At 62.3% G+C, this 55,883-nt stretch carries 56 protein-coding genes and 1 tRNA gene (2 of these 57 running past the window's edge); 22 read left to right on the forward strand and 35 right to left on the reverse strand.

What is annotated here, in order from left to right:
* A protein-coding gene (locus tag Q0844_RS05745) for a transporter substrate-binding domain-containing protein (RefSeq protein WP_299042973.1) crosses the window boundary here: on the forward strand, positions 1 to 457 show its 3' portion. 284 nt of this gene lie to the left of the window's left edge; the window shows 457 of its 741 coding nt (coding positions 285-741); its start codon lies off the left edge, out of view; it ends in the stop codon at positions 455 to 457.
* A gap of 70 nt (positions 458 to 527) precedes the next feature.
* Here Q0844_RS05745 and Q0844_RS05750 read toward each other — a convergent pair whose 3' ends face one another.
* A complete protein-coding gene (locus tag Q0844_RS05750) occupies positions 528 to 1,736 on the reverse strand; it encodes an aminotransferase class V-fold PLP-dependent enzyme (RefSeq protein WP_299042975.1) in 1,209 nt (402 codons plus the stop codon).
* Positions 1,737 to 1,891: 155 nt separating this feature from the next.
* On the opposite strand from Q0844_RS05750, the gene Q0844_RS05755 reads away from it, so the two are divergent.
* Entirely contained in the window at positions 1,892 to 3,760 is a 1,869-nt protein-coding gene (locus tag Q0844_RS05755; protein ID WP_299042977.1) for an ABC transporter ATP-binding protein, read from the forward strand.
* Here Q0844_RS05755 and Q0844_RS05760 read toward each other — a convergent pair.
* Positions 3,757 to 4,425, reverse strand: coding sequence for a TIGR04283 family arsenosugar biosynthesis glycosyltransferase (locus Q0844_RS05760; protein ID WP_299042979.1), 669 nt, complete (start codon positions 4,423 to 4,425; stop codon positions 3,757 to 3,759). The genes Q0844_RS05755 and Q0844_RS05760 overlap by 4 nt on opposite strands.
* A gap of 67 nt (positions 4,426 to 4,492) precedes the next feature.
* On the opposite strand from Q0844_RS05760, the gene Q0844_RS05765 reads away from it, so the two are divergent.
* Positions 4,493 to 5,233, forward strand: coding sequence for a folate-binding protein (locus Q0844_RS05765; RefSeq protein WP_299042980.1), 741 nt, complete (start codon positions 4,493 to 4,495; stop codon positions 5,231 to 5,233).
* Between the two features lie 39 nt (positions 5,234 to 5,272).
* Here Q0844_RS05765 and Q0844_RS05770 read toward each other — a convergent pair whose 3' ends face one another.
* Positions 5,273 to 5,845 carry a carboxymuconolactone decarboxylase family protein gene (locus Q0844_RS05770; RefSeq protein WP_299042982.1) on the reverse strand — a complete coding sequence of 191 codons (573 nt, stop codon included), beginning with the start codon at positions 5,843 to 5,845 and terminating at the stop codon, positions 5,273 to 5,275.
* A gap of 100 nt (positions 5,846 to 5,945) precedes the next feature.
* Between Q0844_RS05770 and Q0844_RS05775 the strand changes: the two genes are divergently transcribed.
* On the forward strand, positions 5,946 to 6,518 hold the full coding sequence (locus tag Q0844_RS05775; protein ID WP_299042985.1) for a TetR/AcrR family transcriptional regulator: 573 nt from the start codon (positions 5,946 to 5,948) through the stop codon (positions 6,516 to 6,518).
* 66 nt (positions 6,519 to 6,584) lie between these two features.
* Here Q0844_RS05775 and efp read toward each other — a convergent pair whose 3' ends face one another.
* Positions 6,585 to 7,148 (reverse strand): elongation factor P, encoded by a 564-nt coding sequence (efp, locus tag Q0844_RS05780; protein ID WP_299042987.1) that lies wholly within the window; start codon positions 7,146 to 7,148, stop codon positions 6,585 to 6,587.
* 219 nt (positions 7,149 to 7,367) lie between these two features.
* Between efp and Q0844_RS05785 the strand changes: the two genes are divergently transcribed.
* Positions 7,368 to 7,688 (forward strand): DUF6280 family protein, encoded by a 321-nt coding sequence (locus tag Q0844_RS05785; RefSeq protein ID WP_039684470.1) that lies wholly within the window; start codon positions 7,368 to 7,370, stop codon positions 7,686 to 7,688.
* Between the two features lie 61 nt (positions 7,689 to 7,749).
* Here Q0844_RS05785 and Q0844_RS05790 read toward each other — a convergent pair whose 3' ends face one another.
* The 4 genes from Q0844_RS05790 to Q0844_RS05805 form a co-directional block, all read right to left on the reverse strand.
* Positions 7,750 to 8,328 (reverse strand): cobalamin biosynthesis protein CobQ, encoded by a 579-nt coding sequence (locus tag Q0844_RS05790; protein WP_299042989.1) that lies wholly within the window; start codon positions 8,326 to 8,328, stop codon positions 7,750 to 7,752.
* Between the two features lie 38 nt (positions 8,329 to 8,366).
* Positions 8,367 to 9,248, reverse strand: a complete 882-nt coding sequence (locus tag Q0844_RS05795) for a hypothetical protein (protein ID WP_299042991.1) — start codon at positions 9,246 to 9,248, stop codon at positions 8,367 to 8,369.
* 86 nt (positions 9,249 to 9,334) lie between these two features.
* Positions 9,335 to 10,768, reverse strand: a complete 1,434-nt coding sequence (locus Q0844_RS05800; RefSeq protein WP_299042992.1) for a TolC family outer membrane protein — start codon at positions 10,766 to 10,768, stop codon at positions 9,335 to 9,337.
* Between the two features lie 43 nt (positions 10,769 to 10,811).
* Positions 10,812 to 11,465: a protein-L-isoaspartate O-methyltransferase gene (locus tag Q0844_RS05805; protein WP_299042993.1), complete on the reverse strand. Its 654-nt coding sequence runs from the start codon at positions 11,463 to 11,465 to the stop codon at positions 10,812 to 10,814.
* Between the two features lie 163 nt (positions 11,466 to 11,628).
* Here Q0844_RS05805 and Q0844_RS05810 point away from each other — a divergent pair.
* The 3 genes from Q0844_RS05810 to Q0844_RS05820 all read left to right on the forward strand — a co-directional run bounded on the left by Q0844_RS05810 (position 11,629) and on the right by Q0844_RS05820 (position 13,953).
* Positions 11,629 to 11,702, forward strand: a tRNA-Cys gene (locus tag Q0844_RS05810).
* A 608-nt stretch (positions 11,703 to 12,310) separates the two neighbouring features.
* The gene (gene ltnD / locus Q0844_RS05815; RefSeq protein ID WP_299042995.1) at positions 12,311 to 13,210 is read left to right on the forward strand and encodes an L-threonate dehydrogenase; all 900 of its coding nucleotides are present in this window, start codon (positions 12,311 to 12,313) and stop codon (positions 13,208 to 13,210) included.
* Positions 13,207 to 13,953 (forward strand): TIM barrel protein, encoded by a 747-nt coding sequence (locus Q0844_RS05820; protein WP_299042996.1) that lies wholly within the window; start codon positions 13,207 to 13,209, stop codon positions 13,951 to 13,953. The genes ltnD and Q0844_RS05820 overlap by 4 nt, the downstream gene beginning before the upstream one ends.
* On the opposite strand, the gene arsJ is transcribed toward Q0844_RS05820, so the two are convergent.
* From arsJ to Q0844_RS05880, 12 genes are all read right to left on the reverse strand, one after another.
* Positions 13,922 to 15,184: an organoarsenical effux MFS transporter ArsJ gene (arsJ, locus tag Q0844_RS05825; RefSeq protein ID WP_299042997.1), complete on the reverse strand. Its 1,263-nt coding sequence runs from the start codon at positions 15,182 to 15,184 to the stop codon at positions 13,922 to 13,924. The genes Q0844_RS05820 and arsJ overlap by 32 nt on opposite strands.
* Positions 15,181 to 16,173 (reverse strand): ArsJ-associated glyceraldehyde-3-phosphate dehydrogenase, encoded by a 993-nt coding sequence (locus tag Q0844_RS05830; RefSeq protein WP_299042998.1) that lies wholly within the window; start codon positions 16,171 to 16,173, stop codon positions 15,181 to 15,183. Before Q0844_RS05830 ends, arsJ begins: the two co-directional genes overlap by 4 nt.
* A complete protein-coding gene (locus Q0844_RS05835) occupies positions 16,174 to 17,001 on the reverse strand; it encodes a helix-turn-helix domain-containing protein (RefSeq protein WP_299043000.1) in 828 nt (275 codons plus the stop codon). It lies immediately after the preceding gene.
* A gap of 65 nt (positions 17,002 to 17,066) precedes the next feature.
* Positions 17,067 to 18,983: a beta-galactosidase gene (locus Q0844_RS05840; RefSeq protein WP_299043001.1), complete on the reverse strand. Its 1,917-nt coding sequence runs from the start codon at positions 18,981 to 18,983 to the stop codon at positions 17,067 to 17,069.
* The gene (locus Q0844_RS05845) at positions 18,980 to 19,813 is read right to left on the reverse strand and encodes an SMP-30/gluconolactonase/LRE family protein (protein WP_299043003.1); all 834 of its coding nucleotides are present in this window, start codon (positions 19,811 to 19,813) and stop codon (positions 18,980 to 18,982) included. The genes Q0844_RS05840 and Q0844_RS05845 overlap by 4 nt, the downstream gene beginning before the upstream one ends.
* Positions 19,813 to 20,415 carry a 2-dehydro-3-deoxy-6-phosphogalactonate aldolase gene (locus Q0844_RS05850; protein WP_299043005.1) on the reverse strand — a complete coding sequence of 201 codons (603 nt, stop codon included), beginning with the start codon at positions 20,413 to 20,415 and terminating at the stop codon, positions 19,813 to 19,815. Before Q0844_RS05850 ends, Q0844_RS05845 begins: the two co-directional genes overlap by 1 nt.
* Positions 20,412 to 21,302 (reverse strand): 2-dehydro-3-deoxygalactonokinase, encoded by an 891-nt coding sequence (locus Q0844_RS05855; RefSeq protein ID WP_299043007.1) that lies wholly within the window; start codon positions 21,300 to 21,302, stop codon positions 20,412 to 20,414. The genes Q0844_RS05850 and Q0844_RS05855 overlap by 4 nt, the downstream gene beginning before the upstream one ends.
* A complete protein-coding gene (locus Q0844_RS05860; RefSeq protein WP_299043008.1) occupies positions 21,302 to 22,072 on the reverse strand; it encodes an SDR family oxidoreductase in 771 nt (256 codons plus the stop codon). Before Q0844_RS05860 ends, Q0844_RS05855 begins: the two co-directional genes overlap by 1 nt.
* 23 nt (positions 22,073 to 22,095) lie before the next feature.
* The gene (locus Q0844_RS05865) at positions 22,096 to 24,180 is read right to left on the reverse strand and encodes an alpha-galactosidase (RefSeq protein ID WP_299043010.1); all 2,085 of its coding nucleotides are present in this window, start codon (positions 24,178 to 24,180) and stop codon (positions 22,096 to 22,098) included.
* Complete coding sequence (locus Q0844_RS05870) at positions 24,177 to 25,025, reverse strand: carbohydrate ABC transporter permease (RefSeq protein WP_299043012.1); 849 nt, start codon at positions 25,023 to 25,025, stop codon at positions 24,177 to 24,179. The genes Q0844_RS05865 and Q0844_RS05870 overlap by 4 nt, the downstream gene beginning before the upstream one ends.
* Position 25,026: 1 nt before the next feature.
* Positions 25,027 to 26,022 (reverse strand): sugar ABC transporter permease, encoded by a 996-nt coding sequence (locus Q0844_RS05875; RefSeq protein ID WP_299043014.1) that lies wholly within the window; start codon positions 26,020 to 26,022, stop codon positions 25,027 to 25,029.
* A 186-nt stretch (positions 26,023 to 26,208) separates the two neighbouring features.
* Complete coding sequence (locus Q0844_RS05880; protein ID WP_299043016.1) at positions 26,209 to 27,438, reverse strand: extracellular solute-binding protein; 1,230 nt, start codon at positions 27,436 to 27,438, stop codon at positions 26,209 to 26,211.
* 206 nt (positions 27,439 to 27,644) lie between these two features.
* Between Q0844_RS05880 and Q0844_RS05885 the strand changes: the two genes are divergently transcribed.
* Positions 27,645 to 28,433: an IclR family transcriptional regulator gene (locus Q0844_RS05885; protein WP_299043017.1), complete on the forward strand. Its 789-nt coding sequence runs from the start codon at positions 27,645 to 27,647 to the stop codon at positions 28,431 to 28,433.
* A 25-nt stretch (positions 28,434 to 28,458) separates the two neighbouring features.
* Complete coding sequence (ugpC, locus tag Q0844_RS05890; RefSeq protein WP_299043019.1) at positions 28,459 to 29,520, forward strand: sn-glycerol-3-phosphate ABC transporter ATP-binding protein UgpC; 1,062 nt, start codon at positions 28,459 to 28,461, stop codon at positions 29,518 to 29,520.
* 303 nt (positions 29,521 to 29,823) lie between these two features.
* Here the strand turns inward: ugpC and ptsP are convergent, their stop codons facing one another.
* The 5 genes from ptsP to Q0844_RS05915 form a co-directional block, all read right to left on the reverse strand.
* Positions 29,824 to 32,061 carry a phosphoenolpyruvate--protein phosphotransferase gene (gene ptsP / locus Q0844_RS05895; RefSeq protein ID WP_299045218.1) on the reverse strand — a complete coding sequence of 746 codons (2,238 nt, stop codon included), beginning with the start codon at positions 32,059 to 32,061 and terminating at the stop codon, positions 29,824 to 29,826.
* A gap of 592 nt (positions 32,062 to 32,653) precedes the next feature.
* Positions 32,654 to 33,892, reverse strand: coding sequence for an aspartate kinase (locus Q0844_RS05900; RefSeq protein WP_299043021.1), 1,239 nt, complete (start codon positions 33,890 to 33,892; stop codon positions 32,654 to 32,656).
* A 175-nt stretch (positions 33,893 to 34,067) separates the two neighbouring features.
* Positions 34,068 to 34,709 (reverse strand): SDR family NAD(P)-dependent oxidoreductase, encoded by a 642-nt coding sequence (locus tag Q0844_RS05905; RefSeq protein WP_299043023.1) that lies wholly within the window; start codon positions 34,707 to 34,709, stop codon positions 34,068 to 34,070.
* Between the two features lie 6 nt (positions 34,710 to 34,715).
* Positions 34,716 to 35,162 (reverse strand): DUF1178 family protein, encoded by a 447-nt coding sequence (locus Q0844_RS05910; RefSeq protein ID WP_299043025.1) that lies wholly within the window; start codon positions 35,160 to 35,162, stop codon positions 34,716 to 34,718.
* A 55-nt stretch (positions 35,163 to 35,217) separates the two neighbouring features.
* Positions 35,218 to 35,679 carry an NUDIX hydrolase gene (locus Q0844_RS05915; RefSeq protein WP_299043027.1) on the reverse strand — a complete coding sequence of 154 codons (462 nt, stop codon included), beginning with the start codon at positions 35,677 to 35,679 and terminating at the stop codon, positions 35,218 to 35,220.
* 190 nt (positions 35,680 to 35,869) lie between these two features.
* Between Q0844_RS05915 and modA the strand changes: the two genes are divergently transcribed.
* From modA to modC, 3 genes are read left to right on the forward strand one after another with little or no spacing between them, the layout of a single operon-like run.
* A complete protein-coding gene (modA, locus tag Q0844_RS05920) occupies positions 35,870 to 36,601 on the forward strand; it encodes a molybdate ABC transporter substrate-binding protein (RefSeq protein ID WP_299043028.1) in 732 nt (243 codons plus the stop codon).
* A complete protein-coding gene (gene modB / locus Q0844_RS05925) occupies positions 36,598 to 37,290 on the forward strand; it encodes a molybdate ABC transporter permease subunit (RefSeq protein ID WP_299043029.1) in 693 nt (230 codons plus the stop codon). Before modA ends, modB begins: the two co-directional genes overlap by 4 nt.
* On the forward strand, positions 37,287 to 38,354 hold the full coding sequence (modC, locus tag Q0844_RS05930) for a molybdenum ABC transporter ATP-binding protein (RefSeq protein WP_299043031.1): 1,068 nt from the start codon (positions 37,287 to 37,289) through the stop codon (positions 38,352 to 38,354). The genes modB and modC overlap by 4 nt, the downstream gene beginning before the upstream one ends.
* Here the strand turns inward: modC and Q0844_RS05935 are convergent.
* A complete protein-coding gene (locus Q0844_RS05935) occupies positions 38,347 to 39,105 on the reverse strand; it encodes an EcsC family protein (protein ID WP_299043032.1) in 759 nt (252 codons plus the stop codon). The two genes, modC and Q0844_RS05935, sit on opposite strands and share 8 nt — an antisense overlap.
* A gap of 31 nt (positions 39,106 to 39,136) precedes the next feature.
* Positions 39,137 to 39,622 (reverse strand): N-acetyltransferase, encoded by a 486-nt coding sequence (locus tag Q0844_RS05940; RefSeq protein ID WP_299043033.1) that lies wholly within the window; start codon positions 39,620 to 39,622, stop codon positions 39,137 to 39,139.
* Between the two features lie 91 nt (positions 39,623 to 39,713).
* Here Q0844_RS05940 and Q0844_RS05945 point away from each other — a divergent pair, with 91 nt between their 5' ends.
* The 4 genes from Q0844_RS05945 to Q0844_RS05960 all read left to right on the forward strand — a co-directional run bounded on the left by Q0844_RS05945 (position 39,714) and on the right by Q0844_RS05960 (position 41,798).
* Positions 39,714 to 40,319, forward strand: coding sequence for a flavin reductase family protein (locus Q0844_RS05945; RefSeq protein ID WP_299043034.1), 606 nt, complete (start codon positions 39,714 to 39,716; stop codon positions 40,317 to 40,319).
* The gene (locus Q0844_RS05950; protein ID WP_299043036.1) at positions 40,316 to 40,948 is read left to right on the forward strand and encodes a CatB-related O-acetyltransferase; all 633 of its coding nucleotides are present in this window, start codon (positions 40,316 to 40,318) and stop codon (positions 40,946 to 40,948) included. The genes Q0844_RS05945 and Q0844_RS05950 overlap by 4 nt, the downstream gene beginning before the upstream one ends.
* 20 nt (positions 40,949 to 40,968) lie before the next feature.
* On the forward strand, positions 40,969 to 41,508 hold the full coding sequence (locus tag Q0844_RS05955) for a hypothetical protein (protein ID WP_299043038.1): 540 nt from the start codon (positions 40,969 to 40,971) through the stop codon (positions 41,506 to 41,508).
* 104 nt (positions 41,509 to 41,612) lie between these two features.
* Positions 41,613 to 41,798 carry a hypothetical protein gene (locus Q0844_RS05960; RefSeq protein ID WP_299043040.1) on the forward strand — a complete coding sequence of 62 codons (186 nt, stop codon included), beginning with the start codon at positions 41,613 to 41,615 and terminating at the stop codon, positions 41,796 to 41,798.
* 92 nt (positions 41,799 to 41,890) lie between these two features.
* Here the strand turns inward: Q0844_RS05960 and Q0844_RS05965 are convergent, their stop codons facing one another.
* Positions 41,891 to 43,516 carry a SulP family inorganic anion transporter gene (locus Q0844_RS05965; protein ID WP_299043042.1) on the reverse strand — a complete coding sequence of 542 codons (1,626 nt, stop codon included), beginning with the start codon at positions 43,514 to 43,516 and terminating at the stop codon, positions 41,891 to 41,893.
* 277 nt (positions 43,517 to 43,793) lie between these two features.
* Here Q0844_RS05965 and Q0844_RS05970 point away from each other — a divergent pair, with 277 nt between their 5' ends.
* The 5 genes from Q0844_RS05970 (at position 43,794) to Q0844_RS05990 (ending at position 48,845) form a co-directional block, all read left to right on the forward strand.
* Positions 43,794 to 45,155 (forward strand): hypothetical protein, encoded by a 1,362-nt coding sequence (locus Q0844_RS05970; RefSeq protein ID WP_299043044.1) that lies wholly within the window; start codon positions 43,794 to 43,796, stop codon positions 45,153 to 45,155.
* A gap of 169 nt (positions 45,156 to 45,324) precedes the next feature.
* A complete protein-coding gene (locus Q0844_RS05975) occupies positions 45,325 to 46,197 on the forward strand; it encodes an S-methyl-5'-thioadenosine phosphorylase (protein ID WP_299043046.1) in 873 nt (290 codons plus the stop codon).
* A gap of 10 nt (positions 46,198 to 46,207) precedes the next feature.
* Complete coding sequence (locus tag Q0844_RS05980; protein WP_299043048.1) at positions 46,208 to 46,840, forward strand: LysE family translocator; 633 nt, start codon at positions 46,208 to 46,210, stop codon at positions 46,838 to 46,840.
* Positions 46,837 to 47,367, forward strand: a complete 531-nt coding sequence (locus Q0844_RS05985; RefSeq protein ID WP_299043049.1) for an adenine phosphoribosyltransferase — start codon at positions 46,837 to 46,839, stop codon at positions 47,365 to 47,367. Before Q0844_RS05980 ends, Q0844_RS05985 begins: the two co-directional genes overlap by 4 nt.
* A 71-nt stretch (positions 47,368 to 47,438) precedes the next feature.
* A complete protein-coding gene (locus Q0844_RS05990; protein ID WP_299043051.1) occupies positions 47,439 to 48,845 on the forward strand; it encodes a hypothetical protein in 1,407 nt (468 codons plus the stop codon).
* On the opposite strand, the gene Q0844_RS05995 is transcribed toward Q0844_RS05990, so the two are convergent.
* The 7 genes from Q0844_RS05995 to Q0844_RS06025 form a co-directional block, all read right to left on the reverse strand.
* The gene (locus Q0844_RS05995; RefSeq protein WP_299043052.1) at positions 48,823 to 49,536 is read right to left on the reverse strand and encodes an SGNH/GDSL hydrolase family protein; all 714 of its coding nucleotides are present in this window, start codon (positions 49,534 to 49,536) and stop codon (positions 48,823 to 48,825) included. The genes Q0844_RS05990 and Q0844_RS05995 overlap by 23 nt on opposite strands.
* Before the next feature lie 31 nt (positions 49,537 to 49,567).
* Positions 49,568 to 50,989, reverse strand: a complete 1,422-nt coding sequence (locus tag Q0844_RS06000) for an FAD-binding oxidoreductase (protein ID WP_299043053.1) — start codon at positions 50,987 to 50,989, stop codon at positions 49,568 to 49,570.
* Between the two features lie 72 nt (positions 50,990 to 51,061).
* A complete protein-coding gene (locus Q0844_RS06005; protein ID WP_299043054.1) occupies positions 51,062 to 51,898 on the reverse strand; it encodes an MBL fold metallo-hydrolase in 837 nt (278 codons plus the stop codon).
* A 64-nt stretch (positions 51,899 to 51,962) separates the two neighbouring features.
* The gene (locus Q0844_RS06010) at positions 51,963 to 52,547 is read right to left on the reverse strand and encodes a GNAT family protein (RefSeq protein WP_299043055.1); all 585 of its coding nucleotides are present in this window, start codon (positions 52,545 to 52,547) and stop codon (positions 51,963 to 51,965) included.
* Positions 52,547 to 53,809 carry a pitrilysin family protein gene (locus tag Q0844_RS06015; protein WP_299043056.1) on the reverse strand — a complete coding sequence of 421 codons (1,263 nt, stop codon included), beginning with the start codon at positions 53,807 to 53,809 and terminating at the stop codon, positions 52,547 to 52,549. Before Q0844_RS06015 ends, Q0844_RS06010 begins: the two co-directional genes overlap by 1 nt.
* A 21-nt stretch (positions 53,810 to 53,830) precedes the next feature.
* The gene (gene thrC / locus Q0844_RS06020) at positions 53,831 to 55,219 is read right to left on the reverse strand and encodes a threonine synthase (RefSeq protein ID WP_299043058.1); all 1,389 of its coding nucleotides are present in this window, start codon (positions 55,217 to 55,219) and stop codon (positions 53,831 to 53,833) included.
* Between the two features lie 12 nt (positions 55,220 to 55,231).
* On the reverse strand, positions 55,232 to 55,883 hold the 3' portion of the coding sequence (locus Q0844_RS06025; protein ID WP_299043059.1) for an SURF1 family protein. Its footprint extends 23 nt past the window's final position; the window shows 652 of its 675 coding nt (coding positions 24-675); its start codon lies off the right edge, out of view; its stop codon occupies positions 55,232 to 55,234.

Genomic DNA, 55,883 nt, shown 5'->3' on the forward strand with positions numbered 1-55,883 from the left:
GAAGCGGGACAAGGATATCCTTTGGCTGGCAGAGGTTGATCGCACCGCGCTCCGATTTGCGAGCGTTTCTGACCCGGTCAACACCCTGGATCAGGCGCGCACCCTGCCCTTGATCGTGGTTGAACGCGGCACGACGTCCGAATTCTTTCTGAGTGAGCTTGGCTTTACCAACGTACAGGAACCCCGGTCACCGCAGGCCAGTGCCAGCATGCTGGCGTCCAAGCGGGCGCATGCGTGGCTGCTGACGGAAGAGTTGATGCGCCGGACATGGCGCATGATGGGGCGCGAAACGGACTTGATTGTCGGGGACATGATCCACGAAATCCCGGTGTTCATGGTGGCAAGCCTGCGCCTGCCCGATGACACGCGCCTGGCATATCAGACGGCCATTGCGGACATGCGTGCGGACGGGACGTTGGACCGCATCTCGGAACACTATCGCGGCGACCTGCAATAGGCGCGCAGACCCGGTCAGCCACCCGCATCGTCAACTGGCAGGCCGAACGCCCCCCATCTCTCGCGGCGGTCTACCCTTTGGCGATCTGGCCTGCCGCCGCGCTCAGCGCCCCTGTCCCGTGGGGCACGCCCAGCGCTTTGAGGCCTGTTTCGATCCCGCCAAGCATCCCCATGATCATGTGACCGTTCACGTGCCCCATATGCCCAAGCCGGAAGAACCCGTGCCAGGCAGGGTCGCCCGGTGGGGCCATGCCCAGGCCGATCCCTAGCGTCAGGCCCAGATTCTGCTCTGTCCAATCACGCAGCGCGGTTGCGTGCGGTGCCTCCAGTCGCAGCGCCGTCACAGCCGTGCTGCGGTGCGCCGCGTCAGCCACATTCAATTCCAGTGGCCCCTCTGCGCCCCATGCGTCGCACGCCGCCCAAATGGCGCGCGCCAATTGTGCGTGGCGGGCCCAGACCGCCTCCATCCCTTCGGCGTGGATCATATCCAGCGCGGTTCGCAGACCGAACAGGTGATGCGTGGGGGCCGTGCCATTCCAATACATGAAAAACTCGTCCGGATTGGCGCGTGGGGACCAGTCCCAATACCGGCTGACCCGCTGCAGCGCGCGCCGTGCCGCATCCGCCTTGGCGTTGAAGAACACAAACGCCATGCCCGGTGGCACCATCAGCCCCTTTTGACACCCGGCAACCATCACATCGACGCCCCAGCCATCCATATCGAAATGGTCGCAGCCCAGCGACGCAATGCAGTCTGCCATCAACAAAGCCGGATGACCGACATCGTCCAGCAGCCCCCGCAACGCGGCAACATCGTTCCGGATGGATGTCGACGTGTCCACATGCACCGCCAGGACCGCTTTGATGCGATGCGACTTGTCGGCACGCAACGCCTCTGCAATCCGGTCCATGTCCCAAGGCGCGCGCTTGCCGAAATCAAGGATGTGCGGCTCGGCCCCCAAACCTTCGGCCATGTCCGCCCAGCCGTGCCCGAAGCGGCCGCTGGCCGGCACCAGAACCGCGTCCCCCGGAGCGATGGTGTTTGCAAGGGCCGCTTCCCATGCGGCATGCCCGTTGCCGATATACATTGCGACATGCCCAGCCGTGCGCGCAACGGACTTGAGGTCCGGCACCAGGCTGGCCGCGATCTCGACAATCTCGCCTGCATAGATGTTCGGGGCGGCGCGGTGCATGGCCTGCAACACGGCGTCCGGCATCACCGATGGGCCCGGAATCGCCAGATACGCGCGCCCGGAAGACCTTGTATTCCTTGATGACATGCCCGTGCTCCGCCTCATGTGGTATGCGCGCACCCTAGCGCGCGCCAGCGCGGCGTCAATCACGCCGCAGCGCTTGCCCCTGCCTGCGCACCACGCTAAGCCTGACCTCCAATGTCCCTTACCTGAGAGCGGCGGTTCGCCGACCGACACCACGCGTGACCGAGACAGTGCCCCCCCATCAACCGACCGAGGATTCGCGCGAGCTCTTGCGCTGGATCTGGCACGGCTACCTCAAGAAACACACCGGTTTGATGAGCATCGCGGTGCTGTTCATGCTGATCGAAGGATCCATGCTGGGCGCGCTCAGCTACATGATGCAGCCCATGTTCGACAATGTGTTCGTCGAAGGGGACGGCGGCATGTTGATCTGGGTCGGTTTCCTGGTGATCGCGATTTTTATCGTCCGGGCCAGCGCATCCGTTGTCCAGAAACTGATCCTGACGCGGGTCGCGCTTGTAACATCGGCAGCTTTGCGCATGGACCTGCTGGACCGTATCATGCTTCAGGACGGTGCATTTCACCAATCACATCCCCCGGGCTTTCTGATCCAGCGCGTGCAGGGCGATGTGGGGGCCGTGGGGGACGTCTGGCGCGCCATCATCACGGGTGCGGGCCGCGACTTTCTGGGTCTGATCGTTCTGTTGGGCGTCGCGATCAGTGTCGATCCGATCTGGGCCATGTTGGCACTGATCGGTATCCCGGTTCTGGTCCTTCCCGCCGCGATGGCACAACGCTATGTGCGCAAGCAGGCGCGTAAGTCGCGTGATCTGGGTGCAGGTCTGTCCACGCGCCTGGATGAGGTGTTTCATGGCATCGTGCAGGTCAAGCTGAACGCGCTCGAGGCCTATCAGGCGCGCCAATATCGCGGCCTGACGGAACGCTTTATCCATACCGAAACAAAAACCGCCTTTGGTGGTGCGGCGATCCCCGCGATGATCGACATCATCTCGGGCGTCGGCTTCATGGCTGTCATTCTGTATGGCGGGTCCGAGATCATCTCGGGCGAAAAGACCATCGGTCAGTTCATGACCTTCTTTACCGCGATGGGGTTCGCATTTGATCCGATGCGGCGTCTTGGGGCCATTTCCGGGCTGTGGCAAGCCGCAGCTGCGTCTATCGAACGGGTCAAGGAGCTGATGGACACACCGCTTGCCCTGACCTCTCCGCCCAATGCCAAACCGGCGCCGGGTGGCGTACCCGAGGTGCGGCTGGACAATGTCGAACTGGCCTATAGCGACACGCCGGTGCTGCGCGGCGTGTCGCTGACCGCGCGCCCCGGTCAGACCACGGCGCTGGTCGGTGCGTCGGGGGCGGGCAAATCCACGATTTTCAATGTGCTCACCCGTCTGATCGATCCGCAAAACGGCACGGTCTATGTGGGCGATACCGCGACCACGACCATGGATTTGGCCGGCCTTCGCAGCCTTTATTCCGTGGTGACGCAAGAGGCGCTGTTGTTCGACGAAAGCCTGCGGGAAAACATTCTGCTGGGCCGCACCGATGTCAGCGATGAACGGTTGAAGGAAGTGATGGACGCCGCCCACGTGACGGATTTCGTGGAAAAGCTGCCAAATGGCCTCGACGCACATGTCGGCCCGCGTGGGTCGGCCCTGTCCGGCGGGCAGCGGCAGCGTGTCGTCATTGCCCGCGCCCTGTTGCGCGACACACCCATCCTGCTGCTGGACGAAGCAACCTCGGCCCTTGATGCGCAATCCGAAAAGGTGGTGCAGGACGCGCTGGATCGTCTGTCTGCCGGTCGCACGACGCTGGTCATCGCGCACCGTCTGTCCACAATTCGCGGCGCGGATCAGATCGTTGTGATGGACCGGGGCGAGGTGGTGGATACCGGCACCCATGAGGAGTTGTTGGAGCGGGGCGGTATCTATGCCGACCTTTACCGACTGCAGTTCAAGGACGGCAAGACGGTGATTGATGCCCCGCTGTCGGATGTGCTGCGCAACCGGGAGGACGTCAATGAATCCCGCAGTCTCTTTACGCGTCTTCGGTCACGCCTGTTCGGTTAGCGGCGATATTCAGCGGCAAGCCGTTCGGGGCTGACACCTGCGAAATAGCGCAACAGGGTCCACAGATTGCGGGTGCCGCGGGTCATCCAACCTTGGGCGCGATACTTGTCGGCGCGCGTCACCGCCACGCCGTCCAGTCGGGTCAACCGCCCCCGCAGGGCACGGGCAATGGATACGTCTTCCATAAGCGGAATGTCGGGGTAGCCCCCAACCTGCGCATAGAGGTTGCGGCGCACCAACAACCCCTGATCGCCATAGGGCAGTCCGAACCAGCGTGACCGCAGGTTGGCCCATCCCGCCACACAGCGTCCGCCCCGGTCAAAGGCCAGCCTGAAATAGCCCGCATTGGCCTGCCCCAGATGTGCGATCACGGCATCCGTCCACCCCGGTGACAACACCGTGTCGGCATGAAGCACGAGGTACCATTCGCCCCGCGCCGCATCGCAGCCGCGCCGCAGCTGTCCGCCGCGCGATGCAGCACCCGTGACGATGTTGGCCCCCCAAGCATCCGCCAGCCTGAGCGTGTCATCAGTCGATCCGCCATCGGACACGACAACCTCGGCCAGCAATCCGGCATCGACGCCTTCCATCAACGCCTCGAGGCAGGCCTGCAGAACGCCCGCGGCGTTCAGCGTTGGAATGATGACAGAGATCGGTGCAGGCACGTGCGCCCCTCTTTCGGATGGATGGTGCGCTGCTATATGACAAGGGACGCATCGAAAAGGAACTCTCATGTCCGATCGCCATGTCTTTCGTCTGTCCGGTCCAGACGCCCGCAGCTTCCTGCAAGGTCTGGTGACCAATGATGTCGACAAGATTGACGGGGGCCTGGTCTACGCCGCCTTGTTGACGCCGCAGGGCAAGTTCATGGCCGATTTTTTCCTCAGCAAGGACGGCGACGCGGTGCTGCTGGATGCACATGAGGCCCAGGCGGACATGTTGCGGCAGCGTCTGAGCATGTACAAGCTGCGCGCTGATGTTGTGATCGAGGACGCTGGCCTGCAGGTGCACCGCGGGTTGGGCGACGTGCCTGCTGGCGGGTACGCAGACCCCCGGCACCCCGACATGGGGTGGCGCGCCTACCGCACGGACCCGCAACCGGACACCGGCACGGATTGGACGGCCCTGCGGGTGGCGCACCTGATCCCGGAAACGGGGATCGAATTGACACCCGACACCTTCATCCTCGAAGCCGGGTTCGAAGCGTTGCACGGCGTCGATTTCCGCAAAGGCTGTTATGTGGGACAGGAAGTCACCGCGCGGATGAAGCACAAAACGACTCTGCGCAAGGGTCTTGCCCCGGTGACTGTGGCGGGTGACGCCGACAGCGGCACCGAAATTGAGGCAAACGGAAAACCTGCGGGCACGCTTTTGTCACGCGCGGGCGATCGGGCCATCGCCTATCTGCGGTTTGATCGGGCGACGGGCGACATGAAGGCGGGCGACGCGACGGTGTCGCGGATCGAGGTCTAGTCACCGGCCAGACGGCCGGTGACCTGCGCGCGTGGGCTCTTATTCGGCCGCGATATGCGTGTTCGAACGGGTCCACAGCAAGGGGCGGAACACCTCATCCACGGGCGTCTGTGCCATGTGGTTGATGTAGTTCGACATGGTCTTCTGCGCGAGGCCCAGAACCACGTCGAGAACCGCGCGGTGGCCGTATCCTGCATCGAAAAAGGCAGCCATCTGGTCCTCTGTCACATTGCCACGCGACCGCACCATTTGCAGGGTGAAGGTCCGCAGCGCTTCCAGTTTGGCAGTGGGCAGCGCGGTTTCATTGCGCAGCGCGTCAGAGATGTCGTCCGACACCTTCATCATCTTGGCAATGCCCGTATGTGCCGGGACGCAGTAATGGCATTCGTGTTCCACGTTGATCGTTTGCCAGACAACCGTCAGTTCATCTGCATCAAAGTCGGTTTCGGTGAACAGTTTGTGCAGCACCTGATAGCCTTCAAAGGCTTGCGGGCTTTCGGACAGCACCTTGTGCAGGCCCGGCAACCGGCCAAAGGCCTTCAATGAATTTTCCAGAAGCGGCTTGGAACCTTCGGGGGCGGAATCGAGATCGTGGGAGGGGAAGTTGGACATCCTGATCATCCTTTTGTGTTGGCGATGCACACCAATTGACCTTTCTTGAGTGATCATTCAAGTATATATCTTGAGTGAACGTTCAAGAAAAGGTGATCCCATGCCGCGCAAACCGCAATATGACCGCGACGACCTGATCAATCGGGCGCGTGACCTGTTTTGGGCGCGTGGGTGGGCGGGGACATCGCTGAAGGATTTGGAAGGCGAACTGAAGCTCAAGCCCGGCAGCTTCTATGCCGCATTTGGGTCCAAGGACGCGCTGTTTGAACTGGCGCTGCGACGCTATGCCAGGGATGGAACAGCGCGTCTGCACAACCTGGCCGAAACACATGGCGCGCTTACAGCGCTCAAACTCTACCCGCGATTGGTGATCGACACGCCGGACGCACCGGCCAAGGCGTGCATGATGACCAAGACGCTGCTTGAGTTGCAGGCGCAGGATCACCCGTTGGCAGGTGTGGCAAATGACAACCTGCGGCGCATGGAACAGGCGTTTGCGCAGCTGTTCCAGCAAGCGCAGGCCGACAAAGAGATCGGTGCCACCTACGATCCATTCAGTCTGGCGCGGCGGTACCAGTCCGATTTGTTGGGCCTGCGCATGTCAGCCGAACGGACGGGCGTTGATGCGCTTGCCATCGCCCAAGAGATCGCGGACGGATTGGACCGGCTTTAACCGCCCAAGCCCCAGCAAATCGGGGCGCCGAAGTGCCCCGCCCTCTGCACCGATCATGGCAAGCCGTCAGGCGCGCTCGGCGTATTCCATGGTTTCCGTGTTCACCACGATATCTTCGTCCTGGCCCACAAACGGGGGCACCATGACCTTGACCCCATTGTCAAGGATTGCCGGTTTGAACGAATTGGCGGCTGTCTGGCCTTTGACCACGGGTTCCGTCTCGACAATCTTGCAAACGACCTTTTGCGGCACCGTCGCGTTCAGCGCCTCTTCGTCGTAAAATTCCACCACGATGGTCATGCCGTCCTGCAGGAACGGACGACGGTCGCCCAGCAACTCGGCTGGCAGTTCGATCTGTTCGTAGGTGTCGGCATCCATGAACACCAGCATGCCGTCATTTTCATACAGGAACTGCTGGTCTTTTTGTTCAAGGCGTACCCGCTCGACCTTGTCGGCGCTGCGAAAGCGTTCGTTCAGCTTGGACCCGTTGCGCAGGTTGCGCAGTTCGACCTGGGCAAAGGCCCCGCCCTTGCCGGGCTTCACATGGTCGACCTTAACAGCGGCCCACAGGCCATCGTTATGCTCCAGCACGTTTCCGGGGCGGATCTCGTTTCCGTTGATTTTTGGCATGCGACAAAACCGTGGCAAAAGGTTGATGAAAAGTTGATGCCCCCTATATCTCGCGGAAGCATGCCCGGCAAGACAACGAAATACGGTGCTGCACCCGCAGCGAGTTATGCGCTGGTTGCAAAGGTGCCATGCAGAAACGGGGTATCCGAATCGGCCAGCTTCGTCCATAACGAGCGTCACGCCGAAAAGACAAGAGCAAGAATAAAGGAAGGACGACGAATGAAAGATTTCGTTGACGGCACAGCCTTTAACAATGAACAAGGCAACCGTGCACGTAAACTATTTGCAGCCGTTGTGTTGGCTGCACTCGACGATGCCATCGCCGACGACAAGAAATATGGCAATGGTCCCGAGCAGATTGCCCGCTGGGCACGCTCGCGCGATGGGCGCGAAGTGCTGAGCTGTGCAGGCATCGATCCAAATGAACGGGTCGTGGAAGGGCTTATGGAATTTGTGGGTAAAGGCGTGCGGACATCCGTCGCGCTGAGCCGCGAAGAATCTGAGCGGCGCAATGCCGCACAGCAGGCCGAAGCCGCCTGATCCAAAAAGTTTGCTGCCTTAAGGAAAACGCGCTCTGACCGGGCGCGTTTTCTTTTTTCGCCTACCCGCTTGCGAAGAAAAAGAGCCATTGGCGGACCACCCAATATTCCGCCGCCAGCAACATCAGAACACAGGGAATGGCCCATATGGGCAAGCTGCGTTGCCACAGGATCACGGCGGCCGCTGTTGCACAGGCCGCCTCGACCGGTGCGATCCACGCCGCACCATGTCCCCGATCCCAATAGCTGAACGGGCTTTCGAACACCCACCAGGTCGCCGGCCAGAAATGTGGACGCCCATCATCGTGATGCAGCGGAAAATCCAGCACCACATGCAACAGCGCTGCGCCTGTCAGGGCAATTGCCCAGGGTGATTTGTACCAGACCGCAAGCGCACACAAACCGCCCCAGACGACAAATGAATTGTCGATGGCAAAGACGGTTTGCCATGCATCGGAAAAATACAGGTCGTTGAAAACGACGCTTGGCGGAATGCCCAGCACGGCAAGCGACACACCCGCCATAACGTACAGCGACAAATCGGGCAACAGCCCCCCTGCAAATGCAGCGGCAAGAATGCGGTTATGCGCCGGTTTGCCGAAGACGGCCGCGCCGACAAGCAGATGCGCAGGTGTGTTCACGCCACCTTGGCCCATCGCTGACCGAGGCGCGGCAACGCCTATTCCAGGTCCTGCGCAGCAAGCGCCCGGTGGATTTCGCGCCGCACCAATTTGCGGACGTTGCGCGTGATCCGTTCACCCAAAGCGCCTTGCAGCTCTTCACGCACGATGTCGCTGACCAGATCGCGCAACGCGTCTTCGTCCAGCACATCCTCGTCGCTTGAAAAGATCTGCGCCTCATCCGGCGCAGCCCCGACCGGCGGGTGCTGGTCGGGCGTCGCCATCTCTGGCGCGGCATCAACAAGGTCGTCTTCGTCCGCGTCTTCCCATTCCAGGGTTGGCGCTTCGGTACCTGCGTTCTCTCCGTCACCGGCCATGTCGGGTTCAAATTCACCCGTTTGACCGGCAATCAGTGTCTCCAGCGCAGCAATCTTATCGCTGAGCGTATTTGCGTCCGACGTCCGGTCGCTCTCTGGCACAGGCGCGGCGTCGGTCGCTTCATCCTTGTCGATGTCTGCAAAGGCATCCTGGATCGACATCAGGGTGTCCTGATCCAGATCCACAGTATCAAGCGTGATCGGTTCGCCTTCGTCATAGTCCGAGGCTGCGTCGGGCTCGTGACGCACTTCTTCCGCCGCGTCTTCGGACATGGCGTCCAACTGCGCCTCTTCATCCGAAACATCCGCATCCTCGCGCGACGTATCCTCGGTCACGTCAAAGGCGGGCACGGCTTCAGCCTGCGCGTGAACATCCTGCGCAATGTCATCGCGTTCCGCTGTGTCGTTCTTGTTCGGTGCGGCGTCGTCCATGACGCGCAATGCCGGCGTCAGCACCAGGCGATCAGACGCCACAGCGGATTTTTCCTGTGATTCCGGTCGGTTGTCATCAGACACCAAGCGCCGGATAGACGCCAAAACGTCCTCCACCTCGGTGTTGGTCATTGGATCAGACATGTCAAAGTACCACTCTCAACCTCAGCCCCAGCTTACCCCGCGGGTGAGAGTCGCACAATACTGTGCTGAAAACCTTAATCGTCTACCTGCAATGCCCGCAGCACGCGATCCAGTTGCTTGCCCTGCTTGGATTGCTTGGCGGGCCCATCCTTGACCAGATTGTAATATGCAGCCGGATCATAGATCTGGACCGGCAGGTTCAGACGTTGTGCTGTCAACAGACCCATGGATTCCAGAACTGCATACGCGGCAATATACTGATCCGCCTGCGCAGAAATCCGGTTGGTTTCGGCATCCAAAAGGTCCTGTTCGGCGTCAAGCACATCCAGCGTGGTCCGCGCGCCCAGCGTCGCCTCTTCGCGCACGCCCTGGAACGCGACACGGGCCGCACGGATCTGCTGTTCCGATGCAACAAGGCTGGCGCGCGCCGCCTCGAAATCGGAAATCGCGTTAACAACATCCTGTTGCACATCATGGCGGACATTGTGCAGGTTACCGCGCGACGCATCGCGAACCGCGATGGCCCGACGCTCCAGCGCCGTCAACTGTCCGCCCTGGTAGATGGGGCCGGTGACATTCAACCCGACAGTCGCGGTTTCACTGGCGTCCGGATCCCCGAATTCCTCGGTCACACGCAGCGTACCGTTCAGCGTGACAACTGGCAGCATGTCTTTGAACGCGGCTGTCACCAGCAGTTCATTGGCGGACACCTGGCGTCGCGCCTCTTCCATGTCCGGGTGCGTGCGGACGGCAACGGCCTGCGCGGCCTCGACCCGGGTTTCGGTGCGCGGCAACGGTGGAAGGCCGGCAAGGCGCCCGGGCTTGCGCCCCACGACGTTTGTATACTCCGCCTGCGCCTGGATCAGGTCACGCTGGGCATCCGCAAGGTTGCTGCGCGCCTGCGCGACAGCGGCTTCGGCCAATGACACATCCGTGCGGGTCACTTCGCCAACTTCAAAGCGGTCAGAGGCCGCGCGCAGTTCTTCCTGCAGAAGGCCCAGGTTGTTTCGGCTGAGTGCCACAAGGCTTTCCGACCGTCCGACGTTGAAATATGCCGTGGCTGCCTGCAACAGCAGCAACTGCTCTACGTCCAGAAGGGTCGCGCGGGTGGCCAGGACCGTTTCCTTGGTCGCTTCGACCCGGGCCGCGTCGGCACCAAAGTCATAGACTTGCCATTGCAACGCGAGTTCCAGAAAGATCGTCGTGCTGTCAATCGCATTTGTGCTGACGGCCCCCGAGAAACCACGCGAGGTCGACTCTCCGAGCTGTTGCGTGATGTTGCCGGTCCAAGTGATGATCGGCCGCAGGGCGGCCAAAGCAATCGGAACATCCTCGTCCGCGGCGCGCAGCAACGCGCGGTTCTGATCCAGCAGACCGCTGTGGGTGTAGGCCCCGACCAATGCGTCGGCCAGCGTATCGGCCTTTGCCGACAGGCCCCCAACGCCCATTGCCAGCGCACCCAAGACCGCCGTTGTGTTCAGAAACTTACGCGTCAACTTGCTGATCATCTGCCCTGCCCTCTGATGACGTGCCGGACCGGTCCCTGCCCGGTCAAAGCGTGAATGCGTGTTCTTTTTCAAACCCCGGCAAGACCGGTGCCCCTGCATTGAACGCACGGCGCCACGACACGGCCCCGTCCCGCTTGTATCCGATGCGCACCTCCCCAAGTGCGGCATCCATGAACAGGCAGGCGATGCGCCCGCCGTCCTTCAATTGGGCAATCAGGGCATCCGGAACGTCCGTGACCCCTCCTTCGATGACGATGACGTCATAGGGCCCGTGTTCCGCGGCACCGTCGCGCAGCGGTGCAACATGGGTGATCACATTGTCGATGCCGCTGTTCAGCAGCGTTTCCTGCGCCTCGTTTGCGCGCGTCTCGTCTTCCTCCAGCGCAACAACGGCTTGCGCCATTTGTGCGATCACGGCGGCCGAGTAACCAAGTGCGGAGCCAACGTCCAAGACCAGCTCATCCGGCGCGATATCAAGCGCATCGAGCATCTTGGCCAGCGTGCGCGGTTCCAAGATCACACGCCCGGCCCCCAATTCGATATTCTCGCCCATATACGCCATCTCGCGCTGCGCCGACGGGACATAGTCTTCGCGTTGGATCGTCAGCATGGCGTCAATGATTGGAAACTTCGTCACATCCGACGGACGGACCTGCGTGTCCACCATCATTGTTCTGCGGGTCGGAAAGTCAGGCATTGCAGCTAAACTCTTTGGTTCACATTTGTCTCTTCACGTGTGCCACAGTCCGCCCGGCTGAGCAACGCGGCACGTCCCATCTGCGGCATTTTCCTACAAGGCGTTGCCGGACGGCCTTGCACGGGCTTTGCTTATGGTCTATCGCCGCTCACACACCACGGATGGCGAGTTGGCGGAGTGGTGACGCAGCGGATTGCAAATCCGTGTACACCGGTTCGATTCCGGTACTCGCCTCCACGATCCTGTAACAGTTTGGAAGACAGCACTCCGTAAGCGCGGCGCACTTTGCCCGCTCCGGCCGCCCGCAGCGCACGACCTCATCCATTGCCGACGCAGGCGCTCAACGGGGCCCTGCCGGGACGGCGCGTTGGTGCCAACCCCGGGCGATCATGTCCAAATACCGGGCCGAGCCCATCCCCTGCTTGCAGGAAATGCTGACGCGCACCATGGCCCGGGCGAAACCGCCAGCGGCGAGGGTCATGATGTCTTGCAGCGCGTGCGCGGGCTGCGACCGTTCCATTGCACGCACCGCGTCAAGACGGGCGCAGTCTGCGCCCGCATCAGCACTGCATACGGTCGTAACGATCGGCACAAGCGCAATGAATGTGTCGCATGACGGCGTGGAACACGCTGTGCATCGGCCAGTTCAACAAGGAAATGGCACACAACCCTGGGGCTCAAAGGGTCATGGCAAAGTTGCATGTCAGGATCGTGCGGGCCCGGCCGGGAATGGCAAACCGCGCGCCGGCGGCGGTGCTTGCCAAGGAAAAGCACCTGTTCCGAGGGCCTTGCCCTTTGGCCTGCCATGCCCATGATGGCGCCGACCCACAAGACAGGAGAGCGCAATGCCCAATGTAACCGCCGTCTTCGGCCTCGGCTCCATGGGCTATGGCATGGCGCAATCCTGCCTGGCTGCAGGCCACATCACGCACGGGTTCGATATCAACCCCGACGCCGTCGCGCGGTTCCAATCAGAGGGCGGCACACCGGGCGCCCTGTCCGACATCGCAGGCACACTCGACACGGTCGTGACGGTGGTTCTGAACGCGGCGCAAACCGAAACGGTCCTGTTTGGCGACGCAGGTATTGTCGCCCGTCTGAAACCCGGCGCCTGCGTGATCGGCTGTGCCACCGTGCCGCCGGACTTTGCCCGGGACATGGAAAACCGCTGTCAGGCCCATGGGGTCCACTATCTCGACGCGCCGATCTCGGGCGGGTCCGTGAAGGCGGCGCAGGGGGCGCTGACGATGATGGCCGCAGGCACACCCGCGGCCTTCGCTGCCGCCCAACCGGCGCTTGATGCGATGGCGGAAACGGTCTTTGAACTGGGTGACCACGCAGGCCCGGGGTCAGCCATGAAAGCCGTCAACCAGTTGCTGGCCGGTGTGCATATCGCCACCATGGCCGAGGCGCTGACCTTCGGCATGACCCAAGGGGTCGCGCCGGACCAGTTCCTGAACGTGATCTCGAAATGCGCAGGCACTTCCTGGATGCTGGAAAACCGCGCGCCGCATATCGTGGCGGGCGACTACACGCCTCATTCATCGGTCAACATCTGGCCCAAGGATCTCGGCATCGTTCTCGACATCGCCAAATCTGCCAGCTTTTCCGCCCCCATCACGGCAGCCGCATTGCAACAATTCATCGCAGCGGCGGGCATGGGCCTTGGTGGCGAGGATGACGCCGCCGTCGCCAAGGTCTATGCCCGCAACGCCAGCCTGGCGCTGCCCGGAGACGACACATGAAATTCTCGGCCAATCTCGGCTTTCTATGGAAGGATCGCCCACTGCCCGATGCGATCCACGCGGCCAAGGCGGCAGGGTTTCATGCGGTCGAATGCCACTGGCCCTACGACACTCCGGCGCGGGATGTGCGCGCGGCGCTCGATGCCACAGGCCTGCCCATGCTGGGCCTCAACACTTCACGCGGCGATGTGGGCGCGGGTGAAAATGGCCTTGCCGCCCTGCCCGGTCGGACACAGGACGCGCAGGCGGCAATCGACCAGGCGATTGCATATGCCGATACGGTGCAGGCCGGCGCAATCCACGTCATGTCCGGCTTTGCCAGCGGACCCGCCGCGCACGCGACCTTTGCCGAAAACCTGCGCTATGCGTGCGCGGCCACCGGCAGAACCATCCTGATCGAACCGCTGAACCGCCATGACGCGCCGGGCTACTTCCTGCAGACAACGGACCAGGCCCGCGCCATCCTGAACGAGGTGGCGGCACCAAACCTCAGGCTGATGTTCGATTGCTACCACGTGGGCCGTACCGAAGGGGATATCCTGACCCGACTGTCGGACCTGTCGGACATCATCGGCCATATCCAGTTTGCATCCGTCCCCGACCGGGGGGCACCGGATCACGGGGAACTGGATTATGCCACCATCTTCGAGGCACTTGGCGATTGGCCCCACCCCCTGGGTGCGGAATACAAACCGATTGGGGATACGGATGCTACGCTGGGGTGGATGCAACGGTTTGGCTGATGCGCCCAATGGACAGCCAGCTTAGCAAAATCATCACCGCGGCCGTTGCCAGGCACAGCGGCACGCCGCCCAACTGGTAAGTCAGTCCGGACAGAACCGTTCCAATCAACCGCCCTGCCGCGTTCGCCATATAGTAAAATCCCACATCCATCGTGACCCGTTTTGCATCCGTGAATGCGAGGATAAGGTAGGAATGCAGGGATGAATTCAGCGCAAAAAGCACCCCGAAGATCAGCAGCCCCACGACCACGACACCGGTCAGCCACAAGGTGGGGGTGCCCACCAGCCAAACCGCTGTCGCCAAGGCGGCAGGCACAAAGAACAACGTCCCGACCCAAAACCGTGCCGCACCGGCCAAATCCGCCTCGCTGCGCCGGGCGCTGCCCAAAAGCGATGGCGCCTTGGCCTGAACAGCACCATACAGGATCACCCAAACGGCCATGAAAATGCCGATCATGAAGAATGCGGCGCGCTGGCCTTCGGGGCTGCCATCGCTCAGCACCGAATAAAAGTAGATCGGGATCCCCACCACAAACCACACGTCCCGTGCCCCAAACAGAAACACACGCGCCGCACTCAACCAGTTGATACGCGGGTTCTTGGACAGCACGTCCTTGAACTTTGCATCCTTGCGGCCGCCGGGCAGACCCGCGGGCATTCGCACCAAGACCACGATCAGGATCAGGCCAAGTATCGCGGCCATACCCAGAACCGACGGCACGAACCCGAACAGCGCAAGCGCCCCGGCCCCCAGCAGAAACCCAAGGCCCTTCACGGCGTTTTTTGATCCGGTCAGCAGCGCAACCCACCGAAACAGCCCGTCGCCTTCGGCCGGGGCCAACAGCTTTACCGCGGATTTCGACGACATCTTGGCCAGGTCCTTGGCGACGCCGGACAGCCCCTGAACCGCCATCACAAAGGCCACGGACGCAGCGATGGACCAGGCCGGATCAAGTTGGGTCAGCGCCAGAAGGGCCACAACCTGCAACCCGAGGCCCACATACAGGGTCGATGTCAGACCAAACCGCGCCGCAATCCAACCCGCGCTCAGGTTCGTCACGACCCCGGCGATCTCGTACAGCACAAACAGATACGCCAGGTGTACCGGCGAAAAGCCCAGGCTGTTGAAGTGCAGCAGCACCAGCATGCGCAGCGCGCCATCGGTCAGCATGAAGGCCCAATAGGCGGCCGTCACCGCGACATAGGCGGCAAAACCTTCCGGTCGGGTCAAAGACTGGCCCCCACCATCTGCGCAACATCAACCAGCCGGTGGGCATAGCCCCATTCGTTGTCATACCAGGCATAGATTTTTACCTGGGTCCCGTTCACGACCATGGTGCTGGGCGCATCCACGATGGACGACCGCGCATCGTTGACATAGTCGGTCGACACCAGGGGCCGGGTTTCGTACCCAAGGATCCCCCGCAGCGGTCCATTGGCCGCGGTTTCGAACAGGCCATTGACCTCTTCAACCGTCGTGGGCCGCGTCACTTCGAACACGCAATCCGTCAGCGAGGCGTTCAGCAGCGGCACCCGCACCGCATGTCCGTTCAGCTTGCCGGTCAGTTCGGGATAGATCAGCGTGATGGCCGTGGCCGAGCCGGTGGTGGTCGGGATCAGCGAATTCAGCGCCGAGCGTGCGCGCCGCAGATCCTTGGCAGGGCGGTCCACAATGGTCTGTGTATTGGTCACGTCATGGATGGTCGTGATTGACCCGTGGGCAATCCCGATACCCTCATGTATCACTTTAACAACAGGCGCCAAGCAATTGGTCGTACAGGATGCAGCCGTCACAATTGATTGCCCGACATAGGCGTCGCTATTCACCCCGTAAACGATGTTCGCAGTGTCGCCATCCTTGACCGGCGCCGACACGACAACCTTCTTCACGCCAGCCGCAAAGTACGGCGCAAGCGCGGCTTCGGTCTTGAAAACTCCCGTGCAGTCGATGACCACATCCACACCGTCCAGCGGCAAACCTTCGATCCGGCGCGTGGACAGTGCGGGGATACGGGTGCCGTTGATGCTGATGCTCTGCTCATCCGCCGCAAATTCCGCATCCCAGCGCCCATGCACGGTGTCAAACTCCAGCAGGTGCGCATGCATCGCCGGATCGCCCAGGGCGTCGTTCACGAAGGCTATCTCGCATCCACGTTCAAGCAGAGGCTTCAACGCCAGTTTTCCGATACGGCCCAGGCCGTTCAGCGCATAAGTTGTCATCTAGTGGTCCTTGGTCCGGCCGATCTGATCGACCTCTTGTTGCAACGACGCGCGGCTGAGCGTTTCAAGCGGCAGCGCTGTGAAAGCGGAAATGCGGTTGCGCATTGCACCATAGGTTTGCTGGAACGCCAGACGCTTTTCCGCGTCTGTGCCCTCTGCCTTTACCGGGTCAGGCAGGCCCCAATGCGCGCTGATGGGCTGGCCGTCCCAGGGGGCGCACTCCTCGTTCGCGGCCAGATCGCAGACGGTGAACACGAAATCCAGATGCGGGGCATCAGGGCCCTGAAACTCGGCGACGTTCTTGGCACGCAAATCGCCCGGGTCGATGCCCTTTTGTTTCAGCATCTCGACGGCAAAGGGGTTGAGTTCGGACGTTGGCCGCGTCCCCGCAGAGAACACCTTGAACCGGTCCCCCGCCGTGTGGCGCATGATCGCTTCGGCGATGATCGACCGGGCCGAATTGCCGGTACAAATGAACAAGACAGTGTGCTTTTGGTCAGACATGGGACCCATCCTTGTGTTCGGATCAACCATTGCAGGCGGACACAGGTCGGGCCGCCCATTGCAACAGTCCAGAAACAGCTGCGCCACCATCTCGCGGGCACCCCCCAGATCGGCGGCATAGCGCAGGGACGTGCCCGCGCGTGACTGCTGGATCAGCCCCGCCTTGTGCAGGGCCGCCAGATAGACCGACGTGGTCGACGGCTTGAACCCCAGCACCTGCGCCACCTCGCCGGCAGGCACCGCGTCAGGGCAGCGCCGCATCAGCAGGCGAAACACGCGCATCCGTTCGGGATGGCTCAGGGTCGAGAGTTGGTCGAGCAGCATGGGGTCATTCTATTTCATGATTCCATGAAATATATATGACGCCCGATGCAGCGGCCGCAACGCCCTTATCTCGACTGGCGCAAAACGCCCGCCGGGGGCAGCGTGTGACCCGCGACCTGCACAGGCCGATCCGAATAATTAAACCAGAACCGCTCGGTGCCGGTGTCACGGCGGCGCACCCCCTCTGGCATCCGCTCCACATCCAGGCCCGGCGCCAACGTCTCGATCAGACGCATGTGCATCACGTCGTCGCCCCAGCCCCCGACATATGCCACATGATCGGCACAGCGCACCGCAACAAAGGCCCCGTCATCGGCTGTCATGACACTGTCGCCCGTGCCCTCCAACTGCTCGAGATAGCCAATGACCTGCCCACCTCCCTGTATGGGAACCGGCAGATCGGGCCGCATGGATTGCACGCGACTGACGGTCAGATCGCTGCCGGGCCACGCGGGCGGCAACGGTGTGGGAATGTTGAAATCGCCATCCCGCGCAGCAGTGCGTGGACCTAAAATAACTTGCGTATCAGAATTTTGCAGCGCGACCTTCAAGTCATCCGGCATGTGCATCATGCCCGGCACCACCACCAATTCATAGCCATCGAAGCGGCGCGTATCAGGCGGCAGGATGTCCATGGACAGGCCCAGCTTGCGACAGGCCCGATACCAGTCAAACACCAACCCAAAGTAACTCAGACCTGCGCCATGCGGCTGCACGGACCACGCCCAATCCGCATCATAGTCAAACAGGATCGCAACCGGCGCCTGTGCGGGGGCCACGTCAGGCGCGTCTGACAACTCGGCCATCACATCACGGGCCTCGGCAAAGGCTTCGGCTTCGGCGGAATCAGGCCGCAAAAGCCCCGCATGCATTTGTTCCTGCGCAAAAGGGGCTTGCCGCCAGCGAAAGTAACAGACCGCTTCGGCCCCGTGGGCAAAGGCCTCCCAGGACCACAGGCGCACCATGCCGGGCAGCGGTGACGGGTTGTAGGGTGCCCAGTTCACCGGGCCGGGTTGCTGTTCCATGATCCACCAGCGGCCCTTGCCGACGGCCCGGTACAGATCATGGTGAAACGCCTGAAAATCCGGGTCACCCTGGCGCGCATAAACACGTTGATGGCCGGGATCCGCCCCGACACGGTCCTCCAGAAACCCCAGCGGATAACTGTCCCAGGACGCGATATCCAGATCATCGCCAACCTTGAAGTGATCGAATTCGGTCACGCGGCCCATGTAATTGTGGGCAATGGGCGCGTCGGAAAACCTGCGAATGATGTCGACCTGCGCCTTGTTGAAGGCGACGACTTCGTCGCTGGCAAACCGGCGAAAGGCGTGCACATGGGCTGGGTTCGGTTCGGTAACCGTCAGGTTGGGCAGGCCGATCTCGTCAAAATCGTCATAGTCCATCGACCAGAACACATTGCCCCATGCGGCGTTCAGCGCATTGATGTCACCATCGTTCCCCTGCCCCGGAAACTGTCCACGCAACCAGTCGCGAAACCGGTCACGGGCAGCGTTCGAATAGCTGAGCACCGTATCATGACACCCGTATTCATTGTCCGTCTGCCACGCCGCCACATGGGGGTTGCGGCCATAGCGGTCGGCCATGGCGCGCACGATCCTGCGGCTTTCCTCCAGAAACCCTTGATGGGAAAAACAGTAATGCCGGCGCGACCCATAGCCGCGCACATGGCCCTGCGCATCCACCGCAAACATGTCGGGATGCTTCTTGCACACCCATTTGGGCGGTGTGGCCGTGGGTGTGCCCAGCACAACCTTCAGTCCGGCCCGCCCCAGCGTGTCAATGGCGCGGTCCAGCCAACCCCACTGGTAATCGCCTTCGCGCGGTTCCATCCGCTTCCACGCGAATTCACCGATCCGTACCCAGGTCAGGCCCAGATCCGCCATGCGCTGCGCATCCTCGGCCCATCGCGTCTCGGGCCAGTGTTCGGGGTAATAGCATACCCCAAGTGTTCGTTTCATAGGATCACCCGATGTTCGCGCTGGCCATTTGTGCCTGCGGGTCCGTAAAAGGTTTTCCCTCCCTCCGCCTCGTCCAGCCCGTCTGCTGCGGTCGTGACGAACAGCGTCGTGGCGTCATGCCCGCCGAAGGCCGGGCAACTCGCCTGGCGGGCCGGCACGTCGATGGCGTGCAGGAACACACCGTTCGGCCCATAGCAGGCCACGCGGCCCGCCCCCCATTGCGCGTTCCACAGGTTGCCCTCTGCGTCCACGACCGCGCCGTCCGGGTTCAGCCCATCCTTGCGCAGATCCACAAACACCTCCGGCGCACCCGTGGGCCAGCCGTCAGCATCCAAGGCAACCTTCTGAATTTTTTGCGAAAACGTGTCCGCGAAATAGGCGCACCTGCCATCCGGCGCAAAACAGATCGCGTTCGAAATCGTGATCCGGTCAAACAGTTGACGCAGCTCACCCCGGAAGTAGCGATAGATCGCCCCGGCAAAGGGTTCGGCCTGCACGCCCATCGTCCCGATCCAGAACCCGCCCTGCGGATCGGCGCGCCCGTCATTGGACCGCGTGACCGGATTGTCGGCCTCAAGCGCGGCCACCAGGTCACGATCTCCGGTCGGAATGTCGAACCGCCACAGGCCGGATGATGACGCCATCAGCAGCGTGTCCCGGTCCACCCAGCCACAGGCAGACACATGTTCATCGAAATCCCAGGACGCGCGGCGCGCGCCTTTGGACATCATCTGTTTGCCCAGAATATCGAACCAGAAAAGCTCGCCCCGTTCCGGGTGCCACATCGGCCCCTCGCCCAAAGCACAGGCATGATCGTCAAAGACCTGCATCACGCGCCCGCGTCGTAGGCCGCCACCATGTCCGCGGCCCGGCTGGCGACATCCGCCACCGACATGCCGGGTTTGTAAAGGGCCGACCCGATGCCAAAGCCCGTGACACCCGCCGCGAACCAATCCGCGAAATTGGCAGGGCCAACACCGCCCACGGCATAGGTCCTGGTCCCTTTGGGCAAGACCGCGCCGATGGCCTTCAACCCCTCGATCCCGAGCAGGGACGCCGGAAACAGTTTCAGCCCATCGGCCCCCGCGTGCAGCGCGGCAAAGCACTCCGTTGGGGTCATCACACCGGGGAAGGACATCATGCCTGCCTGCTTGGTCGCGACAATGACGCTGGCGTTCGCGTCCGGCGATACAACCATATGCGCACCCATGTCGTGCAGCCGCTCGACATCACGCACGTCCAGAACGGTGCCCGCGCCGATCATTGCCGCGTCCTTGTGCGCATCCAGCAACTTGCCAATGCTGTCAAAGGGATCAGGCGAATTCAGCGGCACCTCGATACGGGTGATGCCCGACGCGACCAGCGCATCGGCGACCGGCACAGCCTCATCCGGGGTGATCCCGCGCAGGATGGCAATGATCTCTCGGCTCATGCGGCCTCTCCGTAAATCTGCGTGTAGGCGGCCGTCAGGCCTGCCAATGTCATCTCTTCCGCGCCCGCGATCTGGGTGGGCACGCCCTGTGTCTGCAATGCGTCGGCATAGGCCGCCGACAGCCGTTCCGCCCCGATCAGCGCAACCTGCTGGCCCAGCCAATAGGGCCGCATCGCCGCCAGCTCCGCCCCGACCAGAAGGCCCGACAGACGCGCACGTGCAATGTCTCCGTCCAACCCGTCCAACAGGCCTTCGGCCCGCAAGGAAAACAGCGCCGCCGCCAACCCTTCGGGCCGCGACAGCGACTGATCCACACCAGCAGCAAAGGCCTCGGCATCCCACCCCTCGCCCATGGAATGGCGCAGCACGGACCGTTCCGACAGCAGGGCAAACATCTCGCCCGTCATGGCGGTGCGGAAACTCACAATCTCGCCCGCGCTCACATGCGCCCACTTGGTGTGGGTGCCGGGCAGGCAGATCACCCCGTCAAAGCCGGGGGACGTGGCCAGATACCCGGAAATCTGCGTCTCTTCCCCGCGCATCACATCCGCAGGCCGCCCCTGTTTCACGCCGGGCAGAATGCGGACATCCAGATCGGTGCCCGCAACCTGAACCGCCTCGGTCGCAGAGGGCGGCGCACAAGGCACCGCGGCATAGGGCGCTTCGGCCCAGCCCTGCCGCGACCCGACCATCCCGCAAGCCAGCACAGGCGCAGGCAACACATCACCGACCAACGCGCGCAAGGCAGGCTCGAACCCGCCCCGGTCCAGCGTGCCCATCCCTTGCGCGGACATCCGTCGATCCAGAACGACCCCATCCGCGCGCATCACCCACGCACGGACATGCGACGTCCCCCAATCCACAGCAATCCACGCAACATCTGCCATCAGCCGGTCACCACCACACCACCATCAATCACCAGGGACTGGCCGGTCATCATCTTCGACGTGCCCGAGGCCAGGAACAAGGTAGCACCGACAATATCATCCGGCTCCAGATGGTCTTTCAAACACTGACGCTCCATATGGGCCGCCAGACCTTCGGGCGTCGCCCACTGGTCCAGCTGCTTTTGCGTCAACACCCAACCAGGGGCCAGGGCATTCACACGGATGCGATCGGGCCCAAATTCGCGCGCAAGCGACCGTGTCATCCCGTTGATGCCGGCATTCGCCCCGGTATACAGCGGATAGCCCGCATTCCCCATCATGTAGCTGATCGATGAAAAGTTGATGATGGATCCACCGCCTGCGGCCCGCATGCCCTGGATCACCGCCTGACAGGCAAAGAAATAGGCCTTGAAGTTGATCGCCATCATCCAGTCGAAAAAGTCGCTGTCGACCTCGGCCGTGGTATGGCGCTTGTCATTGGCGGCGTTGTTGACCAGCGTCGTGACAGGCCCGTGGGCCTCTGCCGCCTGGTCCATGCAGGCCTTCAATCGGTCCGTATCGGTGATATCGCACTGCATGAACAGCGGACGTGCGCCATGCTTGGCCTCCATCTCGTCACAAAAGGCCGTCGCGTCCGACCGGCCCACAAAGGCCACCCTGGCCCCCTGATCCAGAAACCCGTCCGTCAGCGATGCGCCAATGCCCGACCCGCCCCCGGTGATGAACACCGATGCGCCGTTCAAATCGTGGAATGTGGCTGTCTCTTTCATGGCATCACTCTTTCTGCGCAGGTTCAGGCAAGGTCACCCTTGATCACCCACATCCGTTCCGGGAAACTCCATGGCAGCGTCAGGCCATGGTACATCAAATAGGAACCGCTCACCACAATCGGGCCGGTTTTCAGCGCATTCTGGCCACGCGACAAGTGGCTGGCATCCTCGCGGTTGATCAACTCGACGCGGTACTTGGCGTCGGGCGTCAACCGGGTCAGATGCAAGGGGCGCGGCGCAATCTGGTCGCTGGTGGCGGCCTTGCCGGCGAACACGACAAACTGCCCACCGCCCAGTTCCAGATGCTGTTCGGCAAAGACCGCCGGGTCTGCACTGTCCAGACGCAGAATATCCGCACCGTACATCCAGTCGCGGTTGTGCTTCCACCACCCGGTGACGTCTGTCAGCACGCGCATTTCTTCGTCGGACAACTCGCGCGGGTCCATTTCGAACCCCATATGCCGCTGGGCGGCCACCCAGGCCCGAAACCGGATGTCCAGGGTGCGGCCCGAGGTGTGGCAGGTGCGCGGCCCCACATGCGACCCGGTGACCGCCATGGGCAAGAAGATCGACGCGTTGTGCTGAATACGCAGCCGTTCAACCGCGTCGTTGCTGTCACTCAGCCATACCCGCTGCGTTCGCTCCATGATGCCAAAGTCGATGCGCCCGCCCCCGCTTGCGCAGCTTTCGATTTCAACATCCGGGAACCGCTGCCGCAGCCGGTCCAGCAAGGTGTATGATCCGCGCGTCTGGGCGGCATCGGGCATGGGCAGCACGCGGTTGTGGTCCCATTTCACATACTCGATGTCGTGGCGGCTCAGGATGTCACTGATCCGTTCGAACAGGAACGACTGCACCGCCGGCAGGGCCATGTTCAACGCCATCTGCTGGCGGCCCATGATCTGGTCTTCGCCCCCGAACGCCCAATCTGGATGCGCACGAAAGATGTCCGAATTCTGGTTGATCATCTCCGGCTCGAACCAGATGCCAAAGGTCATGCCCAGTGATTTCACATGATCAATCAGCGGGGTCAGACCGTCGGGGTACTTGCGCGGATCAACTTCCCAATCCGACAGCGCCTGCGTGTCGTCGTCGCGATTGCCAAACCAACCGTCATCCAGAACAAACCGCTCCGCGCCCAGCTTTGCGGCGCGTTCGGCAATATCTTTCAACGCATCCAGGTTATGGTCGAAATAGACGGCTTCCCAGCAATTATAGTGCACGGGCCGCGGCGTATCGGGTCGGGGAAAGGTCACGATCCGGTCGCGCAGATGGCGCTGGAACGCCACCGCACACCCGTTCAGACCGTCGTCCGAGAACACGGCATACAGCTTGCCGGTTGCAAACGTCTTTTGCGCCGCCCCCTCAACCCGCGCCGCATGCCCGAACTGGATCTGCCGCCGCCCATCGGGCAGTTCTTCGGCCACCATCCGGTGGCCACCGGACCAACCATAATGAAAGGCATAGGCATGGCCCGCCGCGTTCGTTGCGCCGCGCACGGGCACAATCAACCCGGGGAAATGTTCGTGCCCCGTCCGCCCCGTCCGGTTCTCGCGATAGCGGATACCGGGCGACCAGGGCGTGCGGTTCATCTGGAATTCACCGCACCAGCGCCCGGCAAAGTCGATCATGTCATCGGCCAGTTGCGGCGCGGGAAACACGGGCGCTGCCAGCCAATGCAGGTGCATCGGCTCCATCGCGTCCAGTTCCGCGCTGGCCTCGATGATATGCGTCTCGGGATCGATGGCGAACCGCGCGCGATAGGTCAGCACCCGGTCCTGGTCCATGTAGGTCAGGATCAGCACATTGTCGGCCACATCCGACCGTTCCAGACAGAACTTGGGCAGAAACGGCGTGCCGTCCCCGTGCCGGATGATCAGGCCGGGCTGTCCGGGAAAGGACCGTGTCGCTTCCGGGCAGATGCTGAGTTCGGGATTCGCATCCAGCATTCCGCCCGTCACATCAAGGGTATAGGCCTCATAGAGGGTCGTCAGGTCTTCTTCGTCCGGCAGGCGGGGGCCCCAATAGACAACCTCCGCCAGTCGGCCCCTGTCAGAGCCGAGAACCAAAGACTGACGCCCATCATCCAGGCGCCAACATCTTATCACTTAACAGCCCCCAGCGTCAGACCGGCAATAAAGTGCCGCTGCATAAGAAAAAAGCATACCACAGGTGGGATCGCCGCCAGCAAGGACGCCGCCGACACCAGGTGCCAGTTGTTCACGAACTGCCCGTTCAGCGCGCGCACACCCGCCGTGATCGGCTTGGCGCTCTCGCCTTGGGTCAACACGTTGGCCCAGAAGAAATCGTTCCAGACAAAGGTGAAGATCAGCACCGCCAGCGCCGCAATCGCGGGCCGGACCAGTGGCAGGACAACGTACCAGAAGATGCGCCATTCCGCGACACCTTCGATCCGCGCGGATTCCACAAGGTCGAAGGGCAACGCCTTGATAAAGTTACGCATAAACAGCGTACAGAACCCGGTTTGGAAGGCCGCATGGAACAGGAACTGACCTGCGATCGTGTCGTAAAGCCCGGTCTGCACGGACATGTCGCGCACCGGCACCATCAGGATCTGGAACGGGATGAAGTTGCCCGCCACGAACAGGAAGAACAGCGGCAGCGCCACCTTGAACTTATAGATCGCCAGCGCGTAGCCCGCGAGGCAGGCAAGGGCGACCGAGATGGCGACTGTGGGCACGGTGATCAGCACCGAGTTCCACATGTATTGCGCCGCCGCCGATTGGGTGAACACGGCCGTATAGTTCTCGATGATGGCAAACTCGCTAGGCCAACCAAACACGTTGCCCGAGTTGATGTCCTTGGCCGACCGGATCGACGTCAGGAAAATCGCCAGCAAGGGCAGAAGCCACAGGATCAATGCGACGGGCAGAAAGGCCTGATAGGCGGCCTTGGCCCCGGGGCCGGATTTCTCGATAGGACGCGGAAACATCTTAGCGGCCCCCCTTCTCGTCTTGGTACATGCGCCACAGGAAGTAGCTGATGAAGAACAGCATGATGCCGAACAGGACCGTCGCCACGGACGACCCGTACCCGTACCGTTCACCGAACTCGGAGATCGCAACCTCGAACATGTAATGCGACAGAACGTTGGTGGACCCGAACGGCCCGCCCTGTGTCATGATCGCGATCATGTCGAACGACCGTAGCGCCCCGATGACCGTCACCACCACAGCAATGAAGGTCGCGGGCTTCAGCTGGGGCACAACCACGTACCACAGCATCTTCCAGCCCTTGGCACCGTCAAGGCGCGCGGCTTCGATCTGGTCGGCGGCCACGTTGTTCAGCCCCGTAAGGTACAGGATCATGCAATACGCGATCTGCGGCCACAGACCGGCGGCGATGATGCCGTAGGTCGCCCATTCCGGGCTCGACAGGATGTCCGGCACGGGGCGCGCGCAGTTGAAGGTGACGTTGCCGACGATGTTGACCGTTTCCTCGCAGAACAACGCCTTCCAGACGGTACCGACCACGCCGAAGTCCGGGTTGTAGAACCAGCCAAAGATCAGGCCCACAACGACTTGGCTGATCACGAAGGGAAAGAAGAACATGGACTTGTAAAACCGCATCCCCGTGACCGTCTGGTTCAGGAACAGCGCGATGAACAGGCCCAGCGGCACGGCCAGCATGTAAAGCACCAGCCACAGAATGTTGTTGCGCAGGGACGTCCAGAAATTGGGATCGTCCCACAGCTTCACATAGTTGTCGAACCCGACCCATGTGGCGGTGGAATTGCCGTTGGCATCGTAGAGGCCGTTCCACTCGTAAAGGCTGAGCCAGAGCGATTCGAAGATCGGAATGACCACGTAGATCGCAAAGAAGATCAGCGCCGGGATCAGGAATATCCAAGGGGAAATGGCCAGCTTGTTTCGCCTGAACCAACTGGGCTCACCCCGGGGTCCTGTGTCGGTGACAACTGCATCTGCCATGGGCAACCTCCTGGTCTGAGGGCATCTGTCCCCGCGGGGACAGGTCTAACCTTTTGAAAAAACAGAAATTAATTTTTGTTTACAGAAGGTTAAGCGGTAAAAGTCGGGTTGTGAGGCATGGTGCGCGCAGAGCGCACACCCTACGGTGTAGGGTGCGCCTTTACGGCGCACCGCACGTCTTGGAGATCAGTAAACCTCGGCTTGAACCTCATCCAGGCGCTGCAGGATCGCGTCTTTCTTGGACGGATCCAGCATGAACTCCTGGAAGCCTTCCATGCCCGCCTTGGCCATCGCCGCCGGTGCGTCGCGGTCATAGAACTGCGCCAGACCGGTGGCGCCGTTCAGCAGGGCAAACCCTTCCTGGATGAACTTGTCATCCGAGATGTCGGCCTTGGAGTTAATGGGCAGCTGACCGATGGTCTTGTTCCACTGGGTCTGCACATCAGGGCGCGCAACGAAGGCCAGGAATTTCTTGGCATCTTCGACGTTCTTGGCGTTCGTGGGGATAAAGAAGGCGTCTGCAGGCGCTTCTTCAGCCGGAGGCACGTCCGCGTTGATCGTCGGGAATGGCATGAAATCGATCTGGTCTTCGGTCAGACCCGCGTTCTTGTAGCCGTCGACCGAGAAGTTGCCCATCACGTACATGGCCGCGTCGCCATTGGCGAAGGGTGCAATCGCATCCTGCCAGGACATCGACGCGTGGTTGTCCACGAAACCGCATTCGTTGATCAGCTGTTCCCAGTTGTCGAATGTGGCGACAATGCGCGGATCGGTATACTTGATCTCGCCCGCCGTCAGCGCGTTGTGCACGTCATAGCCGTTGGTGCGCAGGTTGATGTAGTCGAACACACCCGCAGCGGTCCAAAGGAACTTGGTGCCGATGGTGAAGGGCGTCACGCCGTTCTCTTTCATCTTGCCGCACGCCGCCAGCAGCTCGTCCCAGGTCTGGGGCTCTTCCAGCTCGAGCAGGTCAAAGATGTCTTTGCGGTAGTAGATACCCCACTGGTAGTAGCTGTAGGGCACGCCCCAGATCTTGCCATCGCGGCTCATCGTGGCCTTGATCGCGGCCAGATCCTCGTTGAAACCGTTTTCTTCCCACACGTCGTCGATGGGCTGGAACAGGCCCGCATCGACGAAGGGCGCCATGCGGTTGCCGGGATACCAGCTGGTCACGTCAGGCGCGTCAGCGGTCAGGAAGTTGCGGATCGCGGTCTTGTGCGCTTCGCGGTCGTTGATGTTGACGATCACGTTGATGTCGGGGTTTTCCGACTTGAACTGCTCCACTGCATCCTCGAACCCTTTTTTGGGGCCGGGGTTCAGGTCATCGAAGTTGATGACCAGATCACGCGCGAATGCGGTGCTGGCCACAGCCGACAGTGCAATTGCCGCAACCGCGGTTTTCAGATTAAGGAACATTGGTTCTCCTCCCGTTGGTTCCATTACGCTCCGCCGCCGAGCGTGCAATTTCCTGTCGGCGACGAAAAGTCAGTTTTTCTTTGACACCGGCCCCTGCTTTGTGAATGTTCCACATAGTGAAACCGGTTTCCAACTATTGGAACACTACGGGGCACTTGGGCGGCAGGTCAACAGATTTTGTCGCGCCGGTCTTTGGGAGGAGACAGATGAACACCGCAGCCCCCCGGTCGGGGGAAGGAACCATTGCCAAGGCGCTGGATGTGCTGGACCTTGTGGCCCAGCTGGAACGTCCTGTGCGGTTTTCCGAACTGCTGTCCCTGTCCCCCCACCCCAAGGCGACACTGTACCGCCTGGTGCAGAATCTGACCGCCCTTGGCATGCTGAAATACGACACCGACCGTCAGACCTATGCCCCCGGTTTGCGCCTTGTGCGCCTGGCCCATGCGGCATGGCGGCAAAGTTCGCTTGCCCCGATTGCGCGCCCCTTTATCGATGCGCTGAGCGCGCAGGTCGGAGAGACGGTGCACCTGGCGCAGATGGACGGCGGGCAGGTTCTGTACGTCGACAAACGCAACGCCGCCGAACCGCTCGAGATGTTTTCACAGGCGGGCAAGGTCGGCCCCGGATATTGCACGGGCGTGGGCAAGGCGATGCTGGCCTTCCTGGGTGACGAGGCACTGGAAGTGGCGCTGTCCCAGCAGGCGTGGTTTGCCCATACCGCCCACACCCACACCAGCCGCGATTCCCTGTGTTCCGAGTTTGCCGCGATTCGGAGCGATGGCGTTGCCTATGACCGCGAAGAGCACGAACCCGGCATCATCTGCGTGGCCGCCCCCATCCTGTCGGATGCGGGCCGTTCCATCGGTGCGCTGAGCGTCACCACGTCCACCGCGCGCAAGTCACTGGCCGATCTGGCCAAGCTTGCGCCGCATCTTCAATCCACCGCGCGCGATATCGCCGGTGCCGCTGCCAACTGGCAGTTTCCAAGTCAATAAGGCCAGATAAACGAGGGAGGACACCATGACCGGCGTCACATTGCAGAAAGCCATCAAGCGATACGGGGCCACACAGGTCATTCACGGTGTGGACCTGACCATTGAAGACGGCGAGTTCTGCGTCTTTGTCGGCCCGTCGGGCTGCGGCAAATCCACGTTGCTGCGCATGATTGCAGGCCTGGAGGAGACAAGCGACGGCCAGATCAACATCGGCGCACGGGACGTCACCCATATGGACCCGGCCGAGCGTGGCGTGGCGATGGTGTTCCAGACCTATGCGCTTTACCCGCACATGACGGTCGAGGAAAACATGGGCTTTGGCCTGAAGATGAATGGCGTCGACAAGGAGACCATCAAGAAGAAGGTCGATGGCGCGTCGAAGATCCTGAAGCTGGACGACTATCTGGCCCGCAAGCCTGCCGCGCTGTCAGGGGGGCAACGTCAGCGCGTGGCCATTGGCCGGTCGATTGTGCGCGGTCCCGAAGTGTTCCTGTTTGACGAGCCGTTGTCGAACCTGGATGCCGAATTGCGTGTCGACATGCGCGTCGAGATTGCCCGCCTGCACAAGGAATTGGGCACCACGATGATCTACGTGACCCACGACCAGGTCGAGGCGATGACGCTGGCCGACAAGATCGTCGTCCTGCGCGCCGGGTATATCGAGCAGGTCGGATCGCCCATGCATCTGTATCAGGACCCGGACAACAAGTTTGTCGCAGGCTTCATCGGCTCGCCCGCCATGAACTTTGTCAGGGGCGTGGTCGAGGCAGAGGGCGTGCGCGTACCCGGCCTGGCCGATCGGGTGGTCCGCACAACCGTGGCCCTGCCCGCCGCCGGGACCGAGGTGACCGTGGGTGTCCGCCCGCAGGACATGGAACTGACCGAGGGCGCGTCGCCCATCAAGCTGGACATCCGCGAGCGGTTGGGCGGTGTGGCCTATGACTATCTGACCACGCCTACCGGCGAGCGGCTGATTGTGGAATCAAAGGGCGACATGGCGATGGAGGAAGGTACCGAGGTCACCATCAGCTTTGCCGATGACCGCGTGATGTTCTTTGATACCCAGAGCGAACAGCGTCTACGTTAAGCGTTTTTTGAACAAGATTGGCCGCCGTCTGTGATGCAGGTGGCGGCCTTTTTTGTGAAAATTTGCAGTTTGGGGAGGGTTTGGGGAGATATTGGTTATTTGAAATTTCACCTGATTAAACTGCGGAAATTTCCGAATTTTGGCGTGCTTTTTGAAATTTTTCCACCGCGCTTTCAATTCGAATTCACGCTGTGCCGAGGCGATCAGTGCACGCGGCGGGCCCTGTGGATAAGTCAAGGCCTCTTGAGGCAACGCATGACGTTTACCGCGTACTGGATTGAATCATAACCGAAATCCATCACCTCAGCTCTGACTGCGCAGATACTCCATAATCGCGGGTCGCACGTTCATATCGCCCCTGTGGCGCGCATCCGCGATGACCTTTCGCACGTCATCCAGATTTGACCGCCTTAACAAGGACTTGACCGGACCGATAGAGGCTGGGCGCATGGACAGGCTGCGCAAGCCAATGGCGGCAAAACACAGCGCTTCGACCGGACGGCCCGCATCCTCGCCACAAAAGGACAGTGGTGTGTCGGTCTGGTTGCAGCGTTCGACAATGCGTTCGATGAAGGACAGGAACGACACGTTCAGCGTGTCATAGCGCCGCCGCACCCGTTCGTTCTCTCGGTCGGCGGCAAAGAAGAACTGCTTGAGGTCATTGCCCCCGATGGACAGGAACCCGACCTCTTCAAAGAATTTCCGGGGCGCAAAGGCCAGGCTGGGGGTCTCCAGCATGGCGCCGACCTTGATCTCGGACGGCAGCACATGGCCCAGCCGCGCCTCGCGGTCGAGCGCCTTGTCCACCTCGGCGCGGGCCAGGGTGTATTCCTCGTATTGCGCCACGAAGGGGAACATGATGGTCAGGGGCCGCCCATTCGCACCGCGGATCAACGCCTGCAACTGCATCCGCATCACGCCGGGCTTGTCCAGCCCCACGCGGATCGCGCGCCACCCCAGCGCCGGGTTCGGTTCGTCATTGGGCTTCATATACGGCAGCACCTTGTCCGACCCGATATCAAGCGTGCGAAACACCACCGGCTTGCCACCCGCCGCGTCCAGCACGCGGGCATAAAGCGCCGACAGTTCGGACCGTTTGGGCATCTGATTGCGCACCAGAAACTGCAGTTCGGTGCGGAACAGGCCCACCCCTTCGGCCCCGGACCCTTCCAGCGAGGGCAGGTCCGCCATAAGCCCTGCATTCATGTGCAACGCCACGGTCGATCCGCACAAGGTGCAGGCCGGCTTGTCACGGATCGAGGCATAGCGTTCCACGGCAGCCGCCTGCATCGCCATCTTGTCGCGGAAGGCGGTCACAACCGTATCGTCAGGGCGCAAATGCACGATGCCCTGTTCGCCATCGACCATGACATGGTCGCCGTTCAGCGCCTCAAGCGTGGCGCGTTCGGCGTGCACAATCAGCGGGATGGCCAGCGCGCGTGCGACAATGGCCGCATGGCTGCCCACGGACCCGGCCTCGAGAATGATACCCCGAAGCGACCGCCCGTAATCCAGCAATTCGGCAGGGCCGATATTGCGCGCCACAAGGATCGGATCGGCAGGCATTTCGGCACCTGTATCGGACCCCTGCCCCGTCAGGATGCGCAGCAGGCGGTTCGACAGGTCATCCAGATCGCTCAACCGTTCGCGCAGGTAATTGTCCGTCGCCTGCCCCATGCGGGCACGGGCCAGCGATTGCTCCTTCTCAACGGCGGCCTCGGCGCTCAGCCCGTTCGCGATGTCCTCTTGCATGCGCCGCATCCAGCCCTTGGAATTGGCAAACATGCGATAGGCTTCAAGGACTTGCGCCTGTTCCTTGTCAGCCGCCAGCGCCAGCATCTTGTCGACACCCACGCGCAATTCCTCGACCGCCTCGGTCAGACGTTCCAGTTCGCGATGCGGATCGTCGGCAATGGGGTTGGTGACGACCACCCGCGGTTCATGCAGCCAGATATGGCCCTCGGCCACGCCCTCCTGGGCGACCGTGCCGCGCAACATGGACGGCTGCGAATGGCGCGCGCCCATGGCCGCCCCCTCGCCCACGAACGCGCCCAGTTCGGCCATTTCGGCCAACACCATGGCGACCACTTCCAGCGCATAGACTTCGTCAGCCGAAAATTCCCGCGCCTGCTTGGACTGCACCACCAGTACGCCCAACGAGTCGCCCAGCCGCTGGATCGGTACGCCCAGAAAGCTGGAAAATACCTCTTCCCCGGTTTCGGGCATGTAACGGAAGCCGCCCGCGTTCGGGGCATCAGCGGTGTTGACGACCTGCCGTCGCCGCGCAACCCGCCCCACCAGCCCTTCGCCCAGCCGCATGCGGGTCTGGTGCACAGCATCCGGGTTCAGACCCTCGGTGGCACACAGTTCCAGCGTGTCTTCGTCCCGAAACAGGTAGATCGAGCACACTTCGCACCCGATGCTGTCGGCAATCAGGTGGGTGATCTTGTCCAGCCGCGCCTGGCCGGGATCATCCCCCGCCATCGCGTCACGCAAGCGGCCCAGCAGCTTGCGGCTTTCTGTTTCGATGCGTTCGGCCATGGCCGCGCTGTCCCCACCTTCGTCCTGCGACATCAGCTTAGATCACAGGGACGCCCAAAGCGAAACGACAAAGCGGCGGTGCCGCTTGCATTTCTCCCGCAGAAGTAGAAATCGCGCAGTAATCCGCAGCCGCGGGCGCTTCATTCCGCCAATTGGGCGATCATCCTGTCAACATGGGCGTGGCACAGGAAAACCGCACACCTATTGCCGTGCCGACCAGCCAAACCTGCGCATGGCCTGAATTGCAGGGGCACGCGTGAATACCAGTCAATACGGGACAGCATGTTCAGCGCCGTTGTGATCAGGACACGGTTGGCCACAGCCACCCGCTCCGGATCAACGCGCAGTCCCACTTCGCGCACACGGGCCATCCAAAGCGGTGCGCGCGCCGCCGCCAGCCACGCAACAGGTCGGGTTCCATATCGGCACAAGCAGCTTGGGTGTCGTCATTCATGCCATTGCAGTTGGCCCGCCCGCCGGAACGGCAGGTCCACCGCATGCGCAGCGTCGTGTGCAATCACATGCACCAAATCGTATGGCGTGCGCAACATGGGTCGCGCCCTGGCGCCGGTGATACGCGCGGGCTCCGGGGTCAGGCGGCCTTGTCCAATTCAAACGCATCATGCAGCGCCTGCACGGCCAGTTCCATGTATTTTCGGTCGATCAGAACGCTGATCTTGATCTCGGACGTGGTGATGACCTTGATATTGATGCCTTCGGCGCTCAGGCACTGGAACATCTTGGCCGCCACACCTGTGTGGCTGCGCATGCCGATGCCCACGACGCTGATCTTGGCCACGTCGGTGTCGGCGATAAGTTCGTGGAAATTGATGATGCCAGCGGCCTTGGCCTCGGCCATCGCCTTTTCGGCCCGCGCCACCTGGTCGGTGGGGCAGGAAAAGGTCATGTCCGTCCGCCCCTCTTCCGAGATGTTCTGGACGATCATGTCCACGTTCACACCCGCCTCGGAGAGTGCGGTAAAGATGGTGGCCGCGATGCCCGGGCGGTCGGCCACAGACACCAGCGTCATCTTGGCCTCGTCCCGGGAAAAGGCCACACCGGCCACGACATTGCTTTCCATGATATCCTCCTCATCGCAGACCAGGGTTCCGGCCTCGTCGGATTGTTCCTCGAAACTGCTCAGCACACGCAGCTTGACCTTGTACCGCATCGCCAATTCGACCGACCGGGTCTGCAGCACCTTGGCGCCCAGCGACGCCAGTTCCAGCATCTCTTCGAACGCGATCCTGTCCAGTTTGCGCGCCTTGGCGCTGACACGCGGGTCGGTGGTATAGACACCGTCCACATCGGTGTAGATGTCGCAGCGCTCGGCCCCAAACGCGGCGGCAAAGGCTACGGCGGTCGTGTCCGACCCGCCCCGGCCCAGCGTGGTGATCCGGCCCTCGGGGCTGATACCCTGAAAACCTGCCACCACGGCGACGCGCATGCCCTGATCGAACTTGGCATTGATGTTGTCGGTCGGAATCTCCTCGATCCGGGCCGAGGAGTGCGCGGAATTGGTCTTCAGCGGCACCTGCCAGCCTTGCCAGGACCGCGCGGGCACGTCCATTTCCTGCAAGGTCAGCGCCATCAGCCCGGCCGTCACGTTTTCACCCGACGACACAACGGCATCATATTCGCGGGCATCGAACAAGGGCGAGGTTTCGTTGACCCAGCCCACCAATTCGTTGGTTTTGCCCGACATGGCCGACACGATGACAATCACGTCATAGCCCTTGGCAACCTCGACGCCCACACGCTTGGCGGCGCGGCGGATGCGGTCCAGGGTGGCGACCGATGTGCCACCGAATTTCATCACGAGAACAGGCATGACAGGCCCCAATTTTCCGTCCGCCTGCCCTTATCCCCGCGACAACCAAGTTGCAAGGCGGGGCGCCGCTGCGGCTTCTTCTGACCAGAAATACGACGGGGGTTTGGGGGCAGAGCCCCCATTCACAAACACAGGTCGTGTCGCGCGTATGCGCGTCCGCTGGATCGGGCCCGCTTCAATAGGGGTGCGCCTGCCCGTCCCATGTCTCGAAACAGCCGGTGGTGTCATGGGTCAGGGCGGCAAAGCGCCGGATCAACCCCTCGACAGCCTCATCCACGGTGATGGCAGCGCTGCCGCCGCCCATATCCGTCTGCACCCAGCCCGGGTGATAGATGCCCACCGCCACCTCACCGGCAAGATCCGCAGCCAGGTTGCGCCCCAGGTTCAGCACTGCCGCCTTGGACGCCCGGTAGATATAGCTGCCGCCGGGGGCGCGTGTGTGCGACGCCATCTGCGACGAGATGATGGCGATGCGGGGCGCCGGCGCCGCGCGCAGATTGGGCAACAGCGCCTGCACCGTCAAAAACACACCCGTCACATTGGCGGCGAAGGTCTGGTTCCACAGATCCGGGGCATAGCCCGTTTCCAGCGCGTTGTTCTTGTCCAGATACACCCCGGCATTGCACACCAAGAGGTCAATGGGCCGCCCGTCCAGCTGGGCGGCCATGGCCCGGTGATCCGGCGGCTGGGTGACATCCAATGTCACCTCGGCCCCCGACGACCGGCCGGTGCCCGTCACGTCATGTCCTTGCGCGCGATATGCTGCTGCCAGCCCCGCACCAATGCCGCGGGTGGCCCCGGTAATCAGAATATGCATGTAAAATCAGTTCGCTTTGCGTGATGGAATAAAGGGCAGTGGGGCGACGGGCACGCCGTCATCGATCAGGCGCTTGGCCTCTTCGCGGTTGGCCTCGCCCCAGATGGGCCTGTCGGGCCGCTCGCCCAGATGCTGCGCCAGCGCTTCGGAAGCAAAGTTGCCGCCCACATAGGTGGCGTTCTTCTCGACGGCCTCGCGCATCCTGGACATCGCCGCTTCGACATCTGATGCGGGCGCGGCCAGCGGTGCGACATCCTTGGGCGCATCGCCCTGTGCCGCCGCCTGCCGGCCGGTGCTGACCCGCGGGGCCATGATCGCCTTCGATACATCAGCGCTGCCACACAGGGCGCAGGCCACATGGCCCGCAGACTTCAGGGTTTCGAACGCATCGGCACTTGCAAACCAGCTGTCAAAGCTGTGCCCCCGGTCACATTTGAGCGTGTACTTGATCATAGCCTGTCAAACATAAGGGCGCGGACGCCCACGTCAAAGCGCTAAATGTCGGAAATCAGGCCAGAAACCGTGGGTCAAAATCGCGCAGGATACGGGACAGTTCGGGCGAATCCACCATTTTCGCCGCCTTTCTCGGGCTCACCCATTTGCGGGTGCGCTCGGCGGCTTCGGGAAAATCCATGGCCAATGACTTGACCTTGACCGCATAGACCATGGCCGCAATCGGCAGACCCGCATCTTCGCCCATGTCCTTGCTGTACGTAAACATGCCCAGGGCGCGCTGATCGGCACGCCCGACCACACCGCCTTCTTCCCAGGCTTCCTGCGCTGCGCTGTCGGCGGGTGTAAGACCATCCATCGGCCAGCCCTTGGGGATGATCCAGCGGCGCATCCGGCGCGAGGTCACCAACAATACCTGCACCTTGTCTTTTTTCACACGGTAGCAGAGGGCGGCAAACTGCGTCCGCACATCCGCCTTTCTCACGCGTCCCAGATTCAAGGGAAGCTGCTTGATCATTGGGGCCGTCACTGCCCTGCCCTCCATAATTGCCAATAATATAACGCGCTTTTGGTGGAATTACCAGTTTCCGTGCTGAACATTTCAGGTCCATGACATAGCGCAACAGGGTTGAAACATCGTATGCGACGGCAGCACGGGCACGTTTAGCCCTTGAGGGGATGCACCCATTGCCCAATAGTCGGGCGTGATGAAAACCCTGAACCGGATCAAGGGGTTGGTGCTTGCATCTGTGATGATCTTCGTCACCGGCGCCACCCAGGCAGAGCCTTTGCGAGTCTTTGCGGCGGCCTCGTTGCAGGGGCCGCTCGATGCCGTGGCAAACAGTTGGGACAGCCCCGTTGTCATCAGCTACGGCGGCAGCGGTGCAATGGCCCGGCAAGTGAGCCAGGGCGCACCGGCGGATGTCGTGATCCTGGCCAACATGGCCTGGGCCGACTGGTTGGCGGCCACGGGGCGTGTTCCGGGCACCCCGCGCCCATTGCTGTCCAACACGTTGGTAATCATAGAAAAAACCGGCGCCCGCGCCTTGCCTGATGCGCGTGCAGGCACGCTTTTGAACAGGCTGGATGGCCGCCGCCTTGCCATGGGCCAGCACATGTCCGTGCCTGCCGGTATCTATGCCAAGGCCTGGCTGGACCGGGTCGGCACATGGGACAGCCTGCGTCCCCATCTGGCAGAAACGGAAAACGTGCGCGCGGCCCTGGCCCTGGTCGCCCGGGGCGAAGCGCCATTGGGAATCGTCTATGCCTCGGATGCGGCGGCCAGCGATCAGGTCGATGTCGTCTACTCCGTCCCGGCAGACAGCCATCCGCCCATCCTGTATCCCGGCCTGGCCCTGACCCCGGCAGGGGCTGCGTTCCTTGACCACGTGACGGCGCGAATCGACCGCTTTGTGGCTGCCGGGTTCAGCGTCCCATGATGTTGGACGCCGCCGGATGGACGGCCTTGCGCCTGTCGCTGCTTGTCGGTGTGACGGCCACGCTTGTGGCCCTGCCCCTTGCGATCTGGGTGGCCTGGCTGCTGGCGCGACGCGCGTTCTGGGGCAAGCAGGTGTTGAACGCGCTGGTGCACCTGCCGCTTGTGCTGCCTCCGGTCGTGACGGGGTACCTGCTGCTGATCGCCTTTGGCCGCAACGGACCCGCGGGCCGCTTTCTGGAAGAGACATTCGGCCTTGTCCTTGCCTTCCGTTGGACGGGGGCCGCGCTGGCGGCCGCTGTCATGGGGTTTCCGCTGATGGTGCGCGCCATTCGCCTTGCCATCGAGGCCGTGGATCCAAAGATCGAAGAGGCCGCCCGCACCCTTGGCGCGCCGGGCTGGGCGGTCTTCGGGTCCATCACCCTGCCCCTGATCCTGCCGGGCGTGCTGGCCGGGGCCGTCATGGGATTTGCCAAGGCCATTGGCGAATTTGGCGCAACCATCACCTTTGTCGCCAATATCCCGGGTGAGACTCAGACCCTGCCATCGGCCATCTATGCCCTGTTGCAGGTGCCGGGTGGCGAGGATGCCGCGATCCGATTGGTGATCTGGGCCTGCCTCATCGCCCTGGGCGCGGTGGTGGTATCGGAGTGGCTGGCGCGCCGCGTCGCGCGAAGGATCGCGGGCACATGACGCTGTCGGTCTCCCTGCGCCACCGGTTCGGTGACTTTGCGCTTGATATCGGCTTCGAGGCGGGACCGGGGGTGACGGCGCTGTTTGGCCGGTCCGGTGCAGGCAAGACAACCATCGTCAATGCCATTGCCGGGCTGTTGCGGCCCGATCATGCGCAGATCACCCTGGATGGCATCCGCTTTGACACCCTGCCCGTGCACAGGCGCCGGGTTGGATACGTGTTTCAGGACGCGCGCCTGTTTCCCCATCTGAGTGTCGCCGACAATCTGGATTATGCAGGTCGGTTCGGTGCGCGGGCCAGGGACCGTCCCCGTATCATCGAGATGCTGGGGATCGGCGCCCTGCTGGAGCGTCGCCCGGCCACCCTGTCCGGGGGGGAAAGACAGCGCGTGGCGCTTGGGCGCGCTTTGCTGTCCGATCCGCGCCTGTTGCTGATGGACGAACCGCTTGCGGCGCTCGACGCCCCCCGCAAGGCCGAGATCCTGCCCTATCTCGACCGGCTCAAGGCCGAAACCGGTGTGCCCATTCTCTATGTCAGTCACGCGGTGGACGAGGTGGCGCGTCTGGCCGACACCATGGTGCTGTTGGCCCACGGCCGCGTGGCGCGCGCCGGGCCGCTGTTCGATGTGATGGCGGATCCCGCCGCGGTCCCCCTTCTGGGCGTGCGCGAGGCAGGCGCGGTCCTGCGGGCCCGTGTGACCGCACATGACGATGACGGGCTCAGCACGCTGGCGCTGGCGGCGGGGTCGGTGCAGCTCTTGGGGGTGCAGGCCCCTGTCGGCGCAGAGGTACGGTTGCGCGTGCTGGCGCAGGATGTGCTTTTGTCGCTGACCGAACCTGCGGGATTGAGTGCGCAGAACATCCTGCCCGTGACCATCACCGCGATCCGTGCAGGCGACGGGCCGGGGGCTGCGATTGCACTGGATGCGGGCGGGGACGCGCTGTTGGCGCGGGTGACCGCCCGGGCCGTGCACCGCATGGGCCTGACCGAGGGGCAGCACCTGTTTGCAGTGATCAAGGCCACGTCCGTGGCCCAATCGGCCATTTCGGGCGCGGCTACCTGAGCGCCAGCACCTCGCGCCGCAACCGGTCCACCATCACGGCGTGCGGCTGATCGGCCTCCACCGCCAGACGGCGCAGGCCGAAATGCACATGCGCCATGTCGGTGTAGTACTTGGTGTAGCTGAAATTGATCGCCGCACCCGCCGCGGCCCCCAGCAGCGGCACGGCCTGGGCCGCCAGCTTCTGTCCCAGCACCACGGCAAGGCGCGGTGCCACCCGGGCGATCAGCGCCTGCATCGCAGCCCCCGACAGCGCCATCCGGGCCGACAGAAAGGCGATATCAGACCCGTCATCATGATCCAGCGGGCCCGCCGCGGCAAAGACCTGTACGCAGTCGAACCGCACCGATGCGGCCTGCGGATCAAACCCGTGGTCTTCGGCGACCCCTTCGATCACGCGCAACAGCAGCGTCGTTGTCACCGGCAATTCGGCCAGCGCCGTCGGCAGGCCGCCAAATCCGCCCGCCGCTCCCATGGCCGCGCTGACCGTGGCGTTCAGCCACTCGGCCTGATCGGGGACGACACCGCGCGACGTGCTTGCCGCGCTCAGCGCCTGGGTCAGGGCCGCGCGGGTGGCCTCGTTCAACTGGTTGCGCACCGGTTCGGGCAAGCGCCCCAGCAACCCGTCAGCCTGCGTGCCCAGCGCATTGAGCAGCTGGATACCAAGGCCGCCAGCCGCCTTGTAGCGCCGGGCGAGGCGCTCGACTTCCGCTTCTGCATCCACCGGGTCGGGCACAACTATGATCTCGTTCATGGCCCCAAGATGGGCGCGCATCGCCGCATAATCAACCGAACCGCGTGACGTCGCCTTGCACGGCGCTCCATGCCCCGGCTGTCAGATCGCGGCCCAGCACCCGCTCCGGATTGGTCGGCGGGGGCATCACGACACCTGTCAGCTTCCGAAACCCGAAACGCGCGTAATAGGGGGCATCGCCCACCAGCATGACGCGGTCCCAGCCTGCGCCTGCCGCCTCGGCGAGCGAGCTTTCGATCAACTCGCCGCCCAGCCCTTCGCCCTGACGGGTGGGGTGCACCGCCACCGGTCCCAAAAGCAGCGTGGAATGCCCCCCGACCCGCACCGGCCAATAGCGGATGGCACCCGCCAGAATACCGTCCGGATCGCGGGCGACATGGCTCAGCCCAGCCACAGGCGGGACATCATCGCGCAGACGGTAGGACGACAGCGCCTCGCGCCCCGGCGCGAAACACAGGTCATAAAGGGCCTCGACCTCCCACCGGTCTTCGGGCGTCTCTGTGCGCAGATGGTACATGGGGGATGCGAGGTATACCGTTCGTCAGGGCTGGCCCCCGCCCTAGCATGGGGCTATCCCTTGCGCAAACGCACGACCTATCGGAGCCTTCATGTTCTACCGCCCAGCCGATGGCCACGGCCTGCCCCACAACCCGTTCAACGCCATTGTCACCCCCCGCCCCATCGCCTGGGTGTCGACGCGCGGCAGCGACGGGTCCGACAACCTGGCACCCTATTCCTTCTTCAACGCCACGGCGTACGTGCCGCCGCAACTGATGTTTGCCTCGACCAGCGCCAAGCCGGACCGGGACGGGACCAAGGACACCGTTGCAAACATCCGCGACACCGGAGTGTTTTGCGTGAACATCGTGGAATACGCGATGAAGGACGTGATGAACCAGACGTCAGGCGACTGGACGGCGGACACGGATGAATTTGCACTGGCCTCGGTCGACAAGGCCGAATGTTCGGAAATCAATGCCCCGCGTGTCGCCACCGCGCCCGCGTCCCTTGAATGCCGGATGACCCAGATTCACAAGATCGAGGGCGACACAAACTATGTCGTCTTCGGCGAGGTCGTGGGCATCCACCTGCGCGATGACTGTGTCGTGGACGGTATTTTCGATGTGACGCAGTTCAACCCGCTGACGCGCATGGGATATCGCGACTATTCCGTGATCCGCGAGAAGTTCAGCCTGAAACGACCGGGTGAATGAGACTTCCCGACCCAAGCCGCGCCTACCCCGTGACCCTGCCTGACGGGTCCGAACATCAGGGCACGGTGTTTCTGAACCGGGTCATCGATCACGCCGCCTGGACGATTGGCGACTACAGCTATGCCTCCAGCTTTGACGTGGTCGAGGATTGGGCAACCCATCTGGCACCCTACCTTTTCGGCTACGGACCCGAAACGCTGCAGATCGGCAGATACTGCCAGATCGCGCATGGGGTACGGTTCATCACATCCGGGGCCAATCACGCGATGGATGGGGTGACCACCTTTCCTTTCCCCATCTTCGATCCGGCGCAGATGGCGGAGTATCAACCCGACAGCCGCGACACGATCATCGGCCACGATGTCTGGCTGGGGTACGGCGCACTGATCTGTCCCGGCGCGCGCATCGGCAACGGGGTGATCGTGGGCGCGGGCGCTGTGGTGCGGGGCACCGTGCCTGACTACGCGATCGTCGCAGGCAACCCGGCGCAGGTCGTGCGCATGCGGTTTTCCCAAGCGGAGGTCGAGACGCTGAACGCGCTGGCCTGGTGGGACTGGCCCGCAGACCGGGTCGCCGCAGCGGTGCCAACGCTGCTGGCGGGCGATTTGGATGGGCTGCTCTCCTGCTAGACCTGGACAGCGGCACGGCCTTGCGCGCCGCACGCAACGGCCCCGGCCTTGGCACCACGACGCCGGGGGAACTGGCGTTTGTTCAGGCCGCGAACCACGGCCGAGGGCCAAACAGCATTGGCACTTGGCACCGCATCCGACCCTACGACCCGTGTCATCGCCCAACTTTTGGAGAAGGCCGGCGGGGGTCATCCCTCACCACCATCGATATCGGCACGCTGTGTTTCGGTGATCACGGCACGCCGGTTGGGTGCGTGGCGGCGAACATCCATGATGGTCGGGCCATCGACACTCGGATCGCTGCGCGCAAGACGGCCCTTGATCCGGGCACGCCGGGCGGTGCGTGGACTGGTCCGCCCATGTCGCAGGCCAGGTTGGATCGCTTTCGCGCACATATCGAAGCCCGTCATGGTGCGGATCTGGCGGACGTGCGGACCGAGACTGCGCGCCTTAGCCGCGGGTCATTGCCAAGGCGCGCCGGGTTCGCGCTGCGGTACCGGCGCCGCCAAGATGCACACTGCAAGGTGCGGCGCCAACCGCCCCTGACGCCAGACGCCTGATCGGCGAGTTGATGCGCAATTCCGGGCCCTGCCGCCAAACCTTTCGAACCACGCAGCCTCCGGTGCTAGCCTGACGGCACATCAACGGCTCAGGAGAGTGGCACATGCGCAGAATTTTGGCTTTGACGGCAACGGTTTCAATTCTGGGGCTTGCAGCTTGCGGCGACAATGGCGTCGAACGGGCCGTGATTGGCGGGGCCATCGGCTGTGCCGCGGGCGAAGTACTGGCCAATGGGCGCTGCGTCGAAGGGGCCGTCGTCGGTGCGGGCGTGGGCGTGATCACCAACTGACCCCGCCCGGCGCATTTCGGTGCGCCACCACCACTCCACGCAAGCGTCATCCGCCCGTTGGCAGAAACGGCTTGGCGGGCGGCGGCGGGCGGTCAGTGGCCGCCCAGAATACCCGTCCGCACGCCATAATCCGTTGCGATTTCGTAGTCGGGGTCGTCATCGCTGTCGACGATAAGGTGCCCGGCCTTGGTCAGCAGCTTGTGACAATCGTGCGTCAGGTGGCGCAATTGCACACGCTTGCCTGCCGCCTCGTATTTTTGCGCAATCGCTTCGATGGCCTGCAGCGCGGATTGATCCACAACACGGCTGTCGGCAAAGTCGATGATCACCTCGCGCGGATCGGTATCGACCTTGAACAATTCCACAAACCCCGTCGCCGACCCGAAGAACAGCGGGCCCTGCACCTGATAGACACGTGCGCCTTCGGGGGTGGTGTAGGTCTTGGCATGGATACGGCGTGCGTTGTTCCAGGCATAGGCCAGCGCCGATACGATCACACCCACGACCACGGCAACCGCCAGGTCTTCCATCACGGTCACGACCGTCACCAGCAAAATGACAAAGGCGTCAATCCGGGGCACCTTGCGCAGGATCTTGAGGCTGTTCCACGCGAATGTGCCGATCACCACCATGAACATGACACCGACCAGCGCCGCCAGCGGGATCAGTTCGATAATGCTCGACCCGACCAGGATGAAGGCCAAGAGGAACAGCGCCGCCGACACGCCTGCAATCCGCGTGCGCCCACCGGACTTCACGTTGATCATGGACTGGCCGATCATCGCGCACCCACCCATGCCGCCGAAAAAGCCGGTGGCCGTGTTGGCGACACCCTGGGCAATACACTCCTGCGACGCCCCGCCGCGCTGGTTGGTCAGATCACCCACCAGGTTCAGGGTCAGCAGGCTTTCGATCAGGCCAATGGCCGCCAGGATCACGGCATAGGGCAGGATGATCTGCAACGTCTCCCACGTCAGCGGCACGGCCGGAATGTGGAACGGCGGCAGCCCGCCTTCGATGCTGGCCAGATCGCCCACGCGCGGCACATCAAGGCCAAAGAAGATGACGATGGCGGCAACGATTCCGATGCCCGCCAACGGCGCAGGGATCGCCCGCGTCACGCGCGGGGCCAGCCAGATGATCAACATGGTCAGCCCCACAAGGCCCAGCATCAGGTACAGCGGCAGACCCGACAGCCATTCACCCCCCGCCATGCCGTGGCCCGACGCCTCGGCACTGCCGGGCACCTTGAACTGGGTCAGCTGCGCCAGGAAAATCACGATGGCGAGGCCATTGACGAACCCCAGCATCACCGGATGCGGCACAAGGCGGATGAACTTGCCCCACTGCATGACCCCGGCAAAGATCTGCAACAGCCCCATCAGGACCACGGTGGCAAAGAGGTATTCGACCCCGTGTTGCGCAACCAGCGCAACCATCACCACGGCCAGCGCGCCGGTCGCACCCGAAATCATGCCGGGCCGCCCGCCGAAAACGGCCGTGATCAACCCCACCATGAACGCGGCATAAAGGCCAACCAGCGGATGCACGCCCGCGACAAAGGCAAAGGCCACCGCTTCGGGCACCAGCGCCAGCGCCACGGTCAGACCCGACAGCAGGTCGGTCTTGATCTGGCCCGGGGTCAGCTTGGTGTCGCCGGGGGCGATGGAAAAATCGCCAAAGCGTGTCTTGGTGTTCAGATTGTCAAGAAAGGCCATACATCGTCCGTCTGTTCGTGAGGTCGCGATCGGGGGTGGGTAAACCATTCATGGGTCAATAACCATTGCACCAGTCGCGGGGCTGTCATGTGCGCTGGACATAACAGGTCTGACACGGATGGCACGGTATTTCTGGGTATGCAGAAACCGGCTTCCAGTCGGAGGCACAACAAGTTGCTAACCGTATCCTCTCCATCCGACACGGTGATAGGTGAAAGAATTTGACGAAAACCGTTTTGATCGCGCAACCTACTCTTAGTTGATTGGGAGATTTACAGTGGCTGACGCATTTCCAACATTTTTGTCCCAAGGCGAACAAGCGCGACTTTTTCCAGTCTTAGCAACAACGTCAAAGGAAGGCAGGACGACCTCAATAGTTTTGGCATGTCTCGCGAAGATTGACGAACTTGGCGCAGCTTTATTGTCCAGTGTCGGAAAGAAAGTCGGCGTTCGATCAAAGATTGAAACTTACACAGAAATTGTTTGCAAAAATGGAACGTCTGAAATCAAAGATCGACCAGACGGACTAGTCATTCTCAGAAACGGGAGCAACGAGTGGCGGGCGCTGGTCGAAACCAAAATTGGAAATAACGAACTGGAGACTTCCCAGATCGAAAGGTACCGACAGCTCGCAAAAGACAATAGAATTGATTGTGTCATCACGATTTCGAACCAGTTTGCCACCAGACCAACGGTGCATCCGCTTGCTGATGTAAACAAAAGCCGTTCAAAAGTTCCAGTATTTCATTGGTCTTGGATGTACATCCTGACCGAGGCCGATCTGCTCATCAGTCAAGACACTGTGGCTGACGTTGACCAGCGCACTTTGCTGAATGAACTCAGGCGTTTCCTTTCCCACGAAAGTGCGGGTGTCAAAGGTTTCGATCGAATGCCAAAAGAGTGGAGCGATCTAAACAAATTGGTTTCAAGCGGCGGTGCGATTCCTGCAAAGTCAGAAGATGCAGTTGCAGTATTAGCTGCTTGGCATCAGGAAACACGAGACCTCGCACTGATTCTTAGTCGGTTGACCGAGGCGAGTGTTTCGGAGCGGCTCAGCAAGAAACACAGAACCGATGCAACTTTACGTATCAAGGATGAGTTGACCACGCTAAGAGACAAGAAACAAATCTCTGTTTTTCTTGAAATTCCTGATGCGGCTGCCCCCCTTGAAGTGTTCGCAGACCTACCGCGTCGAACGGTTGACGTCGGGATGTCCCTTCGCGCGCCAGAGGACCGAGTTTCAACAAAGGCGCGTGTCAATTGGTTGCTTCGACAAATCAAATCTGATCGCGACAGTGATTTACACATACGCCTGATGTGGCCCGGAAAAAACGAACCGACCCAACATAGTGTCGAAGCTCTGCGTGAGAACGTTGAGATTGCATCCGAAGGCAAGGCACACCTCGCTCCGCACAGTTTCCATGTTTTCCATTCCAAACGGCTGGGCGCGAGGTTCACGCAACAAGTGAACTTCATTACAGATCTCGAAGAGTGTGTGCCAGCATTTTACAGGGATGTGGGAAGCGATTTGTCCGCTTGGAAGAAACCTGCCCCGAAAATCAAACACGATAGGAATTCGGCAAACGACGTGACAACCGAAGCGATAGAAGAAGATGCGGAGGCTTACAGGCCGACTTAGTCGAAACGCGAACTGGTCACTCGGCGCCACTGCAATCACCGGAATCATCCGGCGCGAGTGACCGCGCAATGCACAAAACCGGTGCACGGCCTGTGCACACTCTGTGCACGGGTTGTGCACACGCATTTTGGCTGATTAAGTCGCCCCGACCCACCAATACGAGGCCCCCATGACCCAGACCAAAATCGCCGTGATCGGCGGCTCCGGCATCTATGATATCGACGGGCTGGAGGAGGCGGAATGGACCACCGTCGACAGCCCCTGGGGCGCGGCGTCGGATCAGATCCTCACCGGTACGCGGGACGGCGTCGCCATGGCCTTTCTGCCGCGCCACGGACGGGGGCATGTGCACTCACCGACCACCGTGCCCTACCGTGCCAATATCGACGCGCTGAAGCGTCTTGGATGCACGGATGTGATCTCGGTCTCGGCCTGCGGCAGTTTCCGGGAAGAGATGGCGCCGGGTGATTTTGTCATTGTAGATCAATTCATTGACCGGACCTTTGCCCGCGAGAAGTCGTTTTTCGGGACGGGCTGTGTCGCCCACGTGTCGGTTGCCCACCCCACCTGCCCGCGCCTCAGCGATGCCTGCGAAACAGCCGCCAGGAGCGCGGGCATCCAGGTGCATCGCGGCGGGACGTATCTGGCGATGGAAGGGCCACAGTTCTCGACCCTTGCCGAGAGCAAGATGTACCATGAAAGCTGGGGGGCGGACGTGATTGGCATGACCAACATGCCTGAGGCAAAACTCGCCCGCGAGGCAGAGCTGTGCTATGCTTCCGTCGCCATGATCACCGACTATGACAGTTGGCATCCAGACCATGGCGAAGTCGACGTAACCCAAATCATTCAAACACTTATGGGCAATGCCGACAAGGGCCGCGCACTGGTCAAAGGGCTGCCCACGCTGCTGGGGGTCGACCGCGCGCCCTGCCCGCACGGCTGTGACCGGGCGCTGGAATTCGCGATCCTCACTCAACCCGACAACCGCGACCCTGCGCTTATGGCCAAGCTGGATGCCGTGGCCGGGCGCATGCTCTGAAAGGTTCCTCATGCCCTTTGATCTTTGGCTGCCCTTCGTGGTCGCCTCGACCGCCCTGCTGGTCATCCCCGGCCCGACCCTGATGATGGTCCTCAGCTACGCCATGACCCAAGGCCGCCGGGTCGCGATTGCCTCCGCCCTAGGCGTGGCGACCGGAGACCTGATCGCGATGACCTTGTCGGTGATCGGGCTCGGAGCCCTTTTTCTGACCTCGGCCCTTGCCTTTACGGTGCTGAAATGGGTGGGGGCAGTGTACCTTGTCTATCTCGGCCTGCGCATGCTGTGGAGCGCACGCACCCCTGCCGAAACCACCTTGGTGAACAAGCCCGATGGGCAAAGGGCAGGCAAGGTGTTTCGGGACCTGACAACCGTGACGGCGCTGAACCCCAAATCCAATACATTCTTTGTGGCGTTCGTCCCGCAGTTCATTGACCCGGCGGCCGCCTTCGCACCACAAGCCGCCATTCTGATCGCGACCTTTGTCATCATTGCCGGTATCAACGCCCTGTTCTTTGCGCTGGCCGCCAATGCCATGCGCAGCCGCATCACGCGACCCCGCGTCCAGATGTGGATGACCCGCGCGGGCGGGGCCACACTGGTCGGCATGGGCCTGCTGACCGCCACCCTACGGAGAGCCACATGAAGACCGTTCAGGACTATATCCGCACCATCGTCGACTTCCCCCACGAAGGGATCATGTTTCGGGATGTCACCACCTTGTTTGCTGACCCGCGCGGGTTCCGGATTGCTGTGGATCAGATGCTGCATCCCTATGCCGGGCTTGAGATTGACAAGGTCGTCGGGCTGGAGGCGCGCGGCTTCATCCTGGGGGGTGCAATTGCCCACCAATTGAGCGTCGGTTTCGTGCCCATCCGCAAGAAGGGTAAACTGCCGGGCGCCACGATTTCCCAAGCCTACACGCTGGAATACGGCGAAGCGATTGTCGAGGTGCATGACGACGCGATCAAGGCTGGCGAAAAGATCCTGCTGGTCGATGACCTCTTGGCGACGGGCGGGACGGCCGAAGCCGGGATCAAGCTGGTGGAACGGCTGGGCGGAGAAATCGTGTCCTGCGCCTTTGTCATCGATCTGCCCGACCTTGGCGGACGGGCACGGCTGGAAGCGATGGGGATGGATGTGCACGCATTGTGCGCTTTTGACGGGGAATAACAAAGGCTTGCCAAAGTGCAGGCCCGGCGGTCAGAGTGTCGGCATTTAAACGTCTGCATTCGGACCCTGCCTTGACCACACTTGCCCTGCCTTATCCCGTGGCCCCGATATCACCTGCCAGGATCAACAGCCACGTGCCCGAGCGCGAAGAGAGATCGCTTGCCACGTCCGGCGTGATCGCGCGATATCACGCGCTGCTGAACACGCCCTATTCGCACCCGTTCTCGGGCGCCGGATATCTGATCGGGATCGAAAAAAGCCCCCGCACACGCATCGGTGCGCCCGAAAAAGGCCCGGATTTCGAGCGGCTGCAAGCCCCGCACAAAGTGCCCGAGGGTGGGTTGACGCGGGACCTGGACCAGCAACAACGGACCTTTACCGCCGTCATGGACGATCCCAAGGTCATGTTCGTGTCGCATATCCTGCGCTACGGCCAGTCGCCCGATACAGCCAAGTCCACAACCGACCTGCACTATAGCGCGTACAGCCAAACAGCCTTTGGCCAAACGCCCGACAGCCCGCGCCTGAACGAAAGCTATGCGCGTGGCTGGAACGCGCTGGCCGATCTTGAAACGCAGATCGGTGCCGATCTTGCCGCGGCCTCTGACGCGGGACGCCCGTTCACCCACCTGATGCTGTTGTCCATGGGCTGGAACAATGACCAGTTCGAAGCACTGGAACGCTATAACGCCATCTATCAACACAGCACCCGGTGGGCCGCCGCGCAGGGCCGTGCCTTCAACCCGATGGTCATCGGGCTGACATGGCCTTCGGTCTGGGGTGGTCTGTCCCCCAACGACCTGGCCAATCGCGCGCTGCATCTGGGCAGTTACGCCACCAAATCCATGGATGCGGACGAAATTGGCTTTGGCATTGCCAATCACATCGTCAACGCCATGCTTCCCCGCCTTGAAGCACAAACGGGGCTGCGCAGCGTCCTGATCGGGCATTCGATGGGCGCGCGTATCCTGACACGCGCCTATTATGCGGCCGATGTGTTGCGCGACGCTGCCGTGCGCACGACGCAAGGTCCCATCGTGATCGGATTGCAGGCCGCGTTCAGCATGAACCGCTTCCGCAAGGGCGCACGGCTGTTGCCGCCGTTCCGCTGGCTGACCACGGGCGAAGGAGCGCCCTATCAGGATCACGCAGGGCCGGGCGGCGCGCTGGCGCTGACCTGGGCCAAGGGCGACACCGCCAATCCGGTGGCCCGCTTTGCCACCGGCGCGGCCCATGTCGGGGGCAAGATCGGACATGATGTGCTGGCAAGGCGGTCGGAACTGGCCCCCCTGTTCGAGCGCGCGGTCATCGCATCCCCTTCGGACCTGCCGAACGTTGTGGCTATGGGTAAAAAGGTGAAGCAAAACAAGAAGGTGCTGTACGTCGACGCCAGCGCCATCATCGCCAGCCACGGCGACATCCGAAATCCGCATGTCGGCGAACTGGTCTGGCGGCTTATTGACGGCATGGGGGGCTGAAAAGGTGCGGCGCGTGCCCACGCGCCGCTTCCACGACCTTGCCTGCCCAGATGTCATAGACCGGGGCCCCGGGGTGAAACCCGTCTTGCGCCATCTGCGCCGTATCGACGGGCGCGTCAAAGGGCAGTTGTAACGCGGTCGGGGTGTCGCGGCACAGGTTCGCCAGCACCGCGTCAAACCGGCTGGCGCGCGCGCCGAGAACACCGCGCAGCGGCGGCGGCAGCAGCGGAAACGCCCCCAGGGGCGGCACACCGGACGCAACACAACAGGTCGCGCCGTGCCTGCGCCGCAATGTGTCGAGGATGGTGGCATAGTTCCTGCGCCATTTCGTGATGTGGACACCGTTTTTGACGTCATTCACTCCAACGGCAATCACTGCCAGATCAACCGCGGCGGGTGCCAGTTGCTCCAACGCGTGACAGGCCTGACGGCTGGTCCAGCCCGATTTCGCCTCAAGCGACCAGGACAGGCCGTGCCCCGCACCCAAATGATGAACAAGCCGCCCGGCCAGCGCGTCGGTTTGATGATCGACACCAACCCCGGCAGCCGAGGAGTCACCGACAATCAAGACCCGCAATCCGGGCGCAGGGCCCAAAATGCCCGAACGCGGCCCCGCCGCCTCGGGCAGCCGCATCGCACGTGATGCCACCCATATGGCCTGCGGCAGAAGGACCGGCGCCAACAGCGCCATGCGTATGCCCGCCCTCATCCGGCACGCCGCTTCATAGGGCCTGACTGCGCAGCACCGCACCCGGGTTCATGATGCCATGCGGATCAAGCGCCGTCTTGATCGCGCGCATGGCTGCCAGTTTCGTCGGGTCGCCGTAGCGTTCCAGATCGCCCACCTTGAGCCTGCCAACCCCATGTTCTGCACTGACCGACCCACCCATCTCGTGCACGAGGTCATGTACCGTGCGTTTGATGTCGGACCGTTGATCGTCGTGATCGGCGCGGGATTTTCCGGGCATCGGAAACACGTTGTAGTGCAGGTTACCGTCCCCCACATGACCGAAGCAATTGATACGGAACGCGCCCAGGCCCGCAATACGCCTGTCGACTTCCGCGATGAAATCGGCCAGCGCCCCCAATGGGACAGAAATGTCATGCGAACTGACCGACCCGATGCGCCGGTTGGCCTCGGGTATGGTTTCGCGGATCGCCCAAAAGTCGGCTGCCTGCTGGCTATTCTGCGCGATCATGCCATCCTGCACCAGATCCGCGCCCACCGCCGCCTCGAACAGCTGTTCCAGCGCCGTGGCGGGATCTTGGCCGCCGGACATGCCCACCTCGATCAGGACGCACCATGCCGGGGTTCGGTCCCATGGGTTGCGCACTTGGGGCAACGTTTCGGCCAGAAAGGCAAAGCCTTGCGCGCTGATCAGCTCGAACGCCGACACGGTGTCCCCCATATGGTCGCGCGCCACTGCCAGGAGTGACAGCGCGGCGGCGGGCGACGCCACCTGCAAAAGCGCCGTGCCGGTTGCGGTGGGGCGCGGAAACAGCTTGAGCGCAGCCGCGGTGATGATGCCCAGCGTACCTTCGGCCCCGATCAGCAGGTGGCGCAGATCATATCCGGTGTTGTCCTTGCGCAGGCGGCTGAGGCCGTTGAAGATGTCACCGTTGGGCAGCACCGCTTCGATCCCCAGGCACAGGTCGCGCGCATTGCCGTACCGCAAGACCCCTGTCCCGCCCGCATTGGTGCTGAGGGTGCCACCGATGCGCGCGGACCCTTCCGACGCCAAAGACAGCGGGAAGAGCCTGTTCGCCTCGTTCGCCGCGGCCTGCACATCGGCCAGGATCACGCCCGCATCCGCGACAAGAACGTTTTCGTCCGGGAAGACACCCCGCAGGGACACCATCTTTTCAAGGGACAGGATCAGCGGCACGGGGCCTTCCTCTGCCACCTGGCCACCAACCAGGCCCGTGCCACCGCCATAAGGTACGATCGGAACACGCAAGTCCGCCGCCGCGCGGACCAGCCGTGCGACTTCTTCCGTGCTGCGCGGGCGCGCGAGCAGCCCGGCCTGCCCATGATACCGTCCCCGCGGCTCTTGCAGATGCGCGTCGTCGGCTTGGGAAAACCGGTCTTTGGGCAACACTGCGCAAAGCGCCTCTGCCGTGTCCGCAGTCATTGAAATCAGCATGTCGATCCTCGGAACAGCGATACATCCCGTGGTGCCAGAAAGACCGGCACGGGACAATATCGAAGCGCCGTCTTACTCCTCGGGCGTGGCACGCAACCAGGCGGGGCGCAGCACCATGATGGTCGGGCGGCCCGGCAACCGATCAAGCGAGACATCCAGCGACGGGCCGCCCACTTCGACAACCGCGAATTCTTCGGCCATGCCTGCCAGAAACGCGTCCAATGTGAACTCTCCGAACCAGTGCATCGGGATCACGATCGAGGATTTGAGGCGCGACACGATCCGCATCATGGTGGGCAGGTCAACGGTCATGCCCCCGTCCACGGCTGCCATGACCACATCCAGGCGCCCAATGGCTGCATATTGTTCGTCACTGGGCTCGTGGTGCAGGTGGCCCAGGTGCCCGATGCACAGGCCCGCCACTTCGAAAATGAAGATCGAGTTGCCATTGTCCTCGACGCCCGACCATTGCGACCGGATATCTGTGGATACGTTACGGATCAGCACCTCGCCAAGGTCAAGACGGTGGTCGATACCCGCCCCGAACTCTTCCCCCCATCCGGGCAGGACATGGGGAATGGCCGGATCCGGAAAGGCGGTCCAGTGTGTTTCATGAGCGTGGTTCATCGTGACCACATCCGGGATCATCGGGGCTGAGCCGGTGAAGCCGGTGAAATCCGTCACCATGTTCAACCCGCCTGCCGTACGGATGAGAAATGAGGCGTGCGCAATGTAGTGCAGGCGCACCGTTTCCGGCGCTACCTGCACGTCAAAGCTGGCTTTGCGCGCGAACGCGGCCCCGTCGATCTGGTCGGCAAGGGCAATGCAATGGCTGGGGGTACGGACATCCTGGGCGGCCAATGACATCGGCACGACACAGAACGCGAAGGCTAGGATCAAGAAACGCATGAATTGAGGTTAGCGCACCTTGAGATTTTTACAAAAAATCTTGGCAAAAATCCGTGTCGGGTTTTTATCCCGCGTCGGTTCGACCGCGCCGGTCCATCCGCAGGGCCGCATACAGGACATGGGTGCGCCAACGCCCGTCGATTTGCAAATAGCTCTGCGCGACGCCTTCGTATTTGAACCCGCACGTTTCCAACAGCCCGCGCGACGCCACGTTTTCCGGGAGGCAGGCCGCTTCGATCCGGCTCAGATCCAGCCGGGTGAACGCGTGGTGGACCACCGCAAGGATCGCTTCGCGCATGTATCCCTGCCGCGCATGGGCCGCACCCGTCCAATAGCCCAGCGTTCCCGCCTGTGCAGGCCCGCGCCGAATATTGTCCAACGTAATGGCGCCCAGCAGCGTATCGTCGGCACGCCGCAGCAGGAACAATGGCATGGCTGTGCCGCTCGTGACCGACCGCTGAGCCCAATAGACCCGATTGGTGAAGGCTTTGCGCGTCAGATGATCATTTGCCCAGCTCGGCTCCCACGGGGTCAGATGCTCTGCGCTGGTGGCCCGAAGAGACGCCCAATCGCGAAAGTCGGAATGTGTCGGCGGGCGCAGCGTCATACGCTCCGTTTCGATCCGCAGTTTCCGCTTGTTCAGGATCATCAGGCGGCGCGCCGCTCCTGCAGGGTGGCACGCGTCGGCGCGGCATCAATCGGCCCGTAGAGGGCCAGCGCCATGGGCGCCTGTGTTGCCATGTGCTGTGCAAAGACCCGGACATCTTCCACCGTCACACTATCGATCAACGCGACGGTTTCGTTCAGCGCCGGGACCCGGTCCCAGATCTGGACCAGCCGCGCGAGCCGTTCGGCCCGGTTGGAAGGGCTTTCAAGGCCCATGAGAAGGCCCGCCTTCATCTGCGCCCGCGCGCGATCAACCTCTGCCGCGGTCATATCGTCGGCCGCGCGCTTGATCTCGTCCAGTGTGATGGTGGCCAGATCGGCGACCTGTTCGGCAGAGGTGCCTGCATAGACCGTGGTCATGCCCGTATCCGCATACGCCCCCGCTTGCGCAAAGATCGTGTAACACAGGCCGCGATTTTCGCGCACCTCCTGGAACAGTCGGCTGGACATGCCACCGCCCAGCGCACTGGCATAAATCTGCGCCGTATAGATCGCGTCGTCCCTGTATCCGGGCGATTCGAAAGCCATCGCGAAATGGGCCTGTTCCAGCGCCTTGCTGCGCCGGTCTTCACCGCCCGAAAAGGTCGCAAGATCCGCAACCCGTTTCGGGCGTGGCGAAAGATGCCCGAACAACGTCTCGGCCAGCCGAACAACCGCGTCGTGGTCGACCGCGCCAGCAGCCGACAGGATCATCTGTTCCGGACCGTAATGTTCATCAACAAACCGGGACAGGTCAGCGCGGTTAAAGGCGGAAACGCGTTCGGATGGTCCCAGGATCGTGCGCCCAAGGGGCTGTTCGGGATAGGCTTGCTCTTGCAACCAGTCAAAGATGACATCGTCCGGCGTATCCAGCGCCTGGCCGATCTCTTGCAGGATCACGCCGCGCTCCACCTCGATCTCGTTCTGATCAAAGACGGGATTGAGAAGAATATCCGCCAGCACGTCCAATGCCAGCGGCACATCGTTCTCAAGCACCCGCGCGTAATAAGCGGTCACCTCGCGACTGGTATAGGCGTTGATGTAGCCACCCACATCCTCAATGGCCTCGGCGATCTGCAAGGCGCTTCGCCGCTTGGTGCCCTTGAACGCCATGTGTTCGAGGAAATGCGCGATCCCGTTCTGTTCGGGTGCTTCGTGCCGGGCGCCGGCCCCGACCCAGATGCCGATCGAGGCCGAGGCGAGCCCGGGCATGTGTTCGGTCACGATACGAAAGCCGTTCTTCAGACGATGGGTGTGCGTGGTCAATTCAGTCTCACTGCCGTTTGGTCACTGCGCGCGATGGTCAAGGATATGCGCCTTGAGCGCTTCAAGGTCGTTGGGCACCCGCGTCAGCCGTTCCGCGCGTTCATACAGGTCTGCCATCCGCGGTGGAAGGGGGGGTGTGATGCCTGTCGCCGCCTCGACCGCCGCAGGGAATTTGGCGGGATGCGCCGTCGCCAGTGTGATCATGGGCGTGTCGGACGTACGGATCGCATCCGCCACGTGGACCCCGACGGCAGAGTGTGGGCACAAAAGCTCTCCGGTGGCCTTCAGCGACGTGGTGATCTGGGCGCTGGTTTCCTCTTCGGACACGCGGCCAGAGGCATAGTGGTCCTGTAGCACCTGCATCGCGCCCTGGCTGACATCGAACCCGCCATCTTTCAGTTCGTCCATCAACTGCGCCACGGCCGATCCATCCCTGTCGTAGGCGTCAAACAGCGCCCGTTCGAAATTGGAACTGACCTGAATGTCCATGGATGGGCTGATCGACGGGATCGTTGCACCCTTGTGGTAACCCTGCCCGCTGAGGCAGCGATGCAGAATGTCGTTCTGGTTGGTTGCAACCACCAGCTTGTCTATGGGCAGACCCATCCGTTTTGCGATGTAGCCCGCAAAGATATCGCCGAAGTTGCCGGTCGGCACGGTAAAGCTGACCTTGCGGTGAGGCGCGCCAAGTGCCACGGCCGAGGAAAAGTAGTAGACGACCTGCGCCAGCACCCGCGCCCAGTTGATCGAGTTCACCCCGGCAAGGCCCACGCCGTCGCGGAAGTCGAAATCGTTGAACATCTCCTTGAGGCGTGCCTGGCAATCATCGAAATCGCCCTCGACGGCGAGGGCATGTACATTGGCCTCGACCGGCGTCGTCATCTGGCGGCGCTGCACTTCGGACACCCGGCCATGGGGGTACAGGATGAACACGTCAACATTGTCGAGCCCGCGAAACGCTTCGATCGCGGCCGACCCGGTGTCACCGGATGTGGCACCGACAATGGTGACGCGCTGCCCACGCCGTTTCAGCGCAGTTTGAAACAGCTGCCCGATCAGCTGCATGGCAAAGTCCTTGAACGCCAACGTCGGTCCGTGAAACAGCTCCAGCAGGAAATGGCCCTGGTCCAGTTGCACCATGGGTGCGCGGGCCGCATGACCGAATCCGGCATAGGCCTTGTCGATGCAGCTATGCACTTCGTCATCGGTAAAGGTGTCCCCGATGAAGGGGCGGATCACGGTATAGGCAATCTCTTCGTAGCTTTGCCCGTCCATTGCGGCAATTGCGCCCTGATCCAATGTCGGGATCGTTTCCGGCACATACAGGCCCCCATCGCGGGCAAGGCCTGTCAGCATCGTATCTTCGAAGGTCAGCACGGGGGCTTGGCCACGGGTCGAGATGTAGCGCATGGGTCGTCTTTCTCAGCGCGGGCTGCGGTTGGTGCGCAGCACGAAATAGGCAGTCATCAGCACCCAGATCGCCGCCAGCGAAAACCAGGTGATTGCGTATTGCAGGTGATCGTTCGGAATGCCAGCCGTGTCTACCGGCCAGGGCGTCACGCCAAGGTCCATTTCCGGCGTGTCGCGCAGGACGATCAGAACGGGTTGGGTGCCCAGGGCATTTGCCATGGCGGGTACATCGCGGGCGAACCACAGGCCCTTTTCCAGGTCCGGTGCCGGCGTGAAACTGTCCGCTTCGTTCGGTGAATCAAGATTTCCGACAATCGTGAGGGGCAGCAGAGGCGCATCCTGCACCTCGGCCCCGCCCGGCACCCACCCCGTGTCGATCAGGACAGGGCCAAAACCATCGGCCTCGAAGGGCCGGATGATCCGGTACACCGCGCCGGTCGTTTTGCGCGAGGCCAGCATACGCGCCTGCCCGTCGGCAAAGGTCCCCGTAACCTCCACCGGCGCATACCGCCGGAATTCAGGCTGCGTCGCGGCAGCGAGTGTGACGGGCGGTGCTTCGATCTGCGCCTCGATCCGGGCGAGCATCTCTTGCTTCGAGGCCAGGCGCTCGACCTGCCACACACCCAGTCTGATCAGGATACCTGCCCCCATCAGGCCAAAGGTC

It is taken from the genome of uncultured Tateyamaria sp. (assembly GCF_947503465.1).
In the GTDB taxonomy this organism is placed as follows: domain Bacteria; phylum Pseudomonadota; class Alphaproteobacteria; order Rhodobacterales; family Rhodobacteraceae; genus Tateyamaria.

What these genes read in the sequence shown, in the direction of transcription:
- Q0844_RS05750 (WP_299042975.1), bottom strand. Translation starts at nt 1,736, where the DNA reads ATGTCATCAAGGAATACAAGGTCTTCCGGGCGCGCGTATCTGGCGATT.
- Q0844_RS05765 (WP_299042980.1), top strand. Translation starts at nt 4,493, where the DNA reads ATGTCCGATCGCCATGTCTTTCGTCTGTCCGGTCCAGACGCCCGCAGC.
- Q0844_RS05770 (WP_299042982.1), bottom strand. Translation starts at nt 5,845, where the DNA reads ATGTCCAACTTCCCCTCCCACGATCTCGATTCCGCCCCCGAAGGTTCC.
- Q0844_RS05775 (WP_299042985.1), top strand. Translation starts at nt 5,946, where the DNA reads ATGCCGCGCAAACCGCAATATGACCGCGACGACCTGATCAATCGGGCG.
- efp (WP_299042987.1), bottom strand. Translation starts at nt 7,148, where the DNA reads ATGCCAAAAATCAACGGAAACGAGATCCGCCCCGGAAACGTGCTGGAG.
- Q0844_RS05785 (WP_039684470.1), top strand. Translation starts at nt 7,368, where the DNA reads ATGAAAGATTTCGTTGACGGCACAGCCTTTAACAATGAACAAGGCAAC.
- Q0844_RS05795 (WP_299042991.1), bottom strand. Translation starts at nt 9,248, where the DNA reads ATGACCAACACCGAGGTGGAGGACGTTTTGGCGTCTATCCGGCGCTTG.
- Q0844_RS05800 (WP_299042992.1), bottom strand. Translation starts at nt 10,768, where the DNA reads ATGATCAGCAAGTTGACGCGTAAGTTTCTGAACACAACGGCGGTCTTG.
- Q0844_RS05805 (WP_299042993.1), bottom strand. Translation starts at nt 11,465, where the DNA reads ATGCCTGACTTTCCGACCCGCAGAACAATGATGGTGGACACGCAGGTC.
- ltnD (WP_299042995.1), top strand. Translation starts at nt 12,311, where the DNA reads ATGCCCAATGTAACCGCCGTCTTCGGCCTCGGCTCCATGGGCTATGGC.
- Q0844_RS05820 (WP_299042996.1), top strand. Translation starts at nt 13,207, where the DNA reads ATGAAATTCTCGGCCAATCTCGGCTTTCTATGGAAGGATCGCCCACTG.
- Q0844_RS05830 (WP_299042998.1), bottom strand. Translation starts at nt 16,173, where the DNA reads ATGACAACTTATGCGCTGAACGGCCTGGGCCGTATCGGAAAACTGGCG.
- Q0844_RS05835 (WP_299043000.1), bottom strand. Translation starts at nt 17,001, where the DNA reads ATGCTGCTCGACCAACTCTCGACCCTGAGCCATCCCGAACGGATGCGC.
- Q0844_RS05840 (WP_299043001.1), bottom strand. Translation starts at nt 18,983, where the DNA reads ATGAAACGAACACTTGGGGTATGCTATTACCCCGAACACTGGCCCGAG.
- Q0844_RS05845 (WP_299043003.1), bottom strand. Translation starts at nt 19,813, where the DNA reads ATGCAGGTCTTTGACGATCATGCCTGTGCTTTGGGCGAGGGGCCGATG.
- Q0844_RS05850 (WP_299043005.1), bottom strand. Translation starts at nt 20,415, where the DNA reads ATGAGCCGAGAGATCATTGCCATCCTGCGCGGGATCACCCCGGATGAG.
- Q0844_RS05855 (WP_299043007.1), bottom strand. Translation starts at nt 21,302, where the DNA reads ATGGCAGATGTTGCGTGGATTGCTGTGGATTGGGGGACGTCGCATGTC.
- Q0844_RS05860 (WP_299043008.1), bottom strand. Translation starts at nt 22,072, where the DNA reads ATGAAAGAGACAGCCACATTCCACGATTTGAACGGCGCATCGGTGTTC.
- Q0844_RS05870 (WP_299043012.1), bottom strand. Translation starts at nt 25,025, where the DNA reads ATGTTTCCGCGTCCTATCGAGAAATCCGGCCCCGGGGCCAAGGCCGCC.
- Q0844_RS05875 (WP_299043014.1), bottom strand. Translation starts at nt 26,022, where the DNA reads ATGGCAGATGCAGTTGTCACCGACACAGGACCCCGGGGTGAGCCCAGT.
- Q0844_RS05880 (WP_299043016.1), bottom strand. Translation starts at nt 27,438, where the DNA reads ATGTTCCTTAATCTGAAAACCGCGGTTGCGGCAATTGCACTGTCGGCT.
- Q0844_RS05885 (WP_299043017.1), top strand. Translation starts at nt 27,645, where the DNA reads ATGAACACCGCAGCCCCCCGGTCGGGGGAAGGAACCATTGCCAAGGCG.
- ugpC (WP_299043019.1), top strand. Translation starts at nt 28,459, where the DNA reads ATGACCGGCGTCACATTGCAGAAAGCCATCAAGCGATACGGGGCCACA.
- ptsP (WP_299045218.1), bottom strand. Translation starts at nt 32,061, where the DNA reads ATGGCCGAACGCATCGAAACAGAAAGCCGCAAGCTGCTGGGCCGCTTG.
- Q0844_RS05900 (WP_299043021.1), bottom strand. Translation starts at nt 33,892, where the DNA reads ATGCCTGTTCTCGTGATGAAATTCGGTGGCACATCGGTCGCCACCCTG.
- Q0844_RS05905 (WP_299043023.1), bottom strand. Translation starts at nt 34,709, where the DNA reads ATGCATATTCTGATTACCGGGGCCACCCGCGGCATTGGTGCGGGGCTG.
- Q0844_RS05910 (WP_299043025.1), bottom strand. Translation starts at nt 35,162, where the DNA reads ATGATCAAGTACACGCTCAAATGTGACCGGGGGCACAGCTTTGACAGC.
- Q0844_RS05915 (WP_299043027.1), bottom strand. Translation starts at nt 35,679, where the DNA reads ATGATCAAGCAGCTTCCCTTGAATCTGGGACGCGTGAGAAAGGCGGAT.
- modA (WP_299043028.1), top strand. Translation starts at nt 35,870, where the DNA reads ATGAAAACCCTGAACCGGATCAAGGGGTTGGTGCTTGCATCTGTGATG.
- modB (WP_299043029.1), top strand. Translation starts at nt 36,598, where the DNA reads ATGATGTTGGACGCCGCCGGATGGACGGCCTTGCGCCTGTCGCTGCTT.
- modC (WP_299043031.1), top strand. Translation starts at nt 37,287, where the DNA reads ATGACGCTGTCGGTCTCCCTGCGCCACCGGTTCGGTGACTTTGCGCTT.
- Q0844_RS05935 (WP_299043032.1), bottom strand. Translation starts at nt 39,105, where the DNA reads ATGAACGAGATCATAGTTGTGCCCGACCCGGTGGATGCAGAAGCGGAA.
- Q0844_RS05940 (WP_299043033.1), bottom strand. Translation starts at nt 39,622, where the DNA reads ATGTACCATCTGCGCACAGAGACGCCCGAAGACCGGTGGGAGGTCGAG.
- Q0844_RS05945 (WP_299043034.1), top strand. Translation starts at nt 39,714, where the DNA reads ATGTTCTACCGCCCAGCCGATGGCCACGGCCTGCCCCACAACCCGTTC.
- Q0844_RS05950 (WP_299043036.1), top strand. Translation starts at nt 40,316, where the DNA reads ATGAGACTTCCCGACCCAAGCCGCGCCTACCCCGTGACCCTGCCTGAC.
- Q0844_RS05960 (WP_299043040.1), top strand. Translation starts at nt 41,613, where the DNA reads ATGCGCAGAATTTTGGCTTTGACGGCAACGGTTTCAATTCTGGGGCTT.
- Q0844_RS05965 (WP_299043042.1), bottom strand. Translation starts at nt 43,516, where the DNA reads ATGGCCTTTCTTGACAATCTGAACACCAAGACACGCTTTGGCGATTTT.
- Q0844_RS05975 (WP_299043046.1), top strand. Translation starts at nt 45,325, where the DNA reads ATGACCCAGACCAAAATCGCCGTGATCGGCGGCTCCGGCATCTATGAT.
- Q0844_RS05980 (WP_299043048.1), top strand. Translation starts at nt 46,208, where the DNA reads ATGCCCTTTGATCTTTGGCTGCCCTTCGTGGTCGCCTCGACCGCCCTG.
- Q0844_RS05985 (WP_299043049.1), top strand. Translation starts at nt 46,837, where the DNA reads ATGAAGACCGTTCAGGACTATATCCGCACCATCGTCGACTTCCCCCAC.
- Q0844_RS05995 (WP_299043052.1), bottom strand. Translation starts at nt 49,536, where the DNA reads ATGGCGCTGTTGGCGCCGGTCCTTCTGCCGCAGGCCATATGGGTGGCA.
- Q0844_RS06000 (WP_299043053.1), bottom strand. Translation starts at nt 50,989, where the DNA reads ATGCTGATTTCAATGACTGCGGACACGGCAGAGGCGCTTTGCGCAGTG.
- Q0844_RS06005 (WP_299043054.1), bottom strand. Translation starts at nt 51,898, where the DNA reads ATGCGTTTCTTGATCCTAGCCTTCGCGTTCTGTGTCGTGCCGATGTCA.
- Q0844_RS06010 (WP_299043055.1), bottom strand. Translation starts at nt 52,547, where the DNA reads ATGATCCTGAACAAGCGGAAACTGCGGATCGAAACGGAGCGTATGACG.
- thrC (WP_299043058.1), bottom strand. Translation starts at nt 55,219, where the DNA reads ATGCGCTACATCTCGACCCGTGGCCAAGCCCCCGTGCTGACCTTCGAA.